The following is a 57,671-nucleotide window of genomic DNA, read 5'->3' as shown; positions in this document are numbered from 1 at the left end:
CGGCGCTGCGTCCCGTCCCCTCGCGGGCGCGCGCCAGCCAGTAGCGCAGTTCCTTGCGCTGAGGCTGTTCGCTGCGGCACCGCATCAGAGCCGTCGACAGCAGCGGTTCGGCCTGCCCGTACATCTCCAGGCGGACCCGGGCCATGCCGCCGAACAGGCCCGCCTCGATGCCGAGCACCGGGTCCTCGACCAGCGGATCGGTGTGCCGGACGAGCTGTTCCCAGTCCTTGACCAGGTAGGCACGGCAGGCGTGCAGGAAGCGGACCTGCGGATCGCTGTCCACCGGGGGAAGCCCGGCGAGCGCCCGGTCCAGTTCGGGGACATGGCGTCCGTCCAGCCAGTGGGAGGCGTGCGCCAGCAGCAGGTCGCGGGGGCTCTCCAGCACCGGCTGCACCCACCAGCCCAGCCAGTACCAGGAGTTGAGGGTGCGCCGGTGCCGGGCGCGCTGTTCGCCGAAGCGGTCCCGGTGCCGGAACATCCTCAGCAGCGCGGCCGTCGTGTCGACGCGCAGCGCGTGCAGTCCGAGCCAGCCGTCGGCCATCCCCGGGTCGATTCTCACCGCGGCCCGGAACTCCTCCTCCGCCTGCGGATAGGCGCCCATCGTGTAGGCGTCGACGCCTCGCAGCCAGGCGAGGTCGGCCGGGGCCTGCGGGCCCTGCGTGCCGAAGTCCATCACGTCCCCCACAAACCGTGCCCCCGTCGGTGTGCCGGCCGGCCCTCGCCCGTCGGCTCCCTTTGGTCGAACCGCTGTGCCGCGGACCGGAGTTGCAAGGTGCGCGAAGCAGCGTCCGTAGGTCGCACCGAGGGCATCGTACCTGCGGCGGCGTCACCTCCGTAGGGTGCCGCGCACGCCACGGGGGTCGGGGAGAGGGGAGGGAGCGGGGCGGGTACGGTGACCGAGGGTGATCGTCATATGCCGCTGAGCGCCCGCAGAACACCCGAAGGGCAGAACGAAGCCCCCGATCACGGGGGAACAACCGGGGGCTTCGCGTCTGTCGGCGGCTCCGAATGGCCGCACGTGGAGAACGTAAGTCCTGTACGGCTCCCCGGTCAAGCCGCGTTGGGGTACTCCGGCAACTTGTCCGACACCGTTCTTCACAGGATCACCACACGGCGGACGACCCGTCACCGTGCGTGAGCGGACGGCCGGATCCAGCGGTCCCGGCAGGCCCGGGAAACACCTCGTATCCCTCGTGTCCCCCGTCGCGCTGCCGCACCAGAAGGTCGGCGAAGGGCCGCGAGGGGTCGCCGGCGAAGTGCTCGCGCTCCGCCCCGACCCATCCGTCCCAGAACTCCCGCTGCTCCTCGCCGTCCCGCGCCCGTCCCCGGGACCACGACTCCTCCCGGGGCAGGTCCATCCACAGCAGCAGCGCCAGATGCGGGCGCAGCGCCCGGCGCCCGGCCCCGACGCCCTCCACGACGATCACGGGTGCGGGCGGCAGCGGGCGGGGCGGTCCGAAGCGACGGGCCCGCCAGTCGTAGGGGGAGTAGTGCGCGGTCTCGCCGCGGCCGAGCGGCTCGATCACCTGGCTCAGCAGCCGGCCGGTCCAGCCGAACAGTTCCTCGTGGCTCGCGATGTCGTCGAGTCGCAGCACCGGGGCCCCGTCCAGCGCCTCGGCCAACCGCCCGGCGAACGTGGACTTCCCGGAGCCGGCGTGCCCGTCGACACCGACGAGCCGGACCGGGCCGCACGAGGGGGCGAGCCGGCGGATGCGGGAGGCGAGAGCGTGAATGGCTGGTTCCCGGGGGTGGGCGGAAAGGGCTGACGGGAGCACTCTAGGGCGCTGCCCGGAAGGGGCCGCCGCAGGTCCTGTCATTGGTCGAGTCCCATGTTGACCGGTGCGGCACGGCCCGGGGTGCTGGCAGGATCCGCCCCCCTGTGTCCATAGTTGGCGCACACCCGCTCCATCCGGCGGACGCACGCCGTCCGGCCGGCCGTGCACCGGACCTGTCCCGACTCCGACACCTGGGGGACCTCCACCCATGAGCGCAGCCGAACTGCCGTCCCGCAGAACCCTCCTGGCCGCCGCGGTCGTCACCGCCGTCGCCGGATCCGTGGCCCCGGCGTCCGCCGCCACCGCGACCGGCGGCCGGACCGCCGCCCGCCCCGTGGACAACCGGGCCTGGGTCTCGTACAGCGACTGGCGCACGGGCAGCGCCGACGGGACCCGCGCCGTCGCCGGCGCCCGCCCCGGTCTCGTGATCGCGAAACCCGCCGGCACCACGGACTACACCGACCCGCACACCGGTACCACGGCCGCCTGGGAGTACGCGACGTGGACCTCGCCCGTCCACCGGCTCACCGTCCCGGCGACGGAGGCGATCGCCTCCTGGAACGCGCACACCCCCGCCGGCACCTGGCTCCAGGTCGAGCTGAAGGGCACGTACTCCGACGGCACGGACACACCCTGGTACGTCATGGGCCGCTGGGCGGCCGGTGACCGGGACATCCGGCGCACCTCGGTGGACGACCAGGGCGACGGCAGGAGCAGCGTCTGGACCGACACCCTCGCCGTCGACGCCCCGGCCTCCGGCCTGCGTGTCGTCTCCTACCGGCTGCGGCTGACCCTGTACCGCCGCCCCGGCACGAGGCTCACCCCGACCGTGTGGCGGCTCGGCGCGATGGGATCCGACATCCCCGACCGGTTCACCGTTCCCGCCTCCCGGCCCCGCCTGGCCAAGGAGCTGATCGTTCCGCGCTACTCGCAGGAGATCCACAAGGGCCGGTACCCCGAGTACGACAACGGCGGCGAGGCCTGGTGCAGTCCGACCTCCTCGCAGATGATCATCGAGTACTGGGGCGGCCGGCTCACGGCGGAGCAGCTGGCCTGGGTGGACCCCTCTTACACCGACCCGCAGGTGTGCCACGCCGCCCGGTACACCTACGACTACCAGTACGCGGGCTGCGGCAACTGGCCGTTCAACGCCGCCTACGCGGCCACCTTCGAGGGACTGCAGGGCGTGGTGACGCGCCTCGGCTCCCTCGCCGACCTGGAGACGCTGATCGCGGCCGGCATCCCGGCCATCACGTCCCAGTCCTTCCGCGAGGAGGAGCTGACCGGGGCGGGGTACGGCACCTCCGGGCACCTGATGACCGTGATCGGGTTCACCGCCGACGGCGACGTGATCGCCAATGACCCCGCCTCGGACGACAACGAGGCCGTGCGCCGTGTCTACAAGCGGCGCGAGTGGGAGAACATCTGGCTCAGGACCAAGCGGTACAACGCCTCGGGCAAGGTTGTCTCCGGCACCGGAGGGGTCTGCTACCTGTACTTCCCGGCGCACCCGACCCCGCGTCAGCGCAAGGCGCTCGCGGCGGTGGGAGTGCGCTGAGCCGACTCGGCCGACGGGCCCCGTGCGACCGGGGCCCGCTGCCCGTGTGACCAACGTCTCGGCCGCGAGAGCCGCCGACGGTGGCAAGGTGGACAGGGCCCCCGGGGGAGCCCCCCACCACCGAGACCAGCGAGAAGCCATGACCGCGAACGCAGCCACTGTCACCCGTGTCCGTACCGGCGGTCCCCAGGAGGACGGCCCGAAGATCCTCGAGCACGTCATGGGATGGACCCTCGTCGTGGTCGTCGCGATGCTCGTGACCCAGCTCGGACTGCTGTGACCTGCGGCGTCGCGCTGCTGTGACCTGCCATACTGCGGGTGTCCCGCCCCCCGCAGGAGACCAGGGTCGAAATTGGATGTCAGCCAACCGCCTGCCGTGCGCCCGGGGGTGCGCGGCACCGAGCGCTCGCTGGCGCGCCGCGCCGAACTCATCGCCATCGGGCGGAGGCTGTTCGCCGACACGCCCTACGACGCGCTTTCCATGGACGACATCGCGCGCCAGGCGCATGTCGCCAAGGGGCTGATCTACTACTACTTCCACTCCAAGCGGGGCTACTACCTGGCGATCGTCCAGGACTCGGTGGCCGACCTGGTCGCCTTCGCGGCGAGCGGGGTCGAACTGCCGCCCGTGGAGCGGGTGCACCGCACCATCGACAGCTATCTGCGGTACGCCGAGCACCATCAGGCCGCCTACCGCACCATCGTCAGCGGCGGTGTCGGCTTCGACGCCGAGGTGCACGCGATCCGGGACGGGGTGCGCGAGGCGATCGTCGCGACCATCGCCGAGGGCGCCTACGGTCGCACCGACATCGCCCCGCTGGCGCGGATGGGGCTGCTGTCCTGGGTGTGCAGCGTGGAGGGTGCCGCGCTCGACTGGATCGACCGTCCCGAACTGTCCCGCGAGACCATGCGCGAGCTGCTGGTGAAGACGCTCGGCGGAGCCCTGCGCGCCATCGAGGAACTGGACCCCGCCCATCCGGCCCCGCGGCCCGCCCGCCGCGACACCTGAGACGCCCGGCGCCCGACATCCGGCGTCCGGCGCCCGGCGTCTGTGCCCGGCCGTCCGGGCAGGAGCACCGGGCCTGGGGGCAATGGTGCGGACCAATCCGGAGCGGCGGCGGTTTCTTGAAGTAAGCGGTCGTTAACCGGTGACTCGGTGCCGCCGATCGGGCATACTCACAGCGCACAGCCGCTGGTCAGCAGCTTCCGAGACCCGGGAGTGCGAGCATCGGCCAGGTCCCAGAAAGACCCCCGGCGGAGTCGCTCCCACCCAAGGCGCACGTCCGCCGATGTGCCCGAACAGGGAGGAGAGCGTCGCCATGCCCGACCGCGCCCCGCAGCCGGTTGACCGACAACTGCCCACGGACGAGGCCCGGGACCTGATCTCGCTCGTCCGCGACATCGCGCAGCGCGAGATCGCTCCCGGGGCGGCCGAGGAGGAGGACGCCGGGCGCTTCCCGCGCGAGCTCTTCACCCTGCTCTCCGAGTCCGGCCTGCTCGGCCTGCCCTACGACGCCGAGTACGGTGGCGGCGACCAGCCGTACGAGGTCTACCTCCAGGTGCTCGAAGAGCTCTCCACGGCCCGTCTGACGGTCGGCCTCGGCGTCAGCGTGCACACCCTGGCCTCCTACGCGCTCGCCGCCTACGGCGCCAAGGAACAGCAGGCCGAGCACCTGCCCGCGATGCTCGGCGGCGGTCTGCTCGGCGCCTACTGCCTCTCCGAGCCCGCCTCCGGCTCGGACGCGGCCTCCCTGCGCACCAAGGCGGTGCGCGACGGCGACGACTGGGTGATCACCGGTACCAAGGCGTGGATCACGCACGGCGGCATCGCCGACTTCTACACCGTCATGGCCCGCACCGGCGAGGAGGGCCCGCGCGGGATCACCGCCTTCCTGGTGCCCGGCGACGCCGAGGGGCTGAGCGCCGCCGCGCCGGAGAAGAAGATGGGCATGAAGGGATCGCCCACCGCCCAGGTCCACCTCGACGGCGTACGGGTCCCCGACAGCCGGCGCATCGGGGAGGAGGGCCAGGGCTTCGCGATCGCCCTGTCGGCACTGGACGGCGGCCGGCTCGGCATCGCGGCCTGCGCGATCGGCCTGGCCCAGGCGGCGCTCGACGAGGCGCTCGGGTACGCGGCCGAGCGACGGCAGTTCGGCAAGCCGATCGCCGACTTCCAGGGGCTGCGCTTCATGCTCGCCGACATGGCCACGCAGATAGAGGCGGGGCGGGCGCTGTACCTCGCGGCGGCCCGGCTGCGCGACGCCGGGCGGCCGTTCGCCAAGCAGGCGGCCATGGCCAAGCTGCACTGCACCGACACGGCGATGCGGGTCACCACCGACGCCGTCCAGATCCTCGGTGGCTACGGCTACACCGCGGACTTCCCGGCCGAGCGCTACATGCGCGAGGCCAAGGTCCTGCAGATCGTCGAGGGCACGAACCAGATCCAGCGCATGGTCATCGCCCGCCACCTCGCGGGTCCGGAGTCGCGCTGACCTGCCCGAGTCCCCGCCAGGGCGCCGCGAGCCGCGTCCACTCCGGGTCGTACCTTCCGGGCAGGGTGCGGCCCCGGCCCGCCCAGGCCCGCATCAGATCGCGGTAGATGGGCGGGTCCGGGACCTGGGACGGGGCGAGCGTGGCCGCCTCCGTGGGCGGTGGCACGAAGACACGGCGTTGACGCCCGGTCGTCGAGTGCGTGGGGGCCGTCATACCTGGGCAACGCAGGAGCGACCGGGCGGGTCACCGACCGCCGGAATAGGGCGTGCGTTCGCGACCGCCCCGTACGGCGGACCGGTGGTGGCCGTGGGCCGGGAGTCCTTCGGCGCGCCCCGCCACCGGTGGGCGGGGCACCGGTGCGCCCGGTGGACGAGGGCGGGCGGGACCGCGCCGCCCCCGCTGCGGCGTGCGCTCAGGCGGCGTGGCGCCGCATCGACGGCACCCTGATCGGACGCGAGCCCGGACCGCCGACGTGCGAGAAGGGCTGGGTGCGCCAGTCGAGTCCCTGAGGCAGCGTCAACAGCAGGGCGGTGTCCTGCTCCTGGGGGGCGAAGGACTCGTCCGCCGGCCGCGCCTCGGAGGCACGGCGACCGGTACCGGCGCAGACCGTGAGTCCGAACGGGTTCCACGGCGAAGCGCACAGCGCGTGCTCCGGCAGGACCTCCTCGTCCGCCAGCAGGGCGATGGGCTGCGCACAGTCCGGGCAGACGACCCGGTACATCTCGAAGGTGTCGTACGCGTCGAGTTCGTCGTCGAGGGCGTCGGGTTCGACGCACTCCGGCTCGGGCTCGACGACCGGCTGCTGCCGCTTGGACGTGGTGCGACCAAGGCGCTTGAGACTCTGCATGGGTTTTCTCCCCCTCGGGCTGGGCCGTGAAAGGCACTGCGGCCTCGACCACAGCAAGCACTTCCCACCGTCTCCGCGGGGTAATCACGAGAACATCACGGAGACCGGGCCAGGGCTGTGTCGTTCGTCACATGCCGCTCGCAGGTGCCCCGTGCGGCGGTTTTGTCCCCTCCGGCAGCTCGCGTCGGGCCGTCGGCACATCACGAACCGGGTATGACCCGGACTGCTCGGGTATCCGCGGAGATCAAGGGCACTGTAGGTTCTTGCGCCATGGAGGAGCTGGACCGACAGATCGTGCAGCTGCTCGTCAAGGACGGGCGGATGAGCTACACAGACCTGGGCAAGGCCACGGGCCTGTCCACGTCGGCCGTGCACCAGCGGGTGCGCCGGCTGGAACAGCGTGGCGTCATCCGCGGCTATGCCGCGGTCGTCGACCCGGAGGCCGTCGGCCTGCCCATGACCGCCTTCATCTCGGTCAAACCGTTCGACCCCAGCGCCCCCGACGACATCGCGGACCGCCTCGCCGGTGTCCCCGAGATCGAGGCCTGCCACAGCGTCGCGGGCGACGAGAACTACATCCTCAAGGTGCGCGTGTCCACACCGCACGAACTGGAGGAACTCCTCGCGCGCGTGCGCTCGCTGGCGGGTGTCTCGACCCGGACGACGGTCGTCCTGTCCACGCCGTACGAGGCCCGGCCGCCGCGCATCTGAGACGGGCACGGCGGCGCCGGCGGGCCCGCGTGCCGGCGGTTCCGGATGCCGCCGGCCTGACGGCGATCCCGGCCCGGAGCGGAGGGATCGTGCGCCGGCGGCGGCCCGCGAGGGGCGGCGCATGACGGACGCGCGTGCCGGTTCGGCCGCGGTGAGCCGGACCTGCGTGCGGCCCGGCCCGTCCGGCGCGCGAGACTGTGGGGCATGAGTGAACGCACCGCCCCGCCGCACACCGTCCTGCTCCGCCGCGGAGAGGTCCACAGCCCCGCCGATCCCTTCGCGACCGCGATGGTCGTCGAGCGCGGCCAGGTCGCCTGGGTCGGCTCCGAGGGCGCCGCCGACGCCTTCGCGGACGGCGTCGACGAGGTGATCGACCTCGACGGGGCGCTGGTCACCCCGGCGTTCACGGACGCGCACGTCCACACCACGGCCACGGGTCTCGCCCTCACCGGCCTCGACCTGTCCACCGCCTCCTCGCTCGAGGCCGCGCTGGTCCGCGTACGGGAGTTCGCCGCCGCCCGCCCGGACGACCGGGTGCTGCTCGGCCACGGCTGGGACGCCGCCCGCTGGCCCGGCGGCCGGCCCCCGACCCGTGCCGAACTCGACGAAGCCACCGGCGGCCGTCCCCTCTACCTGAGCCGGATCGACGTCCACTCCGCGGTCGTCACCACCGCGCTGCTCGACCTCGTCCCGGGCGAGGTCCCCCGCGAGGACCGCCCGCTCACCGGGGACGCCCACCACGCCGTCCGTGCCGCCGCCCTGGCCGCCGTCACACCGGCCCAGCGCACCGAGGCCCAGCGCGCCGCCCTCACCCACGCCGCCTCGCTCGGCATCGGCACGGTCCACGAGTGCGGCGGCCCGGAGATCTCCTCCGAGGACGACTTCACCGGGCTGCTGCGGCTCGCCGCCGCGGAATCCGGCCCGCGCGTGGTCGGCTACTGGGCCGAACGGGACGTGGCCAAGGCCCGGGAGCTGGGCGCGGTCGGCGCCGCGGGGGACCTGTTCGCCGACGGCGCCCTCGGCTCGCACACCGCCTGCCTGCACGAGCCGTACGCCGACGCCGACCACACCGGCACCGCCCACCTGGACGCCGCCGCCGTCGCCGCCCATGTCGTGGACTGCACCGAGGCCGGTCTCCAGGCGGGCTTCCACGCCATCGGCGACGCCGCGGTGAGCGCCGTCGTCGACGGGGTGCGCGCCGCCGCCGAGAAGCTCGGCCTCGCCCGCGTCCGGGCCGCCCGCCACCGCGTCGAGCACGCCGAGATGCTCACCCCCGAGACCGTCGCCGCCTTCGCCGAACTCGGCCTGACCGCCTCCGTCCAGCCCGCCTTCGACGCCCTCTGGGGCGGCGAGGACGGGATGTACGCCCGGCGTCTCGGCCCGGAGCGGGCCCGCTCCCTGAATCCGTTCGCCGCGCTGCTGCGCGCCGGTGTCCCGCTCGCCTTCGGGTCCGACAGCCCGGTCACGCCCCTGGACCCCTGGGGCACGGTCCGGGCCGCCGCCTTCCACCGCACACCGGAGCACCGCGTCTCCGTGCGCGCCGCGTTCACCGCGCACACGCGCGGTGGCTGGCGTGCCGTCGGACGCGACGACGCGGGCGTTCTGGTGCCGGGGGCGCCCGCCGACTACGCCGTCTGGCGTACCGGACCGCTCGTCGTCCAGGCGCCCGACGACCGGGTGGCGCGCTGGTCCACCGACCCCCGCTCCGGCACCCCCGGCCTGCCCGACCTCACTCCGGGGCGCGACCTGCCCGTCTGCCTGCGCACCGTGGTCGGCGGGCGCACGGTCTTCGTACGGCCGGGCGAGTGATCTGCGCGGGTGGCACGGTGGCGGGCATGCGCCGCACCCCTGTCACACGACCTGCGCATCCACCCGCTGACCAGGCATTTGAACCACATTACGCAGGTCGGACGACTGTTGACAGACGGCCGCAGGGGGCCGGTAGGTTCGGCCGGGTCCACCACCGGACGCCCGACCGGGGAGCTTCCGGCCACGCGCGTCAGCGCCGCTGGGTCAGGGACGGTGTGCCGCACCGGGGCACCGTCACTGGGAGCCAGGCCCAGCGTCGGCGCCGCGCCGAGGGAACATTCCGGCCGGTCGGGGAGGTGGGACCCGGGTGGGGCCCGGGCGCTCAGTAGACAACGGCCTCAGCCGACCCGCAGCCGGCGGGTCCGGGGCCGGCCCGAAGGGCGCCGGGCCCCCATCCGCTGCCGTACGCCGTACCCTCCCGCACACCGAGGGACCGCTCCTACCCGATCCTCGGCAGACGACACCACCATACGAACGTCCTGTCACGTCGGCGCAGACCGTGAGCACTATGGTGGGACCCTGCGCACAGGAGATGAAGGGGCAGCAGTGAACGACGGCGACGGGACCCTCGCGGCAGGAGCCCAGGGGAGGAGCTTCGGCCCGCTCGGCACGGCTTTGGTGATCATTCCTACCTACAACGAGGCGGAGAACATCAAGGCGATCGTCGGCCGGGTGCGCAAGGCCGTTCCCGAGGCGCACGTTCTCGTGGCCGACGACAACAGCCCCGACGGCACCGGCAAGCTGGCCGACGAACTGGCCGCCGAGGACGACCGGGTCCAGGTGCTGCACCGCAAGGGCAAGGAGGGCCTGGGCGCCGCCTACCTCGCGGGCTTCCGCTGGGGCATGGAGCACGGCTACGGCGTACTGATCGAGATGGACGCCGACGGTTCCCACCAGCCCGAGGAACTGCCCCGCCTGCTGACCGCCCTCAAGGGCGCCGACCTGGTGCTCGGTTCGCGCTGGGTGCCGGGCGGCCGGGTGGTGAACTGGCCGAAGTCCCGCGAGTTCATCTCGCGCGGGGGCAGCCTCTACTCGCGCATGGCGCTCGATCTGCCGCTGCGCGACATCACCGGCGGATTCCGCGCCTTCCGCCGCGAGACCCTGGAGGGACTCGGCCTCGACGACGTGGCCTCCCAGGGCTACTGCTTCCAGGTCGACCTCGCCCGCCGCGCGGTCAAGGCCGGCTACCACGTCGTCGAGGTGCCCATCACCTTCGTCGAGCGTGAACTCGGCGACTCCAAGATGAGCCGCGACATCCTCGTCGAGGCGCTGTGGCGGGTCACGGCGTGGGGCGTGGGGGAGCGGGTCGGCAAGGTCCTGGGGCACGGCGACGAGAAGCACCCCAAACCGTAGGCGTACGACCGCGGCACCGGGCGCACGCGCGGAAACGGCGGACCGGCGCGAAGCGCCCGGCCGTCCCCTTATCCCGCGCTGAGCCCGGCCCAGGCACACTGGGAGCATGACGACTGGCGCTCAGACCCCGTATCCCGCCCGGCCCCGGCGCTCCCGGCTGCGCACGTTCCTGCCGCTGGCCGCCGCCGCGTGGCTCGTGCTGGAGGTCTGGCTGCTCACGCTGATCGCCGGGGCGTCGAACGGGCTGGTGGTCTTCCTGCTCCTGGTGGCCGGCCTGGTCCTCGGCTCCGTCGTCATCAAGCGGGCCGGCCGACGGGCCTTCCAGAGCCTCACGGAGACGCTGCAGCAGCAGCAGAGCGGGGTGACTCCCGCGTCCCGGCCGAACAGCGAGGGCAACGGCCTGATGATGCTGGGCGGTCTGCTGCTGATCATCCCGGGGCCCGTCTCGGACGCGCTGGGACTGCTCCTGCTGGTGCCGCCGGTCCAGAAGGCCGTGAGCCGCTACGCCGAGCGCACCTTCGAGCGCAGGCTGCGCGAGGCGGCGCAGGGGTCCCTGGGCGACGCCTTCCAGCAGGCCCGTATCCACCGCCCCGACGGCAAGGTCGTCCAGGGCGAGGTCGTCCGGGACGAGCCGGGACACGCACCGGGGGACGCTCCGCAGGGACAGCGCCCGCCCCTCTCGCGCTGAGGGCGCCCGAGCGACGAACGCGCCTCGAGCGGCGAACAGACCGACAGGACCGGCAGACGGACAGGACCGCGGGCGCCGTACGAGAGAGTACGGCGCCCGCGGTCCTGTACCGATGTGCGCTGTGATTCCGCCCGAGCCCTGTCGGGATCAAGCCGTCGGGATCAAGCCGACTTGCGGCTGTCCCGGGGGTGAACCGCGATGTTCATCGCACCGGAACGCAGAACGGCGAGACGCTCCTCGAGGACCTCTTCGAGCTCCTCTCGGGTGCGCCGCTCCATCAGCATGTCCCAATGCGTACGCGCGGGCTTGGCCTTCTTCTCCTCGGGGCCGTCGCCGTCCACCAGGAGTGCCTGGGCACCGCAGACCTTGCACTCCCACTCCGGCGGGATCTCCGCCTCGACCGAGAAGGGCATCTCGAAGCGGTGCCCCTTCTCGCATGCGTACTCCACGGCCTGGCGCGGGGCCAGGTCGATGCCGCGGTCCGTCTCGTAGCTGGTCACCACGAGGCGCGTGCCGCGAAGAGCTCGCTCACTCATGAATCGTGCCTCCCGGGCTGGTCGCCCACAGGACAGGTGTCGCTGTCGTCGTCATCCGGTCAACGTCCGGTCGGCGGTAAAGATTCCCGTTCCGGGTCATGCGTCGCCGTCGTAGCCGCAGCCTTGTCAACCAGTGCAGTACCCACCGGCGCCCGGTTTGTCACGTCTGCTAGCAGATGTGACACCGCGTTTCGGCATCTTTGACGCGCAGTAACGGTACGCCTGGTAGGCCAAACGCGTACACTACCGCCCTTTCGCGTCCAGCGCTAAATCCTCTTGGGGACCGGATTGCCCGCGTCGGTGATCGCCCGCCGCACCGGAACCCGCGCGAGCAGCACGAACCCGAGCACGAAGAAGCCCACCAGCGAGATGATCGCGTCCCGGTAACTGCCCGTCAGCTGGTAGGTGAGCCCGAACAGCAGCGGCCCGAGCCAGCTCATCCCGCGGTCGCTCATCTCGTACGCCGAGAAGTACTCGGCCTCCTTGCCGGGCGGTACGAGGTGGGAGAACAGGGACCGGGACAGCGCCTGGCTGCCGCCGAGGACCAGCCCGATCCCCGCGGCCAGGACGAAGAACCACACCGGGGCCCCCGCGGGCAGGAAGTACCCGGCGGCCAGCGTCAGCGTCCAGGCGACCAGCGAGCCGAGGATCGTGCGCTTCGCCCCGTACCGCCGGGCCAGCCGGCCCAGCGCCAGCGCGCCGGCCACGGCCAGCACCTGGACCAGCAGCACGGCGACGATGAGCGTCGACTGCCCGAGCCCCAGCTCCTTCGAGCCGTAGACCGAGGCCTGCGAGATCACCGTCTGGATGCCGTCGTTGTAGACCAGGTAGGCCAGCAGGAAGGAGAGCGTCAGCGGGTGGCGGCGCATGTCGCGGACGGTCGCCGCGAGCTGCCGGAAGCCCGGCAGGGCGGCCGCCTCCCGCGCGGGGGCACGGCGGTCGCGCAGCCGGCGCAGCGGTATCAGAGCGAAGGCGCCCCACCACAGACCGGCCGACGCCAGACAGATGCGGACCGCCGTGCCCTCGGAGACCCCGAAGGCGTCGTGGCCGGTGTAGAGGACGAGGTTCGCGACGAGGACCAGGGCCCCGGCCGCGTATCCGAAGGCCCAGCCGCGGGAGGAGACCGCGTCCCGCTCCTCCGGCGGGGCGATCTGCGGCAGGTACGAGTTGTAGAGCATCATCGCCACGGACTGCGCCGCGTTCGCCACGATCAGCAGCGCCCCACCGAGCAGATAGCGCTCACCGTCGAGGAAGAACATGCCCGCCGTCGCCGCGGCACCCGTGTAGGCGGCGGCCGCGAGGAGCGGCTTCTTGCGGCCGGTGCGGTCGGCGGCGGCGCCCACCAGCGGCATCACCAGCACGGCCAGGATCACCGACAGGGACACCGCGTACGCGAAGAAGGAGCCCGCGCGCACCGGGACGCCCAGCGGATGGACGAACCCCTCCGCGTCCGCGGCCGACTCGGCCACCGACGTCAGATAGGGGCCGAGGAACACGGTGAGCACGCTCGTGGAGTACACGGAGCACGCCCAGTCGTAGAAGTACCAGCCGCGTTGCTCGCGCCGCCGGTCGGCGGCCTCGTCCGCCGCCGGTGACCGCACGGTGTCGGTGCCCACCCGTGCCCCTCGCTTCCCCGTGAACGCGCGGAGCCGTCGGGGACCGGGTCTCAGACCCAGACGCCGCGGTCCTCCATGACCTTGCGCAGTGTGCCGATGTGATCGGTCATGATGCCATCCACTCCGAGGTCCAGGAGCCGGTGCATCCGGTCGGGTTCGTTGACCGTCCACACGTGCACCTGCAGCCCGCGCGCGTGGGCCGCGCGCACGAAGCGGTGGTCCACCACCTGGATGCCCGACTGCATCTCGGGAACCTGGGCGGCCACGGCCGACCGGCGCACCGCGGCCGGCAGCCCCCACGACCGCAGCCGCAGGTTCAGCACGCCCCGCGTCCCGTACGACGTGGCCAGCCGCGGACCGGCCAGCCGCTGGGCGCGCACCACGCGGGCCTCGGAGAACGAGCCGAGGCAGATCCGGTCCCAGGCGTTCGCGCGCTCGACCAGTTCCAGGAAGGGCAGGAGGGCCGCTTCGGCCTTGACGTCGACGTTCCAGCGCACCCCGGGGAAGGCCTCCAGGAGTTCCTCGAACAGGGGCACCGGTTCCTCGCCCGCCACGCGCGCGCGGCGCACGTCCCGCCACGGCAGGTCGGCGATCCGGCCCGCGCCGTCCGTCACCCGGTCCAGGGTCGCGTCGTGGAAGGCGACGAGCCGGCCGTCGCGCGTGGCGTGCACGTCGGTCTCGATGTACCGGTAGCCCGCCTCGACGGCGCGTCGGAACTGGCGCACGGTGTTCTCCAGGCCGTCCGCCGCCCCGCCCCGGTGGGCGAAGGCGATCGGGCCGGGGTGGTCGAGGTAGGGGTGGCGTATCCGCGGGGTCACGGACGCAGTATCGCCCGCCGTGGTTGACCCGTGGCAACGACCGTGCCGCCGCCGGATGCCGAGGGGACGGCGAACACGCGCAGGAACAGCTGGGCGAGCGGACCGATGGTCACCGCGTACAGCAGGGTGCCGACGCCGACGGTGCCGCCGAGGACGAAGCCGGTGGCCACCACCGTGATCTCGATGGCCGTGCGGACCAGGCGGACCGACACCCCCGTGCGCTGGTGCAGCCCCGTCATCAGCCCGTCGCGCGGGCCCGGGCCGAAGCGCGCCGCGATGTACGACCCGGTCGCCGCGCCGTTCAGCACGATGCCCGCCGCCATCAGCGTCGCGCGGGCGGCGAGGCCGTGCGCGTCCGGCACCACGGCCAGCGTCGCGTCCATCACCGCGCCGATCACCAGGACGTTGGAGACCGTGCCCAGACCCGGCCGCTGACGCAGCGGGATCCACAGCAGCAGCACCACCGCGCCCACGACGGTCAGCACCACGCCCATCGACAGCCCCGTCCGCTCGGACAGGCCCTGGTGCAGCACGTTCCACGGCTCCAGGCCGAGCCCCGACCGCACGAGCAGCGCCGAACTCGCGCCGTACAGCGCCAGTCCGGCGTACAGCTGGAACAGCCGGCGTGCGAGATGCCCGTGCCGGGACGACTGGCTGGACAAGGTATGCCCCCCTGTGGTGGAAGTGGACCGATGCATGACACCCTGTGGCGTGGACGGGGACGTCATCCAGGGCCAATTCGGGGAAGGTGGACTGATTCTCATGGCGCAGTGGACCTCGGCGGTGGGTGCCGCACAGCTCGCCCGGCTGCTCAACTCCCAGCAGGACCGTCCGGCCGGCCCCGGAACCCGCCGCCCGCCCGCCTACCGCGCGCTCGCCGACGGCATCCGGCTGCTGGTGCTCGAAGGGCGGGTACCGGTCGCCGCGCGGCTGCCCGCCGAACGGGAACTCGCCCTCGCCCTGTCCGTCAGCCGCACCACCGTCGCCGCCGCCTACGAGGCACTGCGCACCGAGGGATTCCTGGAGTCACGGCGCGGCGCGGGCAGCTGGACCGCCGTCCCGGCCGGCAACCCGGTGCCCGCGCGGGGCCTCGAACCGCTGCCGCCCGAGGCCCTCGGCTCGATGATCGACCTCGGCTGCGCCGCGCTGCCCGCACCCGAACCGTGGCTCACGCGTGCCGTGCAGGGCGCCCTGGAGGAGCTGCCGCCGTACGCGCACACCCACGGCGACTATCCCGCCGGGCTGCCCGCGCTGCGCTCGATGATCGCCGACCGCTACACCGCGCGGGGCATCCCGACCATGCCCGAGCAGATCATGGTGACGACCGGGGCGATGGGCGCCATCGACGCCATCTGCCACCTCTTCGGCGGGCGCGGCGAGCGCATCGCCGTCGAGTCGCCGTCCTACGCCAACATCCTCCAGCTGATGCGGGAGGCCGGCGCCCGGCTCGTCCCCGTGGCCATGGCCGAAGGGCTCGACGGCTGGGACCTGGACCGCTGGCGGCAGGTGCTGCGGGAGGCGGCGCCCCGGATCGCGTACGTCGTCGCCGACTTCCACAACCCGACCGGTGCGCTCGCCGACGAGGACCAGCGGCGCCGGCTGGTGGACGCGGCGCGGTCGGCGGGGACGGTGCTGGTCGCCGACGAGACGATGAGCGAGCTGTGGCTCGACCCCGATGTGGAGATGCCGCGCCCGGTGTGCGCCTTCGACCCGGCCGGGTCCACGGTGATCACGGTCGGTTCGGCGAGCAAGGCCTTCTGGGCCGGGATGCGCATCGGCTGGGTGCGCGCGGCCCCCGACGTGGTCCGCAGCCTGGTCGCCGCGCGCGCGTACGCCGACCTGGGCACACCCGTGCTGGAGCAGCTGGCGGTGAACTGGCTGTTCGGCACGGGCGGCTGGGAACAGGCCGTCGAGGCGCGGCGCGCGCAGGCCCGGGAGAACCGGGACGCGCTGGTCGCGGCGGTGCGGCGGAAGCTGCCCGGCTGGGAGTTCGAGGTCCCGCGGGGCGGGCTCACGCTGTGGGTGCGCACCGGCGGGCTCTCGGGCTCACGGCTGGCCGAGGCGGGGGAGCGGGTCGGGGTGCGGGTGCCGTCCGGGCCGCGCTTCGGGGTCGACGGGGCGTTCGAGGGATACGTGCGGCTGCCGTTCACCGTGGGCGGCGCGGTGGCGGAGGAGGCCGCGGTGCGGCTGGCCGCGGCGGCACGGGTGGTGGAGACCGGCGGGACCTCGGGGGCGGAGGCGCCGCGCACGTTCGTGGCGTAGCCGGCGGCGCGTGCTAGGAGGACTCCGCGACCGCCGCCTCCTTGGGGACCGCTGCCGTGGCGACGTCCTCCGGGACGGCGGCCTCGGCAGGCACCTTCTCCGAGGCGACCTCCACGGGGGACGGCTCGTCGGGGAGCGCCTTCCCGGGCAGCGCCTTCTCCACCGGCTCCTTCTCCACCGGTTCCTTCTCCAGAGGCACGGGCTCCGCGGGCAGCTTGTCCGGGAGCACCGCCCCCACCGGGACCGCTTCCGGGTCCGCCCGCTCCGGGAACGGCCATGACGGGGCCGCGTCCTCCGCCGGAGCCGTGCGCGGCGGCAACAGGTCCAGTACGGCCTGCCGGTGGGCGTCGCTGGTGGCGTCGTCGTACGGGTCCGGCGTGGCCGGTACCTGGAGGCGGTGGACCGGTCCCACGCCCAGGCGGGCGTAACCGCGGCCCGCGGGGACCTGGTCGACGGGGGTGGTGTGCGGGGGCGCGCCCAGGACGGCCTCCAGCTGCTCCGCCGTCGCGGGGCCGAGGACGACACGCGCGCGCGTGTGCTGCCGTACCGGGGCGCTGAGGGTCTCCAGGCTGTCCAGCTGATCCGCGACGACCACGGTGACGTTCGCCGGGCGGCCGTGCCGCAGCGGGACGTGGAGCAGCGACTGGGGATCCTCACGGCCCTCCGCGGCGGCCAGGTGCGTGAACGCGCTCGGCCGGTCCAGCAGGATCCACAGGGGCCGCCTGGTGTCCTCGGGCGGCGGATCGCCCGCCTGATGGGCACGGTTCGCGGCGCTCAGCCGGCGCTCCGTCTCGTGCGCGGCCCACTCCAGGCTCGCCAGCGCCCCCGTCAGCCCGCACTCGACGGCGAGCACGCCGTCCCGGCCGGTCAGGCAGGCGTACTCACCGGTGCCACCGCCGTCGACGATCACCACGTCACCGTGGTGGAGGGCCTGGAGGGCGATGGAGCGCAGCAGGGTCGAGGTGCCGCTGCCCGGCTGGCCGAGCGCGAGCAGATGGGGCTCGGTGGAGCGGATGCCGGTGCGCCAGACGACCGGTGGAACGTCGCGCTGCTCCTCGCCGTGGGTGAGCGGCAGCGTCCGCCGCACCCGGATGGGGTCGGTGAAGCCGAGGACCGTCTCGCCGGGGGACGTGACGAAGGGCTGGGCGGCGATGTCGGTGGGCAGGGGCGCGAGGACGCGGACCGTGAGCTGGTTGCCCTCCTCGTCCCACGCGAAGTGGTACTCGCGACCGCGCCCCGACTTGGCGCTGAGCAGGTGCTCGATCCGCGCCCGGGACTCCGGCTCGCCGTCGGTGAAGTAGGCGGGATAGCTGATCACCAGGTGCGTGATGCGGCCGGTGTCGTCGAACTCGTACTCGGGGAAGGCCTTCCCCCAGTCGCCGCCGTGGGCGTAGAGCGGTTCCGGGTCCTCGGCGACCGAGAAGTACGGCACCAGGGCCTCGTACAGCGACTTCAGGCGCCGGATCTGGGCCTCGTCGGGTCCATCGGGCGCCACCGGGGCGCGGTCCCGGCCCTGCCAGGCCGCCACGGCCATCAGGGTGATGACGGCGAGCAGCGGGCCGTACGGCGCGAGCGCCACGACCAGCACGACCGACGCCACCAGGAAGAGCAGCGCGCCGCGCCTGTCCTTGGGCGTGTCGGCCCACCTGCGCCGCCCGGCCGAGGCCAGCCGGCGCAGACCGCGCGCGATGGTGATCAGCGGGTGGAGGACGTCCGTGGCGCTGTCGGCCGCCGTCCTGACCAGCTCCCGGCTCCGGGCGAGCTGTGCGCTGCCGTTGCTCAGAATGTGGGGGAGGGGGCGCCGGGCCACTGCTGCCTCCAGAAGGTGGGTACGGGCGGGGCGTGGAGAGACGGATCAGAACTTGAATCCGCCCAGGAGGCTGGCCAGGCTTTCGCCGCCGGCCTTGATGCTGGGGGCGATGGCCGTACTGGCCAGATAGAAGCCGAACAGCATCGCCACCAGGGCGTGCGACGCCTTCAACCCGTCCTTGCGGAAGAAGATGAAGACGACGATGCCGAGCAGGACCACGCATGAGATCGAGACGATCATGTGAGTTCTCCTGGTTCACGGGGACAGTCACCATGAGTACTTCCAGGATCACAGGATGTGTCTATAGGATAAAAGGTGCAACTGGGTGGATTTCTGATGTTTTCCCCCGATTGGGGTAATGTCCTGGGGCTGCTCGTCCGGCCCGCGGGCCGGTGCCCTTGCGTCCGGGCGGGTCTGCCGTGATCTTTACCTCGGGCACATCGGGTCATGTGCCGCGCGAGCCAGTACCCTGGCGATTCACCCGTACGGCTCTGCACCGCTCGCAGACGTACGTCCTGTCCCCGATGCACGAAGTGCTGCGTAGTGAGAGGCGGTCCGGCCGATGACTGAAGCCCCCGACCCCGAGGTCGTGGAGCTGGCGACCAAGATCTTCGATCTGGCCCGGCGTGGCCGTACCGAGGAACTGGTGGCCTACGTCGACGCGGGAGTGCCGGCCGATCTCACCAACGACCGGGGCGACTCGCTCGTGATGCTCGCCGCCTACCACGGCCACGCCGGGACGGTGCGCGCGCTGCTGGAGCGCGGTGCCGACGCCGACCGCGTCAACGACCGGGGCCAGACCCCCCTCGCGGGGGCGGTCTTCAAGGGGGAGGCCGAGGTGGTCGAGGCCCTTCTGAAGGGCGGCGCCGACCCGTCCGCCGGCACCCCCTCGGCCGTCGACACGGCCCGGATGTTCGGTCGGACGGAACTGCTCGACCTGTTCGGCGAGCACTGAGCGACACGCTCTGACCAGCGAAGACACGGAAAACGGGGGAGGCGGTACAGGGCCGCCGAAATTTCGGTCGCGGGAGATGTGACCGCCGGGTCATCATGACGACGTGATTCACGGACGCGATGGCTGGGCAGGTGTTGCCGCACCGCGCGGGCCGTGATGCGGTCCGCATGGGCCACCGACGAGAGGCAGAGAGAGATGGTCTACAGCAAGCAGGAAACGGCGGGCGCCCCGACGCGTTGTCACGCGGCCAGGTAATGCACGTCCCCGGTCGCGTCGACGCTTGATGTGAGGCTGTTTCCCATGTTCGATCCGGTCATAGCGCCCAGCGGTACGCTGCTCGGCCTGCTTCAGCGGGGTCGTGGCGACGGCACGCTGCACGCGCTCACCGCTCCGCGCGCCGAAGCGCTCGCGGCGCTGAACCACTGCGTGCTGCGCGACCCGCGCCACGACTGGCAGGTGGAGAACCGCTCCCTCTACTACGCCCGCCTCTACCTCGATCTGCACGGCGAACTGGACGCGATCGAGGCCCATCTCTTCGACCCCGAGGACGTCCTCGACACCGACGAGTCGCGCACCGGACTCGCCCTCGCGGTCCTCGGGCACCTCGCCTCCTACGGCAGGCGGGACGCGCTCGCGCTGTTGCGCAGGTACGCCGCCCACGGCACCAACTGGGCCTGGGCCCTGGACGAACTCGCCCTCAGGGACGACGACGCGGGCCTGCGCGCCCTCGCCGCCCCGGTGCTGGCGCGGTTCGCCACCGACGCCGAGGGCGAAGCGGAACTGGCCGCCACCGTCCGCGACGCCTTCGAGCCGCGGCCATGGCGCCTGTGGGCCGACGATCCGCGCGCATCCATCGCCGCGCGCGTGCGTGCCGCCCGGGAGGCCGGCTGTTTCGACCGCTGGCAGCGGCAGATGCGCCCCACCGGGCCCCGCCCCGGGTGGAGCGTGCGAGCCGTGTTCGAGTGGGCCCAGCAAGGCGTCGAACGCGGCGCCGCGCTCCATGTCCCGGCCGCCCGCTGTCTCACCGCCGTGGCGGGCCCCGAGGACCGGCCCGAGATCGTCCAGGCCGCCAAGGACGGCACCGAGGGAGCCCGGTGCACCGCCCTGCGGTACCTCGCCGACAGCAATGATCCCGACGCCCTCGAGCTGATCGAGGGCGCCGTGGCCACGGGCTCGCCGGCCGTCGTGGAGGCCGCCGTCGACGCCTTCGAGCGCATGCGCAGTCTCACGGCCGTCGACCGGGCGCGCGGCTGGGCCCGCCGACCCGACGCGCTGGGCGCCGCCGCCGGCCGCGTCCTCGCCTGCCGGGGCGGGATCCAGGACCGTGACCCGGTCCTCGCGGCGCTCCGCGAGGCGGTGCGGGGGGAGGGGCCCGACGCGCCCACCCTGTGGACCCTCGTCGACGGCGCCGGACGCCTCGGCATCACCTGCGCCGCCCCCGTGCTCCGGCACGTCTACCGCGAGACCGCCTCGTCCCATCTGCGGGGCCGGGCCGCGCGCGCCCTCGCCGCCACCGACCCCTCCTTCGGCACCGGCTTCGCCGTCGAGTGCCTGTGGGACTGCGAGGAGTCCACCCGCGAGATCGCCGCCCGGCACGCCGAGACCGGGGACACCCGGGTCGTCGAGCGCCTGCGCCGGCTCGCCGCCGACCCGGCCGAGGAGGCCGAGGTGCAGACCGCCGTGCGCAGCCGGATCGGCCCCGAGGAGACCGCCGTGTGACCCGCCCGGACGCGCGCAGGGTGAACGGGGGATGACCCGCGGGTCAGGTGCGCGTGCATGCCGTCCGGCCTGCCCGGGTGCGCGGTGCAACGCTCATGGCGCGTTCCCCGCGCGGAAAGATCCACGTTGACGTGACCACGTCCGGTGCGGCGACAACACCGGTATGCGTGTCGTCATCGTGACCGAATCCTTCCCTCCCGATGTGAACGGCGTGGCCCACTGCGCGCTCCAGACCGCCCGGCACCTCGTCGACCGCGGTCACACTCCCGTCGTCGTCGCCCCCGCCCCCGTCGGCAACGCGCCCGACGACCGGGCACCGTGCCCCGTCGTCCGTGTCCCCTCCCTCCCGCTCCCCGGCTACCCCCAGGTCCGCGTCGCCCTCCCCAGCCGCCGTCTCGCCGCCGCGATCGCCGGGCACCGGGCCGACATCGTCCACCTGGCCGGCCCCTTCGTCCTCGGCGTGCGCGGCATGGCGGCCGCCGCCCGCCTCGGCCTGCCCGCCGTCGCCGTCTACCAGACCGACCTCGCCGGATACGCCCGTACGTACATGGGCGCGGGCGAGGCGGCGGCCTGGCGGCGCCTCCGTTCCGTGCACGCAGCCGCCGACCTCACCCTGGCTCCGTCCGGCGCCGCCCTGCGCGACCTGGAGGCGCACGGCGTACCCAGGGTCAAGCTGTGGCCGCGCGGTGTGGACACCGCCCGTTTCCGGCCCGGCCTCCGCGACGCGGCGCTGCGCCGCGCGCTCGCCCCGAACGGCGAACTCGTCGTCGGCTACGTCGGCCGGCTCGCCCCCGAGAAGCAGGTCGAGCTGCTGGCCGGGGCGTGCGCCCTGCCCGGGGTGCGGGTCGTGGTCGTCGGCGACGGGCCCAGCCGGCCGGGACTGGAGCAGGCGCTGCCCGGCGCGGTCTTCCTGGGGCGCCGCACCGGCGACGAACTCGCCCGGCTCTTCGCCTCGCTGGACGTCTTCGTGCACACCGGACCGTTCGAGACCTTCTGCCAGACCGTGCAGGAGGCGATGGCGAGCGGTGTGCCCGTGGTGGCGCCCGCGGTGGGCGGCCCGCTGGACCTGGTCGCGCACGGGCGCACCGGACTGCTCGTACCACCGCGCGACGCCACCGCCGTACGCGACGCGGTGCGGGCCCTGGCCGCCGATCCCGGGCGGCGGGCCGCATACGGCGCGACCGGACGCGCGATGGTCGAGGGGCGCACCTGGGCCGCCGTCGGGGATCAGCTGATCGGACACTACGCGGATGTGCTCGCCGGACGCAGGACGGCGGTGGCGGCATGAACGGGATGCCGGCGGACGGCCGTTCGCCGTGGACCACCGGTCCGGTGCACCCCGGCGGTCGGGCGCGGACCGACGGGCCGCTGCGGATCGTGCGCCTGGCGAACTTCGTCGCACCCGCCTCCGGCGGGCTGCGCACCGCGCTGAGGGAGCTCGGCAAGGGCTACCGTGCGGCAGGGCACCAGCCCGTGCTCGTCGTCCCCGGTGAGCGGGAGAGCGACCGCGAGACCGAGCAGGGGAGGGTGATCACGCTGCCGGGCCCGCTGCTGCCCGGCACCGGCGGCTACCGCGTCCTCACCGACAGGGCACGGATCACCGGCCTGCTCCAGGAACTGGCCCCCGACCGCCTCGAGGTGTCCGACCGTACGACCCTGCGCTGGACCGGCAAGTGGGCCCGGCGGGCCCGGGTCCCGGCGGTCATGGTCTCCCACGAGACCGCCGACGGAGTGCTGCGCACCTGGGGACTGCCGGAGGGCGCCGCCCGGCGCACCGCCGACGCCCTCAACATCCGTACGGCCCACACGTACGCGCGTGTGGTGTGCACCACCGAGTTCGCCGAGCGGGAGTTCGTCCGGGTAGGGGCCCGCAACGTCGTCCGCGCCCCGCTGGGCGTCGACCTGGTGGAGCGGCACCCCGCCCTGCGCGACCCGGGACTGCGGGCCCGGTACGCGCGCGCGGCGGAGACGCTGCTGGTGATGTGCTCCCGGCTGTCCCCGGAGAAGCGGCCGGGCACGGCGCTGGACGCGCTGGAGGCACTGCGGCGGCGCGGGCGGCGGGCGGTGCTGGTGGTGGCCGGCGACGGGCCGCTGCGGGCGCGGCTCGCACAGCGCGCGCGGGAGCGCCGGCTGCCGGTGACCTTCCTGGGCCACGTCCGCGACCGGGCGTTCCTCGGCGCGCTCCAGGCCTCCGCCGACGTGTGCCTGGCACCGGGGCCCGCCGAGACCTTCGGGCTCGCCGCGCTGGAGGCGATGGCGTGCGGCACGCCCGTCGTGGCGAGTGCGTCGTCGGCCCTGCCGGAGGTGATCGGCGCGTCGGGCGCGGTCGCGGAGGACCGGGGCGAGGCCTTCGCGGAGGCCGTCGAACTGCTCCTGGAACGGCCGGGGCCGGACCGGCGCGCGGCGGCCCGCGCGCGTGCGGAGCGTTTCGGGTGGGACATCTCCGTGGCGGCGTTCCTCACGGCCCATGACGCGCCGGTCACCGTGCGGCAGGCGGCGGGCCCGGTCCGGCCCGCGGCACCGGGCGAGCAGGAAGGCGCGGCTCCGGTGCGGTCCGCCGTACGGCCCGCCGTATCCGGGGGGCTCTCATGAGATCCCCGCGATTCGTGGCCCTCGGGGACTCGCTGACCGAGGGCGTCGGGGACCGCGTCGGCGGTGGGTGGCGGGGCTGGGCGGCGCTGCTCGCCGAGTCGCTGGGCCCGGAGCCCGCGTGGTTCACCAACCTCGCGGTGAGCGGGGCGCAGACGCGCGACGTGCTCGAGGGCCAGCTGCCCGCCGCGCTGGCGCTGCGGCCCGACCTCGTGTCCGTCGTCGTCGGCGTCAACGACACCCTGCGCCGCACCTTCGACATCCGCGCCGTGGCCGCACGGCTCGACCAGGTGTACGCGGCCTGCACGGGGCAGGGCGCCGTCCTGCTCACCGCGTGCCTGCCCGACCCCGGCGCCGTGCTGGGACTGCCCGGGGCGCTGGCCCGCCCGCTGGCCCGTCGGCAGCGGGCGGTGAACACCGTGGTCCACGCGCTGTCCGACCGGTACGGCGCGGTACACCTGCACGCGTGCGAGGGCGACTGGATCACCGACCGCGCGATGTGGAGCGCGGACCGGCTGCACCCCGGTGAGCCGGGGCACCGGCAGCTGGCCCTGCGGTTCCACGCGCTGCTGGCGGCACGCGGGGTCGCGACCGGCCCCGCGCCGTCGCCCGAGCCCGAGTCCCCGGCGCCCACCCCGACGGCGAGCCTGTGGTGGCTGGCCACGGCCGGCACCGGCTGGGTGGCCCGTCGGTGCACCGACCTGCTGCCGCAGCTGCTCTCGCTCGCCGCCGACGAGATGCGGCACCGCGCGCGGGGCACGAGCATCCGGCTGGACCTGCGGGCCGGTGCCGCCGTGTCGGCGGCACTGGCCGCGCTGTCCCCCGGGGAGCAACGGCCGGACACCGCCTGAGCGTTCAGCGGCGGCGTACGGCGACGAAGCGGACCGGGGTGCCGGGTGCCGCCTGGGCGGCGGCCGGGAGGTCGGCGGGGCGGACGACCGCGATCACGGGGTAGCCCCCGGTGGTCGGGTGGTCGGCCAGGAACACCACCGGCCTGCCGTCGGGCGGCACCTGGACCGCCCCCAGCACCATGCCCTCGCTGGGGAGTTCGTCCGGCCGGGCCCGCTCCAGGGCCGGCCCGGTCGTGCGCAGCCCGATGCGGTTGCTCGCGGGGGACACGTGGTACGCGCGGGACGTGAGGACCCGGACCGCCGCCGGGGTGAACCAGTCGTCGCGCGGGCCCGGTGTCACGCGCAGGACGAGTTCGTCCGGGGGCGCCGGCTGCGGGGCGACGTCCACGCGCGCGTGCTGTCCTCGCGGCACCCCGAGAGGGAGGACGGCGCCGTCCGTGAGGGGGGCCGGGCCCAGACCCGAGAGCAGATCGGTGGAGCGGCTGCCGAGCACCGGCTCGACGGCGATCCCACCGGAGACGGCGACATAGGCGCGCACACCCGCCGTCACCGTTCCGACGTCCAGGACCGCCCCGGCACGCACGCGTACCGGGGCGCCCCAGGCGGCCGGGCGTCCGTCCACCGTGACGGGGCAGGGAGCACCGGTGACCGCCACGGTGACCGTCGAACGCGGGCGCAGCGAACAGCCGTTGAGGGTCGTCTCCAGGACGGCGGCGTCCGGCGGGTTGCCGGCCAGCCGGTTGGCGAGCGCCGCCGCGGGCCCGTCCAGCGCCCCGGAACGGGGCACGCCCAGGTGAGCGTGTCCCGGGCGGCCCCGGTCCTGCACGGTGGTCAGGGCTCCCGCTCGGACGACGGCGAGCGCACGGTCCGTCATGCCGCCGGCTCCGTCGCGGCCACGGGTACGAACCGCACGCGCGTACCGGGGGAGAGCAGCGCGGCCGGCACGCGCGCGTGGTCCCACAGCACGAGGTCGGTCGTGCCGATCAGCTGCCAGCCGCCCGGCGAGGACCGCGGGTACACCCCCGTGTACGGCCCCGCCAGCGCCACCGAACCGGCCGGCACGGCCGTGCGCGGAGTCGGCCTGCGGGGCACGTCGTAGCGCGGCGGCAGCCCCGTGAGGTAGCCGAAGCCGGGCGCGAAACCGCAGAAGGCGACGCGGAACTCGGTGCCCGCGTGGATACGTGCCACCTCCCGCGCGGGAACGCCCCAGTGCGCGGCGACGTCGGCGAGGTCCGGGCCGTCGTAGCGCACCGGGATCTCGACCGTCTCCGGCGCGCCCGGGGGCGCGGGCGGCAGTGCGCGGGCGGTGAGCTCGGCGGCCAGCCGGGCGGGGTCGGACAGGCCGTCGAGCAGGACCGTGCGCGCGGCCGGCACGATCTCGCCGACCGGCAACGAGCCCTCCGCGCGGCGCCGCAGCAGCTCCGCGTGGAGCGCCCGGGCCTCGTCGCCCGAGGAGACCTCGACGAGCAGGGCGTCCTCGCCGACGGGCAGCACCCTCATGCGAAGGCCTCCACCCGGACCCCCGACGCCTCCAGGCCGCCACGCACCCGACGCGCCAGGTCCACCGCGCCGGGCGTGTCGCCGTGCAGGCACAGGGAACGCGCCCGCACCCGGATCCGTCGTCCCGAGTGCGCCTCGACCTCGCCGGAGCGGGCCAGGCCCACCGAACGGGCCACGACGGACTCGGGGTCGGTGACCACGGCACCTTCCTGGCGGCGCGGCACCAGGGTGCCCTCGTCGGTGTACGCGCGGTCGGCGAACGCCTCCGTGACCACCGGCAGCCCCGCCTTCCCGGCCAGTTCCAGCAGCCGCGAGCCGGGCAGGCCGAGCACGGGCAGCGTGGCGTCCGCGAGGACCACCCCGTCGACGACCGCGCCGGCCTGCTCCTCGTCGCGGACGACCCGGTTGTACAGCGCCCCGTGCGGTTTGACGTACGCCACGCGGGCGCCCGCCGCGCGGGCGAACACCTCCAGGGCACCGATCTGGTAGGCCACTTCGGCCGCCAGTTCGGCCGGCGGCACCTCCATCGCGCGCCGCCCGAACCCCGCCAGGTCCCGGTAGGAGACCTGGGCGCCGATGCGCACCCCGCGCTCGGCCGCGAGCTCGCACACCCGGCGCATGGTGGTTGCGTCCCCCGCGTGGAAACCGCAGGCCACGTTGGCGCTGGTGACGACGGACAGCAGCCGTTCGTCGTCGGTGAGCCGCCAGCGGCCGAAACCCTCGCCGAGGTCGGCGTTCAGATCGATGGAGGTCATGGAACCCTCGTTTCTCCTTCTCGGGCCGCGCGGGACCGTCAGGCCACGCGGAACTGCTCGTCGCGGGCGTCGCTGAGGAACATCTGCCCCGGTGCGTGGGTGATGGCGAACGGCGGACGCGAGGCCATGACCGCGGCCTGCGGGGTCACCCCGCAGGCCCAGAACACCGGGATGTCGTCCGGCTCGGAGTCCACCGGGTCGCCGAAGCCGGGGCGGCCGAGGTCGTCGATGCCGAGCGCCGCGGGATCACCGCAGTGCACGGGACCGCCGTGCACCGCCGGCAGCAGGCTGCTCTCCCGGATCGCCGCCGAGAGGTGGGCGGGCGGCACCGGCCGCATGGACACCACCAGCGGCCCGCGCAGCCGCCCCGCCGGACGGCACTGCCAACTCGTCACGTACATGGGAACGTTGCGCCCCTGCTCGACGTGCCGGACCGGAACACCGGCCGCCGTCAGGGCCCACTCGAAGGTGAAGCTGCAGCCGATCAGGAACGACACCAGGTCGCCGCGCCAGTGCGCCCGTACGTCCGTCGGCTCGTCCACCAGCTCGCCGTTCTCCCAGACCCGGTAGCGCGGCAGGTCGGTGCGCAGGTCCGCGCCCTCGGCGAGGACGGTGGTGACGGATCCGGCGTCGGTGACGTCGAGGACCGGGCAGGGCTTGGGGTTGCGCTGGCAGAACAGCAGCATGTCGTACGCCCAGTCGGCGGGCACCGAGATCAGGTTGGCCTGGGTGTGGCCCGCGGCCACGCCTGCCGTGGGGCCGGCCAGTCCCTCCCGGAAGCGGGCCCGTGCCGTTCGAGGGGTCCACGCGTGCGCGTGCTCGTCGACGAGGGCCACGGGGCGGTCGCCCACGTCGGTCGGCGGGCGGTCGTCGGTGTGGTTCACTCCAGTTCCTTTCCGCGCGTCTCCGGCAGCCCCAGCAGCGCCAGGGCCGCCAGGCCGTAGCCGATCGCGCCGAAGACCAGCGCCCCGCCCACGCCCCAGCTGCCGGCGAGGAAGCCCACGGTCGTGGGGAAGACGGCGCCCACGGCACGTCCGGTGTTGTACGTGAAGCCCTGTCCCGTGCCGCGCACCGCCGTCGGGTACAGCTCGCTCAGATAGGAGCCGAAGCCGCTGAAGATCGCCGACATGCAGAACCCGAGCGGGAACCCGAGCACGAGCACCAGGGTGTTCGCACCGCTCGGGATGTTCGTGTACGCGACGATGCAGATCGCCGACAGCAGGGCGAAGAGCCAGATGTTGCGCCGGCGGCCCAGCCGGTCGGTGAGGTGGCCGCCGGTCAGGTAGCCGATGAAGGCACCCGAGATCAGGAACGTCAGATAGCCGCCGGTGCCGACGACCGACAGGTCGCGCTCCGTCTTCAGATAGGTCGGAACCCAGGTGGCCAGGGTGTAGTAACCGCCCTGCACGCCGGTGGAGAGCAGCACGGCGAAGAGCGTGGTGCGCAGCAGCCCCGGCGCTCCCTCCCGGCCCGGCCGGAAGATCGCCGCGAACGAGCCCCGGTGGGCGCTCTTCTCCCGCGCGGCGGCCGCCTCGGGCGCGTCCCGCACACTGCGCCGCACCCACACGACGAGCAGCGCCGGCAGCGCACCGGTCCAGAACATCACGCGCCAGGCCAGATCGTCGTCGACGAACGAGAAGATCATCGTGTACACGATCACGGCCAGCGCCCAGCCCACGGCCCAGGAGCTCTGGACCGCGCCGAGGGTGCGGCCCCGGTGCCTGGCGCTCGCGTACTCGGCGACCAGGATGGCGCCGACCGCCCACTCGCCGCCGAAGCCGAGGCCCTGGAGGGCCCGGAACACCAGCAGCGTCTCGTAGTTGGGCGCGAAGCCGCAGGCCACGGTGAACACCGCGTACGTGATCACCGTCAGCAGCAGCGCCTTCACCCGGCCGACGCGGTCCGCCAGCACGCCGGCGAGGGCACCGCCGACCGCGGAGACCACCAGCGTGACGGTCGTGAGCAGGCCGGTCTGGCCGCTGTTCAGACCGAAGTACGCGGACAGCGCGACCATGGTCAGCGGCAGCGTGAAGTAGTCGTACGAGTCCAGGGCGTAACCGCCGAACGCGCCGCCGAAGGCGCGCCGGCCGCGCGGTCCCAGCGCACGCAGCCAGCCGAACGCTCCGTCGTCGCCGGCGCGTCCGGTCCGCGCGGGGCGTGGTCGGTCGGTCAGGGCCTGCGGTGGAGGGGTCGTGCTCATGGGCACCTCGCAGTGGGAGGACGGAGGGTGCGGGAAGAGATGAGCCGTGCCGTGCCGTGGTGCGGAAGCGGTCGGCGCCCCGAGGCCGGGAGGCGACGCCGTGCCGAGCACGGTAGAGGATCGTTGAACGATCCTTCAATACCCGTGTTGTCACGTCCTTCCGTGTGCGATTGAATTCCGGGCATGGCAGAGGAGCTGAGGGGACTGGCCGACGACCGTGCCCTGCTGGGCCGTACCAGCACGGCCGAGCGGGTCTCGGACATCCTCAGGAGCCGGATCGCCGAGGGGTACTTCCCGCCCGGGACACGGCTGTCGGAGGACAGCATCGGCGGGGCGCTGGGGGTTTCCCGCAACACGCTGCGCGAGGCGTTCCGGCTGCTCACGCACGAGCGGCTGCTCGTCCACGAGTTGAACCGGGGCGTGTTCGTCCGGGTGCTGACCGTCGAGGACGTCGAGGACATCTACCGCACCCGGCGGCTCGTCGAGTGCGCCGTCGTGCGCGGCCTCGGCGAGCCTCCGTACGGACTGGACGCGCTCGCCGAGGTGGTGGAGGAGGGCCGCCGGGCGGCGCGCGAAGGTGACTGGAAAGGTGTGGGTACGGCCAACATCCACTTCCACCGGGAGCTGGTGGCCCTCGCCGCCAGCGAACGCACCGACGAACTGATGCGCAGCGTCTTCGCCGAACTGCGGCTCGCCTTCCACGTGGTGGACGAGCCCAGGCGGCTGCACGAGCCGTACATCGCGCGGAACGCCGAGATCCTCCAGGCGCTGCAGGCCGGTGACCGGGAGAAGGCCGAGCAACTGCTCGCGGCGTACCTCGACGTCTCGCTGGAGCGGGTGGTGGAGGTGTACCGGCGCCGGGTCGGGGAGGACGGGCAGGGCGGCTGAGCCACGGCGGTCCGCGGCGGCGGAACACGGGTGTGACAACCGTGCCGCCGGGGCGCACCTGCCTCGTTTGGGCCGTTGTCAGACCGAGGACCTAGTCTGTGAACCGTGACTTCGCCTGCATCGACGGACAGTGCTCCGCCCCAGCTCAGCGCGGGGCCGCGGCCCGCGCCGGGCCCGGCCGCCGACGAAGGGCTGGCACGTCGGCTGCGCGCGCTCGCCTGCACCGCGCCGCTGCACGACCTGGACGCGCGCAAGGCCAACCTGGCCGGTGAGTACTCGGTGTACGGCATGGCGGAGATCGCCCTGGCCGCCATCGACCTCGTCACGCTGAACATGGACTTCGACACGGGCGCGGACCACGACCAGATCGTCGCCCGGCTCGTCCCGCGCATCGCCGCCCAGGCCCCGCGCCGTTCCGCCGCCGAGCACGAGCGGGTGGCCCGCTGGGTCCTGGAGAACCTGATCAACGTCGGCAGCGTCGACCGCGGCTTCCGCGCGGTGTACGGCGTGTTCGAAGCGGACGGCACCTATGTGCGCCGCGACTACGACTTCAAGCTGATCGAGGAGGTCCCCGGCCCCGGCGGCACGGTGTACCTGCGGACCACCGACGAGGCCGTCAACGTCCTGGTCGGCGCCCTGGACACCGACGTCACCAGCGCGCAGATCGCCGCCGAGGTCAAGCTGGAGGTGCTGATCAGCCGCGGCCGGCTCGCCGACGCCCAGCTCGCCGCGGAACAGGCCCGCTACCGGACCGTGCAGTACTCCGAGACCCTGCGCCGGGCGCTGGAGGCCACCCGGCGCAACGTGCGCGCGGTGGACTGGCTGAGCGCCGTACCCGACATGATCGCCGAGGCCCTGGAGCACGTGGCGGACCGGTACCGCCACGAGAACGCGATCCTCACCAACATCCGCAAGGCCCGCGACGAGTCCGAGGACCCCGAGCACAAGCGGCGGGCCGCCGAGCTGGTGGACATCGTCAAGGACTGCATCCGGCGGCACACGCAGCTGCAGTCCCGGCTGCTGGAGGCCGGCCCGCTGTTCCGCGCCGAGCAGGACCGGCAGGCCTTCGCCACCCCCACGGCCGCATCGGGCACGGACCTGTACGGCCATCTCCTGGCGCCCCTGCTGCCGCTGCCCGTGGAGCAGGCGGCCCGGGTCACCGGCGCCTTCTTCGCCCACGGCACCGGACTGCGCACCCCGGTGTCCGTCCGGGTCGCCGACCTCGTCGAGATCCTGCTGACGCCGCCCGTGGAGCGGGAGCACCTCGGCGCCGAGATGCCGGAGCCCGACCTCATCGCCACACCGGACGACAGCCGCTTCAGCGAGGAGCAGCTGGCGGCCGCCACGGCGCTGCTGGACCTGCCGGCCGACGCACCGCGCCGGCTGTCCGGACTGCTCGCCGACGCGCGCCGCCAGGACCCCGAACTGCCTTATCTGGTCGCCCTGCTGGCGATCCACGCCGCCAGCCCGCCGGTCGGCACCGCCTACCGCCAGGGCGAGCGGAAGCTGCTGTTCGCCGTGGACGACGGCACCGAACTCGACGACCCCGAGTTCGGCGGGGCCGACCTCATCGTCGGCACGGCGCTGCTGGACGCGGCGGGGATGGCGGCGGACCGGACGGAGGCGGCGTGATGGTTCCGCAGAAGGACGGCCGCGAGTCCGCGGGGGCCGGCCGGGCCCACGCGGCGGGGCCGCGATCGACCCCGCCCCGCGCCCCCGGAGGAGCCGACCGCACCGTTGTTTTCAAGAGCAAGGAGCCGAAACCGTGACCGAGCACGTCGAGTGGAGTGAGCCGGAGGCCGGAGCCACACCGGCCGGTGCCGCCGTCACGCCCGCCGACGCCGCCGACGCGGCGCGGCTCGTCGCCTTCGGCCTCCAGCCCAAGCTCCAGCCGGCCCGCGACCAGGAGTACGCGGACCTGCTGCGCCGCTACCGCGAGGACCCGCCGTTCGCGCGGCTCGCCGACGCCGTGGCCACCGGCCTCGGACTGATCGTGCTGGAGGTGTCCCCGCGCGCGGGGATGGCCGTGACCGCCGCCGAGGACTCCGTGTTCGCGGTGCGCATGGGCGACTACGCGCGGCGCGCCTCCGCCGACGGCAGTGACCGGTTCCTGCACGGACTCGCCCATCTCGCCGTCGCCGCCATGGCCTTCCCGCGCCCGGAGGACCTCGCCGACGACGGCTACATCGGGCGCGTCACGGTCAACGGCGTCGACGCCTTCGTGCGCCAGGCCTGCCACCGGCTGGAGGAGCGGGCCGCGGAACAGGGCGAGAACACCGACCCGGTCAGCGACGCCCCCGGCCTGGAGGCCGCCTGGCGGATCTGGGCCAGACGCAGCGCGACCGGAGCCACCAAGGACGCGCGCCGGCTCGCGGGATCGACCACCGGCATCGTCGCCAAGGCCGTCGCCTTCCTCACCGACTCCGGCTTCCTGCAGCGCACCGGCGACGACAACGGCGGCACGTACCGCACCACGGCCCGCTACCAGCTCCAGGTGCGCGACATGGCGGGCAGCGCCGCCATGGCCGAGCTGCTGGAACTGGGCGTCGTCCCGGTCACCGACGGCACGCCCACCCTGCTGCCCCCCGAGGACGCCGACGCCCTGGAGCTCGTCGCCGACGCCGGCCTGCCGTTCCACTCCTCCTGAACTCCGCCGTTTCACGAAGCCTTACGAGAGTCCGCCATGTACGAGCTGTCCCGGGTCCGCCTCTACTCCATCGGGCCCGCCGGTGCGCGCTACGCCGACACCGTGCTTGACCTGCGCGGTGTGGGCGAGGCCGTGCCCGACCCCGCGCCGACGCAGGCGGAGTTCTTCGAGGAGGAGCCCGTCGGCCCGCCGCGCCGGCCCGCGCCCGCCGGCGTGCTCTTCCTGGAGAACGGCGGCGGCAAGTCCGTCCTGCTGAAGCTGATCTTCTCCGTGATGCTCCCGGGCCACCGCAACACCCTCGGCGGTGCCAGCTCCGGCGTCCTGCGCAAGTTCCTGCTCGCCGACGACTGCGGCCATGTGGCGCTGGAGTGGCAGCACGTACAGACCGGCGAGTGCGTCGTCGTCGGCAAGGTCAGCGAGTGGCGGGGCCGCCAGGTCTCCAACGACCCGCGGAAGTTCGCCGAGGCCTGGTACTCCTTCCGCCCCGGTCCCGGCCTCAGCCTCGACAACCTGCCCGTCGCCGAGTCCACGGCCGTACGGCCGCCCGTCGAGGGCCAGTCGGGCGCGCGGGGACGGCGCCGCACCATGAAGGGCTTCCGGGACGCCCTCACCGAGGCGGGCAGGACCTACCCGCACCTCGAGGTGCACTGGGAGGAGATCCACGAGCGCTGGACCGAACACCTCGGCGAGCTGGGACTCGACCCCGAACTCTTCCGCTACCAGCGGGAGATGAACGCCGACGAGGGCGAGGCCGCCGGTCTCTTCGCCGTCAAGAAGGACTCCGACTTCACCGACCTGCTGCTGCGCGCCGTCACCGACACCCGGGACACCGACGGGCTCGCCGACCTGGTCAGCGGTTTCGGCAACAAGCTGGGCCGACGCGCCGAGCTGATCGCCGAACGGGACTTCACCGCGGGATCCGTCGACCTCCTCGGCCGGATCGTCGAGGCCGCCGACGCCCGCACCCGCGCACGGGAGATCCACACCGCCGCCGAGCGCCGCACCCGCACCCTGGCCCGCCGGCTCTCCGCGCGCGGCGCCCAGGAACGCGTCCGCGCGGCCGACCTGGCGCAGCGGGTCACCGCCGCCGCGTACGCCGTCACCCATGCCGAGGCGGCCCGTGAGCGCAGCGCCCTGATCTCCGCGGAACTCGCCTACCGGCACGCCTCCCTGGCGCTCGCCGCCGCCGAGAAGTCCGCCGCCGCCCAGAAGCGCGAACTCGCCGACGCGCGCACGCTGTACGCGGCCTGGCAGGCCGCCGAGGCCGTGCTGCGCCACCGCGCCGCCGCCGACCGCGTCGCGCGCGTGTCCGCCGCGATCCAGGAGGCCGAGCGGGACGCGGCGCCCGCGCTGGCCGCGCGCGCCCAGGCCGCCGTCGACCTCGTCCGCGCCCTGCACGCCGCCGCGCAGAACGCAGAGAGCCTCGCCAACGAGGAGGAGGAGCGGTCCGCCGCCCTCCAGGAGGTCAGCGACGCCGCCTACCGCGACTCCACCGCCGCCGCCACCGAGGCGCAGCGGGCCCGCAGCGAGATCGGGCACCTGCGACAGCGCCTCACCGAGGTCGAGCAGGAGACCGCCGAGGCGGTCCGGGCCGGCTGGCTCGACGACAGTGCTCCCGACGCCGACCCCGCCCGGGCCGCCCTCGCGGCCAGCGACGCCGAGAAGACCGCGGTCGCGGCCTGGGACTTCGCCCGCGAGGCGTCCCACCGGGCCGGTGAGCACGCGCGCGAGGCGGCCGCCGCCGAGAGCCGCGCGGAGCTGACCGCGGCCCGCGCGGCGGACGCGGCCACGGCTGCCGAGCGCGCCCACGAGGGCGAGCGCCGCACCGCCGAGTCCCTCGCCGCCGAGGAGCGGCTGGCGGAGCTGCTGAGCCTGACCGGCACCGCTCCACGACCGTCGGTCCCGCGGCCCCGGCACGGCACGGACGACACGGACGCCGGACCGAGCGGCACCCCGGCCGACGGCGTCCTCACCGCCGAGGAACTCGACCGCTTCGCCGACGACCTGCGCGAACTGCTCGACGACGCGGTCTCCTCCGCCGAGCGGCAGCTGTTCGAGCTGCGCACCGCCGCCGCCGACGACGCCCGCATCCTCGGCGCCCTCGGTGACGGCGGGCTGCTGCCGCCCGGCCCGGACGTGCTGGCGACCGTCGAGTTCCTCGGCGAGCACGGCATCCCGGCCCTGCCCGGCTGGCGCTACCTCGCCCAGGCCGTCGACCCCGCCGACCACGCGCGTGTGCTGGCCGCCCGGCCCGAGCTCGTCGACGGCGTCATCATCACCGACCCGGACTCCCACGTCCGCGCCCGCGAGGCGCTGAGCGACGCCGCCCTGCTGCCCCGGTCCGCCGTCGCCGTCGGCACGGCCGCCGCCCTGCTCGCCCCGACCCCGGCGCCGGACGCGGACACCGGGGACGTCTTCCTCGTCCCGCCGAACCCGGCCATGCACGACGAGCACGCGGCCGACGAAGAACGGCAGGCGCTGCGCGCGCGGGCGACCGCGCGGGACGAGGAGATCCGGGCGCTCGCCGCCCGGCTCGGCAAGGACCGCGAACTCGCGGCGCGGCTCGCCTCCTGGCGCACCGGCTGCCCGGCCGGCCGGCTCACCGAGCTGGCGCGGGCGGCGCACGAGGCGCGGCTGTTCGCCGAGGAGGCGGAGGCCGAGCTGGCCGAGGCGCGCACCGTACGCGCGGAGGCCGAGGAGGCCGCCGCCGAGGCCGCCCGGGTCCGTGACGAGCGGCAGGAGGCCGCGCAGAAGGCCCGGCGCGCCGCCGACGCCCTCGCCGGACTCGCGTTCCGGCTGCGCGAACGGGCCGGCTGGCAGGTCAAACTGCGCGAACTGGCCGACGACGCGGCCGAGGCGGAGGCCCGTGCCCAGGCCTGCCTGGAACGCGCGCGTGCCGCGGACGAGGACCGGCGCGGTGCCCAGCGCGCCGCCGACGACGCCCGGCGCACCGCGCGTGCGCTGCGCGCCGAGCGCTCCGAGATCGCGGGTGCCCCCGACGACGTGCCCGAGGACGGCGCCGAGGCGCCGCAGGCGTCGCTGCCCGCCCTGCGCGAGGCGTACCGGGCCGCGTCCCAGGTGTACGAGAAGGTCGGTGTCGGCGCCGATCTGCGCGCCGAACAGGCCCGCGCGGAGAGCGACGAGAGCGCGGCCCGCGCCGAACTGGACCGGCTCAGCAACAAGGTCCGTACCCGCGCGGAGCAGTTGCTCCAGTCGCCCGACGGCTCCGACGGGCCCAGTCGCCAGGCCGCTGCCGCCCGCGCCGAGGAGCTGGTGCAGCTCCTGGAGACGCGCATGTCCAGCGCGAGCGAGCAGCTCGGACGGCTGCGCGGCGAGGCCGAGCGGCTCGCGCCCGAGAACGGCGAGGCGCACACCGAGCTGCCCGACGAGCTGGTGCCGCGCGACGCCGAGCACGCACAGGCCCTCCTGCGCACCGCCACGGCCGAACTCGCCTCCCGCAGCGAGGCGTTGAGCCAGGCCCGGGAGGCCCACGCCGAACTGCTCGAGGCGCACCGCGCCGCCGAGGACGCGGCCGGCGGCTTCGACGAGATCGCGGCCATGCTCCGTGACCTGCTGCGCGAGCACGCCCCCGAGGAGGAACGGGAGCAGCCCGAGACCTACCCGGGCAGCCTGGAGGAGGCCCGGCAGTCCGCCGCCGAGGCCCGCCGCTCGCTGCGCGGCTGCGCCGCGGACCTGTCCGCCGCCGAGTCCGCCGTGCGCGAGGCGAGCGACGTCCTCGTCCGGCACGCCAACTCCACGCGCTACGAGCAGGTCCGCACCCCCGCGCGGCAGCAGATCCGCGAGCTGCCCGCCTCCGCACTGCCCGAGCACGCCCAGAAGTGGGCGGACGCCTTCGCGCCCCGGCTGCGCGTCCTCACCGACGAGCTGGAGCAACTGGAACGGAACCGCGACTCCATCGTGGACCGGCTCAGAGGACTCGTGGAGTCGGCCCTCGCCACCCTGCGCTCCGCCCAGCGGCTCTCCCGGCTGCCCGAGGGGCTCGGCGAGTGGTCCGGGCAGGAGTTCCTGCGCATCCGTTTCGAGGAGCCCGACCAGGCCACGCTCACCGAGCGGCTCGGCGAGGTCATCGACGAGGCGACCAGGTCGGCCGTCAAGAAGAACTCCGACCTGCGGCGCGACGGCATGTCCCTGCTGCTGCGCGGCGTGGCCGCCGCCCTCCAGCCGAAGGGCGTCGCCGTGGAGATCCTCAAGCCCGATGCGGTGCTGCGCGCCGAGCGCGTCCCCGTGGGGCAGATGGGCGACGTGTTCTCCGGCGGTCAGCTGCTCACCGCGGCCATCGCCCTGTACTGCACGATGGCCGCCCTGCGGTCCAACGACCGGGGCCGGGACAAGCACCGGCACGCGGGCACCCTGTTCCTCGACAACCCCATCGGCCGCGCCAACGCCACCTATCTGCTGGAGCTCCAGCGGGCGGTCGCCGACGCGCTCGGTGTGCAACTGCTGTACACCACGGGCCTGTTCGACACGACGGCGCTCGCGGAGTTCCCCCTGGTCATCCGGCTGCGCAACGACGCCGATCTCCGGGCCGGCCTGAAGTACATCAGCGTGGAGGAACACCTCCGGCCCGGCCTGCCCCAGCAGGACCCGGCGGTGGAGGCGCACAGCGAGATCACGGCGACACGCATGTTCAAGCGGCCCGCGCCGGCGAGCGGGTGACCACGCGTCCCCCTTCCTGGCACGGCTCGGACACGTGGTTCAGAAGCCGTAGCCCATGCGCCGGGACAGCTCGGCCGCCGCTGCCGCCGTCCGCCTGCCCAGCTCGGGCAGGCGGTCCGGGGTCAGCCGGTACACCGGTCCGGAGACACTGATCGCCCCGATCACCTCGCCGTCGTGCGAGCGGACCGGTGCGGCGACGGCCGCGAGTCCCAGCTCCAGCTCCTCGAGCGTGGCGGCGTACCCCTGGGGGATCACCGTCTCCAGCTCGCCGCGCAGAACGGATGCCCCGGTGATCGTGCGCTCCGTGAACCGGTGCAGCGGGCCGCCGAGAACGGCTTCGCGCGAGGAGGGCGGCATGTGCGCCAGGAACACCTTGCCGCTGGAGGTGGCATGCAGCGGGGTGCGCCTGCCGAGCCAGTTCTGTGCCGTGACGGATGCCGTGCCGCGGGCCTGCATGATGTTGACGGCGGCGTCGTCGTCCAGGACCGCGATGTTCACCGTCTCGCCCAGTTCGTCGGCCAGTTTCCGGCAGACCGGGACGCCTTCCTGCGAGATGTCCAGCCGCACGGCCGCCGCCCCGGCGAGACGCAGTACGCCGGCCCCGAGGTAGTACTTGCCGCGGTCCTTGGCCTGGGCCACCAGACCGCGGTTCTCCAGGACGCCGAGCAGCCGGAAAGCCGTGGACTTGTGCACCTCCAGCGCGTCCGCGATCTCGGTGACGCCCGCCTCACCGTTCCGGGCGAGTATCTCCAGCACGCTCACGGCACGGTCCACCGACTGGACGGCGCTCGCCGCGCTCCTCCCGCTCCGCCTCGCCGGGTCCGCCGCGTGCTCCTCACGGCGTCCGGACTGCTTGCGCGCGCCGGTCATGGCTCGGCCCTCACCACCTGTCGCCCCGGTGCGGACCGCATCCGGAGGTCCCCTGATGCAGCGGTCGCCCGCCCGGATCCTGTTGCACGGGACGCTCGCTCGTGCGCCCTGTGGAACATCATGCCACCGGGTGGCCGGAGCCCCGGGGGGCGGTGCCGTACGCCCGCACTCCCCGGTACCGGAGGGCGGAACGTGTGCGGGTGCCGGTGTCAGGAGTGCGACAGCTGCCCGGCTCCGCCCCGTCGGCGTATTCGCGACTGCGCCCGCTCTGCGGACCGCTCCTGACGCCGGGCGCGGCGCCGCTCACGCCGCAGGGCCCGCGCGGTGCTGCTGGGGACGGACACCACGCCGTGGCGCTGGTTCCAGACCTGGCGGGTCACCCACACGTCCAGGACCGCCCACGTGGCCAGGATCGTGCTGACGACGCTGCTGATGACCATGGGGAAGGCCAGCCACGACCCGGCCAGTGTGCACAGGAAGGCCACCATGGCCTGAATCAGTGTCACGGCGATGACGAGCACCGCCCGTACGGCCGCCGTCCGCACCGGGTCCGGCAGCCGGCGCCGCCGCGCCGGCTCCTCGACCCACAGGGGCCGGTGGTACGCCTGCCCGGGGACGCCGGACGTGCCGCGTTCCGGTGCCTCGGCATCCGACCGAATCGTCACCTGCGCCGCCGCGCCGTCCTCGGGCGCCTCGCGCCGCTCCGCCGTGCCCATCAACGTGTCACTCCCCACCGCCAGCAGACCGCTCGCTCGTGTCCGAAGACCCGGTTTCCCAGTGGCTGCCCGGCTTGCGCTGTTTTACGCCGCCCGGGTGCGGGACACGGCTCCTGTGGCCGATTCCGCCCCCATATCCCACAGAGAAGGACGAACGGAACGTCACGAAGATTCCCGGGCAAGGAAAGAATTCGGCCAACCGTCTTCCAGGGCCCGGGGTGCCGGCCTGCGGAACACCCCTGATCGCGGGCGGCAATCTCCCGCAATGGCCGGACAACTCCCCATGTCTCGCCGCCGGTGCGGAACTTCAACCTCCGGACAGTTCTTCGAGTTGTCCGTGGCTCGGTAGTAGGCTCGCGCCGTTTGTTGACGCACATGTGTGCCCCCGACCGGTCGGGGGGCGAGCTGGGGGAGGCCATGCGCTTTCGCGGGAAGTCCATCCGCCGGAAGATCGTGGCGCTGCTTCTCGTACCGTTGGTGTCCCTGACGGCGATCTGGGCCTTCGCCACGGTCCTCACCGGTCGCGAAGCGAGCCACCTGTTCGATGTGTCGTCGGTGATGGAGGAGGTCGGCTACCCCGTCGAGGACACCGTCCGCGTCCTCCAGCAGGAGCGTCGGCAGACCCTCGTTCACCTCGCGGACCCCCGTGCCTCCGACGGACTCGCCGCCCTCCGGCGCAGCCGCGCCGCCACCGACAAGGCCGTCGACCGTGTCCGCGAGAGCGCGGCGGACCCCGATGTGCGCGAGGCCATGCACGGGGGCTCCGGCGAACTGAGCGCGGTGCTGGACTCCTTCGACGGCATCGAGTCCCTGCGCCGCAGCGTCGAGGACGGCACCGTCAACCGCTCCCAGGCACTCGACCTCTACAACCGGCTGGTCGACCCGTGTTACGCCCTGCTGGCCAATCTGCACGTGGTCGAGGACGTCGAACTGGACAAGCAGTACCGGGCCCTCGTCAACCTGGCCCGCGCCCGTGAACTGCTCGCCCGGGAGGACGCCCTGCTCGGCTCCGCCCTGATCGTCGGTGAACTGTCCCGCGCCGAAGTGCGGGACATCTCCGATCTCGTGGCCCAGCGCACGCTGATGTACGACGCCGGCCTGCCGCTGCTGCCCGCGTCCGAGCGCGATCGCTACGAGTCCTTCTGGAAGAACGCCGCGTCCGCTCCGCTGCGCGTGGGTGAGGAGGCGGCCGTCTCCTCCGGCGCCGGGCCGCCCCGCGGGATCACCGCGAAGAGCTGGGACACCGCCGCCGGCCATGTGCTCGCCGAGCTCGGCACTCTCAACGACCAGGCCACCGACCGCTACCAGGACCGTGTCCGTCCCGTTGCCATGGGCGTCATCGCCCGGGCCGTCATCGCCAGCACCCTCGGACTGGTCGCCCTCCTGCTCTCCCTCTTCCTCTCCGTACGCATCGGCCGCGGCCTCATCCGGGACCTGCGGCAGCTGCGTCTCGAGGCGCACGAGGCGTCCGGCGTCCGGCTGCCCAGTGTGATGCGCCGTCTGTCGGCCGGCGAACAGGTCGACGTCGAGACCGAAGTCCCGCGGCTGGAGTACGACAAGAACGAGATGGGCGAGGTCGGCCAGGCCCTCAACACCCTCCAGCGCGCCGCCGTGGAGGCCGCCGTCAAGCAGGCCGAACTGCGCGCCGGCGTCTCCGAGGTGTTCGTCAACCTCGCCCGCCGCAGCCAGGTCCTGCTCCACAAGCAGCTCACCCTGCTGGACACCATGGAGCGCAGGACCGAGGACACCGAGGAACTCGCCGACCTGTTCCGCCTCGACCACCTGACCACCCGCATGCGCCGGCACGCCGAGGGCCTCGTCATCCTCTCCGGCGCCGCGCCCTCCCGGCAGTGGCGCAAGCCCGTGCAGCTCATGGACGTCGTCCGCGCCGCCGTCGCCGAGGTCGAGGACTACGAACGCATCGAGGTCCGCCGCCTGCCGAGGATCGCCGTCACCGGACCGGCCGTCGCCGACCTCACCCACCTCGTGGCCGAACTCCTGGAGAACGCCACGGTGTTCTCGCCGCCGCACACCGCCGTCCAGGTCCTGGGCGAGCGCGTGGCCAACGGTTTCACCCTGGAGATCCACGACCGCGGGCTCGGCATGACGGCCGACGCGCTCCTGGACGCCAACCTCCGGCTCGCCGAGACACCCGAGTTCGAGCTCACCGACACCGACCGGCTCGGGCTCTTCGTGGTCAGCCGCCTCGCCCAGCGTCAGAACATCCGGGTCTCCCTCCAGCCCTCCCCGTACGGCGGTACCACGGCAGTCGTCCTCATCCCCGACGCGCTGCTGACGGACGACGTGCCGGACACCAACGGCGTCGGCTTCCGCCTCGACCGGCCCCAGCGCGCCAAGGACAGGGAAGCGGAGGGAAGCCGCCACGCCGCGCTCTCCCAGACGCCCGTGCAGTTGCCCGAGCTGCCCGCCTCGCTGCTGGACGGACCGGTGGAACTGGAAGCCCCGGTCGATCTGGACACCCTCGCCGACTTCCCCGGCGCGCTGGGCGACGAGGACAGCGAGCGCGGCGGTCTCTTCCGCTCCCGTCGCTCCCTCACCCGCACCGAGGACGAGTGGCCCGGTCGGCGCCGCGAGCAGCATCAGCAGGCCCCCGGTGCCCGTGAGGGGCGAGAGCGGGACGCGGACGACCGGACGGGCGCCCCGGTCCCGCTGCCCCGCCGGGGGGCACCCAAGCTGGTCAGCTCCCACGGACGCCCGGTCGGAGACCGGCGCCCCCGCCGGGAACGGACGGGCGGGGACACGACCACCTCGTCGGACCGCCCGGGAACGGAGGCACCGCCGCTTCCGACCCGCAGCCGCGGTGAGGGCCCGGCGGGACGCCGGGGCACCGGCCGTACGGGCCCGGAGCCCGCCTCCCCGCTCCCCGCCCGCCGGGCCGAACGGCTCTCCGCGGACCGTGAGCAGGGACAACCGGACACGGAGACGCTGCCGGCCCTCCCCACCCGCAGACGGGGCGCGGACCCTGCCCGCCCCGGGGCCGGTGGTCGCGCCGGAGAACCGAGCGAGACCCCGGCGCCCTCCGGCCGAGAGCACGACGCTCCGCCGGAGCCCCCTGCGCTCCTTCCCGGGCGTACGCGCCGCCCCGCGATCGCCTCCAGCGGCCCGGACGGCTCCACACCGGCCGCGGGCGCGACAGCGGAGGCCGGATCCGGCGGCACGGCACAGGACACCGGCGCCGCGCGGCCCGACGCCGGATCGCTGCCCCGGCGCAAACGGCAGGCCAGCCTCGCCCCGCAGCTGAAGCGCGGCGCCGAACGGCGGAACGAGGAAAGGTCCCAGCCCGTCGAACGGGACGCGGAAGAGGTACGCAGCCGCATGGCTTCGCTCCAGCGGGGCTGGCAACGCGGCCGTGAGGAGAACGCCGCGGGCGACGACGCCGGCAGCGGCACAGCACCACGACGAACGACTAAGGGGGACGGTCGATGACCGCACCGAAGGCCACCGGCCACACCGCGACCGACAAGGGGGAGCTGAACTGGCTCCTCGACGACCTGGTGGACCGTGTCGCGAGCATCCGCAAGGCCGTCGTGCTCTCCGGCGACGGCCTGCCCACGGGGGCCTCGAGGGACCTGACCCGCGAGGACAGCGAACACCTGGCCGCTGTCGCCTCCGGGTTCCACAGCCTCGCCAAGGGCGTGGGCCGCCATTTCGAGGCGGGCGACGTCCGACAGACCGTCGTCGAACTCGACGAGGCGTTCCTGTTCGTCACGGCCGCCGGTGACGGCAGCTGCCTCGCCGTCCTCACGGACGCCGACTCGGACGTCGGACAGGTCGCCTACGAGATGACGCTTCTCGTGAAGCGGGTCGGTGCGCATCTGGGCGCCGCCCCGCGCACCGACCTGCCCTCGGGCGGGTAGTGGGATGACATGAGCGCTGACGGTCAGGAGAGAAGCCACTGGTTCGACGACGAGGCCGGTCCGGTCGTCCGTCCGTACGCCATGACGCGGGGCCGCACCACCAGTGCGGCCCAGCACCGCCTCGATCTGATCGCGGTCGTCGTCACGGAGCCCCACGCCGACGATCCGGAGACGGACCCGACGCTCTCCCCGGAGCACGTGGACATCGTCGAACTGTGCCGTGACACTCCGCAGACGGTCGTCGAACTCGCCGCCGAACTCGACCTGCCGGTCGGAGTGGTCCGGGTCCTGGTCGGAGACCTCGTCGACACCGAATTCGTCCATGTGAACCGGCCCGTACCCCCGGCCGAACTGCCGGACGAGAGTATTCTGCGCGACGTGATCAACGGCCTCCGGGCGCTGTGACCGGCGCGGAAGCGGGGTACTGACGTGACAGGCTGGCAGTTCTGGATCGACCGAGGCGGCACCTTCACCGACATCGTCGCGCGACGCCCGGACGGCCGGCTGCTCACGCACAAACTGCTCTCGGACACCCCGGCCCTCCGACCCGGCCCGGACGCGGGGACGTCCGTCGCCGACGCGGCCGTCGCGGGCGTCCGCGCGCTGCTGGCCGGATCCGACGATCCCGTCGATGTCGTACGCATGGGCACCACGGTCGCGACCAACGCCCTCCTCGAACGCAAGGGCGAGCGCACCCTGCTGCTCATCACCCGCGGCTTCCGCGACGCCCTGCGCATCGCCTACCAGAACCGCCCCCACATCTTCGCCCGCCGCATCGAACTGCCCGACCTGCTGTACGAACGGGTCGTCGAGGTGGACGAGCGCGTCGCCGCCGACGGCACCGTCCTGCGCCCCCCGGACCTCGATGCCCTCACCGAGCCGCTGCGGCAGGCGTACGACGCCGGAATCCGGGCCGTCGCCGTGGTCTGCGTGCACAGCCACCTCCACCCCGCCCACGAACAGGCGATCGGGGGACTCGCCGCCCGCATCGGATTCCCGCAGATCTCGCTGTCCAGCGAGGTCAGCCCGCTGATGAAGCTCGTCCCGCGCGGCGACACCGCCGTCGCCGACGCCTACCTCTCGCCCGTGCTGCGCCGCTACGTACGGCATGTCGCCGACGAACTCGAAGGCGTACGGCTGATGTTCATGCAGTCCAACGGCGGACTCGCCGAGGCCGGGCAGTTCCGCGGCAAGGACGCCGTCCTGTCCGGGCCGGCCGGCGGCATCGTCGGCATGGCGCGCATGTCGCAGCTCGCCGGCTTCGACCGCGTCATCGGCTTCGACATGGGCGGCACCTCCACCGACGTCTCGCACTTCGCGGGCGAGTACGAACGCGTCTTCACCACACAGATCGCCGGCGTCCGGCTGCGCGCGCCCATGCTGGACATCCACACCGTGGCCGCCGGCGGCGGCTCGGTCCTCCACTTCGACGGCTCCCGCTACCGGGTGGGGCCGGACTCGGCGGGCGCGGACCCGGGTCCCGCCTGCTACCGGCGCGGCGGCCCGCTCACCGTCACCGATGCCAACGTCATGCTCGGCCGTATCCAACCCGCCCACTTCCCCGCGGTGTTCGGCCCGGACGGCGACCAGTCGCTCGACGCCGCGCTCGTCCGTGACCGCTTCACCGCCCTCGCCCGGGACATCCGCGAGCGGACGGGCGACGACCGCACCCCGGAACAGGTCGCCGAGGGCTACCTGCAGATCGCCGTCGCCAACATCGCGGGCGCCGTGAAGCGGATCTCCGTGCAAAAGGGCCACGACATCACCCGCTACGCCCTCACCACCTTCGGTGGCGCGGGTGGACAGCACGCGTGCATGGTCGCCGACTCCCTGGGCATCCGCACCGTCCTCGTCCCGCCCATGGCGGGCGTCCTGTCCGCACTCGGCATCGGCCTCGCCGACACCACGGCCATGCGCGAGCGCTCCGTCGAGGCACCTCTGCGGCCCGCCGCGATGCTTGGTGTCCACAAGACCGCCGACGACCTGGAGGCGGCGGCCCGCGCCGAACTCCTCGCCGAGGACGTCCCCGAGGAGCGGATCGAGGTCACCCGCCGCGCCCAGCTCCGCTACGACGGAACCGACACCACCCTCACCGTCGAGCTGACCGAGCCCGACACGATGCGCCACGCCTTCGAAGAACGTCATCGCGCCACGTACTCCTTCACGCTCGACCGGCCGATCGTCGTCGAAGCCCTCTCCGTCGAGGCCACCGGCATCACCGACCCCCCCGATCTCTCCGCCCTCGCTCCCCGCGAGCACCCCTCTGAAGGCAGCACCGCCGTCCCGCGGACCGTCCGTCTCCACACCGGCGGTGCCTGGCGTGACGTACCCCTCCACCGCCGCGAGGACCTTCCCCCCGGCGAAACCGTCACCGGCCCGGCGATCATCGCCGAGGCCGGCGCGACGACGGTCGTCGACGACGGCTGGCGAGCCGCGACGACCCGCGACGGGCATCTGGTCATGGAACGCGTCGCGGTTACGCAGAGTTCCGATCTCGGCACAAAGGTCGACCCCGTCCTGCTCGAGGTCTTCAACAACCTCTTCATGTCCATCGCCGAACAGATGGGCGCCCGCCTCGAGTCCACCGCCCAGTCCGTCAACATCAAGGAACGCCTGGACTTCTCCTGCGCCCTCTTCGACCCGGACGGAAACCTGGTGGCCAACGCCCCGCACATCCCCGTCCACCTGGGATCGATGGGCACCAGCGTCAAAGAGGTCATCCGGCGGCGCGGCCCGGCCATGCGCCCCGGCGACACCTACGCCGTCAACGACCCGTACCACGGCGGCACCCATCTGCCCGACGTCACCGTGATCACCCCGGTCTTCGACAGCGAGCCGACCGGCGGCACGGACCGTGACCGCAAGGTCCTCTTCCACGTCGCCTCCCGCGGCCACCACGCCGAGATCGGCGGCATCGCCCCGGGCTCCATGCCGGCCGGGAGCCGCACCATCGAGGAGGAGGGCGTCCTCTTCGACAACTGGCTGCTCACCGAGAACGGCCGCTTCCGCGAGGAGGAGACCCTCCGGCTCCTGACCGGGGCGCCTCATCCGTCCCGGAACCCGAGGACCAACCTCGCCGACCTGCGGGCCCAGATCGCCGCGAACCGCAAGGGCGTCGACGAGGTCGGCCGCATGATCGAGGACTTCGGCCTCGACGTCGTCCAGGCGTACATGAAGCACGTCCAGGACAACGCCGAGGAGGCGGTGCGCCGCGTCATCGACGCCCTCGACGACGGCGAGTACGCCTACGAGACCGACTCGGGCGCCGTCATCCGCGTACGGGTGCGCGTGGACCGCGCGAGCCGCTCCGCGACCATCGACTTCACCGGCACGTCCGTCCAGCTGCCCACCAACTTCAACGCCCCCTTCTCGGTCGTCAACGCGGCCGTCATGTACGTCTTCCGCACGCTGGTCGCCGACGACATCCCGCTCAACGACGGCTGTCTGCGCCCGCTGAGGATCATCGTGCCGCCCGGCTCCATGCTGGCGCCCGAGCCGCCGGCCGCCGTCGTCGCCGGCAACGTGGAAACCTCCCAGGCCATCACCGGCGCCCTGTACGCGGCGCTCGGCGTCCAGGCCGAGGGGTCCGGCACGATGAACAACGTCACCTTCGGCAACGCACGCCACCAGTACTACGAGACCGTCGCCTCCGGCTCGGGCGCGGGAGACGGCTTCCCGGGTGCGTCCGTGGTGCAGACGCACATGACCAACTCACGGCTCACCGACCCCGAGGTCCTGGAGTGGCGGCTGCCCGTCCGCCTCGAGGAGTTCGCGGTGCGCCACGGCAGCGGCGGTGCCGGCCGGTGGCGCGGCGGGGACGGAGCCGTGCGCCGCATCCGCTTCCTGGAGCCCATGACCGTCTCCACCCTCTCCCAGCACCGCAGGGTCCCCCCGTACGGCATGGCCGGCGGCGAACCCGGCGCACCGGGCGCCAACCGGGTCGAACGGGCGGACGGCACGGTCACCCGACTCGCCGGGAGCGACTCGGCGGACGTCGGCCCCGGCGACGTACTCGTCATCGAAACCCCCGGCGGCGGAGGATACGGCCCGCCGCCCGACCCCCATCGAGCAGGAGAAGAGATCGATGATCCTCGGGCGCTCTGAGCGCGGCAAGCCCCCGGTCGAGCCCGTCACGCTCAAGATCCTGGTGGCCGGCGGCTTCGGCGTGGGCAAGACCACGCTCGTCGGCGCGGTCAGTGAGATCAGGCCGCTGCGCACCGAGGAACTGCTCACCGAGGCGGGGCGCCCGGTCGACGACACCAGCGGCGTGGAGGCCAAGAACACCACCACCGTGGCCATGGACTTCGGCCGTATCACGCTGCGCGAGGACCTGGTGCTGTACCTCTTCGGCACGCCCGGTCAGGAACGGTTCTGGTTCATGTGGGACGAGCTCTCCGAGGGCGCGCTCGGCGCGGTCGTCCTCGTCGACACCCGGCGCCTGGAGGACTGCTTCGCGGCCATCGACTACTTCGAGCGGCGCTCCATACCGTTCCTCGTCGGCGTCAACTGCTTCGAGGGCGCCGCGCGGTATCCGGTCGACGACATCCGCCAGGCGCTGGATCTCGACGACCACGTACCCCTGCTGATGTGCGACGCCCGGGACCGCGAGTCGGTCAAGGAGGTCCTCGTCGGTGTCGTCCAGCACGCCATGGCACAGGCCGCGCAGCACCGTCAGACGGTCACCACCTGAGGCCACGGGCACGGCCCGGACCCCGCCGCTTCGGGCGCGGCCCGTACTCCCGCCGACCGGAGTACGGGCCGCGGTCCGGGGAGCGGCCGCGGTCCGGGGAGCGGCGCTCCGCGCGCGTGGTCAGCCGTCACCGTCCGCCACCCAGCCGAAGCTCTTCTCCACCGCCTTCCGCCAGTTGCGGTACTCGCGGTCGCGCACGGACGCCTCCATGCCCGGCGTCCACTCGGCGTCCTTCCGCCAGTGGGACTCGAGCTCGTCGAGGTCGTTCCACACGCCCGTGGCGAGACCGGCCGCGTAGGCGGCGCCCAGGCAGGTCGGCCCAGGACCGTCCGCCCCGGACCTCACGTGCAGGGTGCGTTTCCCACAGCGACTTCAGCCGAAGGCAGGGAGATCCCGCACCCCGCCCGGCATCCGTGACGAGCGTGCCGTCGCAGCCGAACCGCCTGCGGGGGAGTGGGCCGTGTCGCAGGAGGACCCCAGCGGCGGCGTTCCGGAATGCACCGAGATGTACGACGATGTCGGCTGACACCGGAAGTGTTCACCGGCACTCGAGGGGCGTCAAGGTCGTCGACCGGAACGGCTGTCGGCCCCGCGGCCGGAAGAACGTCCTCCGCGGCGCAGGCGTGCGCGCACCTGTCACGGCCCCTCCCGGCACGAGAAGTGACGGAGAGGCAGGAGTGTGCCGTGGGGGGCCCGAGAAGGGCGGGGCGCTTCCCCAGCGGAGCGACTCCTGGTAGATGCATGGGACATGACACGACTCTCCATCGCGGTACGCGGCCTGGTCACCGCGGTCGCCGCCCTGCTGACCACGACCGCCGCCTCCGCCCCCGCCCAGGCGAAGACAGAACCCAAGGCGCCGAACGACTTCGTGGCGCTGAGCAGCGTGGACCCGACGATCCTTCAGGAGATGCGTTACTTCACCCCGCACAACTTCGTGGGCGAGCCCATCGACGGCTACCGGCAGCCCCTGTGCATCCTCACCCGTCCCGCCGCACAGGCCCTGCACGCGGCTCAGCGGAAGCTGCTGCGCCAGGGTTACTCCCTCAAGGTGTACGACTGCTACCGGCCACAACGGGCCGTGGACCACTTCGTGCGCTGGGCCAAGGACCTCGACGACCAGGCGATGAAGGCCGAGTTCTATCCGAACGTCGACAAGAGCCGGTTGTTCGCCGACGGTTACATCGCGGAGAAGTCCGGACACAGCCGCGGCTCGACGGTGGACCTCACCCTCGTGAAGCTCCCCGCGCGGCCGACCCGGCCGTACCACCCCGGACAGCCCCTGACCCCCTGCTTCGCCCCCGAGGACGAGCGATTCCCCGACAACTCCGTCGACATGGGCACCGGCTACGACTGCTTCGACACCCTCAGCCACACCCTCGACCCCCGTGTCCAGGGCGAACAGCGCGCCAACCGGCTGCTGCTCAAGGGCACCCTGGAAGACCTCGGATTCGTGAACCTCGCCGAGGAGTGGTGGCACTACACCTTCAAGCCCGAACCCCACCCGGACACCTACTTCGACTTCCCGGTGTCCCGCAGGTCGCTCACCGGCCACCACTGAGCGACCTCCCCGAGACGCCCTTTCCGCGATCGGATACAGTCCGCGCGTGTCCGACACCCAGACCTCCGTCCCCGACTCCACGCCGGGCTCGCACTGTTCGAGCTGCGGCGCGCCCTTCGGAGAGGGCGTCTCCGGCTGGCCCCGCACCTGTCCGGCCTGCGGCACCGTGGCCTACCGCAATCCGCTGCCGGTCGCGGTGGCCCTCCAGCCCGTGTACGACACGGACGGCACCGCCCTGGTCGTCATCACCCGGACCGTCGCCCCCGCGCGCGGGGGCACGGCTCTGCCCGGCGGCTACATCGACGACCGTGAGGACTGGCGCCGGGCAGTCGTCCGCGAGCTCAGGGAGGAGACCGGCATCGACGCGGCGAGCCACGACGTGCGGCTCGCCGACGCCATGAGCTCGCCCGACGGACACCTGTTGCTGTTCGGGCTCCTCCCGGAACGCCCCGCCGAGGGCCTGCCGCCCTTCACCGCCACCGACGAGACGGAGGGCCGGCACCTCCTGCGCCGCCCGGCGGAACTCGCCTTTCCGCTGCACACCCTGGCCGTGCGGGCCTGGTTCGAGGGCCGCTACAGCTGACCTCGCTCCGGCCCGAGCCCGCGGACGCGCACCGGCCAGGCCGGCTCACCGACGCCGTCCTCGCTCTCCCGCTCGACGACGAGCCGCGGACCCGCCCAGCGGGCGGTGTAACGCTCGATCTCCGGCTCCTCCCACCCGTCACCGGCGTCCGGCACGGCCAACCCGCCCCCGGTCCGCCCCCGCGCGGGCGCCCACACCTCCAGCTCCGGCCCGCCGTCCTCCCCCCGCACGGGAAGAACCGCACCCGCGCGCGCGAACACCGGAATCCGCTCCAAGGGCGCTTCGACCAGCACCTGGGCCGGTCCCTCGTACGCCCGTTCCGTCACCGTGTCGTACCAGCGCCCCCTGGGCAGACGGACGGCCCGCCGGTCCGCACCCGGATCGAGTACCGGCGCCACCAGCAGACAGTCGCCCAGCAGGAAGGCGTCCTCGCAGTCGCGCAGAACGCGATCCTCGGGAGCCGACCACCACAGCGGCCGCACATAGGGCGCTCCGGTACGCCGGGCCAGATGCGCCAGCGTCATGAAGTACGGCAGCAGCCGCCGGCGTTCGACGAGCGCCGCGCGCGCGTGCTCCAGGACCTCGGTGCCGAACTCCCACGGCTCCCCGCGTCCCGCACGCGCACCGGTATGCGTGCGGAACAGCGGCAAGTAGGCGCCCAGTTGGAGTCGGCGCAGATACAGCTCGGGCGAGGCTTCCCCGCCGGAGCCGCCGACGTCCGGCCCCGAGCAGGGAACACCACACAGTCCCAGCCCCAGGACCAGCGCCAGCCACGCACGCAACCCGGGCCACCCCGCCGACACGTCACCCGACCACGTCCCGCCGTAACGCTGCATACCGGCCCACCCGGAGCGCGAGAACACGAACGGCCGCTCATGGGGTGCCGGATTCCGCACTCCCTCGAACGCCGCTCGGGCCATGCACAGCGCGTACACGTTGTGCGCCTCGCGATGGTCACCGGCCCGTCCGTCCAGAGCGTGGCGGGCCGAGCGCGGGAGCGTCGACTCCCCGAAGGCCGTGAACGACGTCGGCTCGTTCATGTCGTGCCAGAAACCGGCGAACCCCTGCGCCAGGCCCTCCGCGTACAGCCCGCCCCACCACTCACGCACGCGCGCGTGCGTGAAGTCGGGGAAGACCGCGTCGCCGGGCCACGCGACTCCCCGCACGACCTCCCCGGAGGAGTCCCGCACGAACGCGTCCCGCGCCATCCCCTCGTCGTACACGGTGTCGCCGGGCACGGCCCCGACCGCCGGGCCGACGACCGACACCAGCCGGATCCCGTCGCGCCGCAGCTCGTCGGCGAGGACCGGCAGCTTGGGGAACCGCTCCTGGTCGACGGTGAACACCTGATGGGCGTCGAAGTGGCCGGTGCCGAGGTGCACGGCGTCGACCGGCAGCCCGTGCTCCTGGTAGTCCGTGACGATCCTCCGCACCTCCTCCTCGCCGCCGAAGCGCTCTCCCGCGAGGTGGTGGCCGAGCGCCCACGCGGGCGGAAGCGCGGGCGCACCGGTGAGCGACGCCCAGGCGAGCAGCACACGCGCGGGAGTACCCGCCATCACCCAGCAGCGCAGAGGGCCACCGTCCATCCGCAGCTCACTCGTCCCGGCCCGGTCGTGCCCGGAACCGGCGCCCTCCTCCCCCTCCCGCAGCGTCACGGTGCCGTCCCACGAGTTGTCGTGGAACACCAGGTGCGTGCCCGCGTCGGCCACCACCAGCTGTACCGGCATCGTGATGCTCAGCGGACCGTCGCCGGGCCCGAAGGCCCGACCGGGGGCGGTGTTCCACAACCGGTACGTGCCGTCCCGCAGCCGGGGACCCGCCGCGCGCCCCCCGAGCCCGAAGAAGCGGGCGTCCGCCGGCACCTCCGACCGCTGCATCCAGCGCGCCGCGCCACCGCCCACCGGCTCCCACCACCGCGGCGGCAGATCACGCCGCAGTGTCACACCCCCCGGGGTGAGCACCTCCACCGCGCCGTGCCGTGAGACGACGACCGTCACCCGCTCGGCCACCACCCGCCAGCCGCCGTCCTTGTCCGGCTCCAGCGCCACCCGCGGATCCGGATCGGGGCAGCGGTCGGCCAGCGCGTAGGACGGTGCGGGAGCCGCTCCGTCCCAGCCCCAGAAGACGGCCCCGTTCCCCGCGACGAAGATCCGCAGTTCCGAGCGGCCGAACCGGACGATGCCGCCCCCGGGCCCCGGCTCCACCTCCCGCACGGTCCCGGGCACCCGTGCCCGCTCCGGCCCCCGCGGCGGCAGCCCGGTGGCGTCGGCCCGTCTCCTGCGCCACGCTGCCCGTACGGTACGCAACCCCTGAACCGCCCCCACCGAACCGACCGACTTCACCGAACGCACCAGGTCACGACCGTCCATGTCGCTCACCCTGCCATTGACCGCACCCCGCACGCGTGTCGTTCAACTGCCGTTCACCCGTGATCGGGCCACATCTCTACGACAGGGACTATGTGGGGGGCACCCTGGTGTGGGAGTCGATCACGTGGCATCGTCCCTGTCAGCCGCGTCACGCGCACAACCCAGCTCGTGCGCGGAGACGCACACGACGCGCACAGTCCGGGAGCAGCCCCATGTCGACCGTGAACCCCCAGCCGCTCTGGCAACCGGATCCGGAACGTATCGCCCAGGCACGGATCACCCAGTTCCAGGCATGGGCCGCCGAGCACCACGACGCCCCCGCCGACGGCGGTTACGCGGCGCTGCACCGCTGGTCCGTGGACGAGCTGGACACCTTCTGGAAAGCGGTCACGGAGTGGTTCGACGTCCGCTTCTCGACCCCCTGCGCACGCGTGCTGGGCGACCGCTCGATGCCGGGCGCCCAGTGGTTCCCCGGAGCGACCCTGAACTACGCCGAGCACGCACTGCGCGCGGCCGCGTACCGCGCGGACGAGGCAGCCCTCCTGTACGTCGACGAGACCCATGACCCGCGCTCCGTCACCTGGACCGAGCTGCGCCGCCAGGTCGGCTCCCTCGCGGCCGAGCTGCGCTCCCTCGGGGTGCGTCCCGGAGACCGTGTCAGCGGCTACCTCCCGAACATCCCGCAGGCCGTCGTCGCCCTTCTCGCCACCGCGGCCGTGGGCGGCGTGTGGACCTCCTGCGCGCCCGATTTCGGCGCCCGCAGCGTCCTCGACCGCTTCCAGCAGGTCGAACCGGTCGTCCTGTTCACCGTCGACGGCTACCGCTACGGCGGCAAGGAGCACGACCGCCGCGACGTCGTCGCCGAACTGCGCCGTGAACTGCCCACCCTGCGCGCCGTCGTGCACATCCCCCTGCTCGGTACCGAAGCCCCCCGAGGCGCCCTGGACTGGTCGGCCCTCACCTCCGCGGACACGGAACCGGTCTTCGAGCAGGTGCCCTTCGACCACCCGCTGTGGGTGCTCTACTCCTCCGGCACCACCGGACTGCCCAAGGCGATCGTCCAGTCCCAGGGCGGCATCCTCGTCGAACACCTCAAGCAGCTCGGCCTGCACTGCGACCTGGGCCCGGAGGACCGCTTCTTCTGGTACACCTCGACCGGCTGGATGATGTGGAACTTCCTCGTCTCCGGCCTGCTGACCGGAACGACGATCGTCCTGTACGACGGCAGCCCCGGCCACCCGGACACGGGCGCCCAGTGGCGGATCGCCGAACGCACCGGCGCCACCCTCTACGGCACCTCCGCCGCCTACGTCATGGCCTGCCGCAAGGCCGGCGTGCACCCCTCGCGCGACTTCGACCTCTCGGCGGTGAAGTGCGTCGCCACCACCGGCTCACCGCTGCCCCCCGACGGCTTCCGCTGGCTGCACGACGAGGTCCGCGACGACCTGTGGATCGCCTCCGTCAGCGGCGGCACGGACGTGTGCTCCTGCTTCGCCGGAGCCGTGCCGACCCTCCCCGTCCACGTGGGCGAGCTCCAGGCGCCCTGTCTGGGCACCGACCTGCAGTCCTGGGACCCGAGCGGAAAGCCCCTGATCGACGAGGTCGGCGAACTCGTCGTCACCAACCCCATGCCGTCCATGCCGGTCCACTTCTGGAACGACCCCGACGGCAGCCGCTACCACGACAGCTACTTCGACACCTATCCCGGTGTGTGGCGGCACGGCGACTGGATCACCGTGACCTCCCGCGGCTCCGTCGTCATCCACGGCCGCTCCGACTCCACGCTCAACCGCCAGGGCGTCCGCATGGGATCGGCCGACATCTACGAGGTCGTCGAACGCCTCCCGGAGATCAGGGAGTCCCTCGTCCTCGGCATCGAGCAGCCCGACGGCGGCTACTGGATGCCCCTGTTCGTGCACCTGGCACCGGGAGCCGTCCTCGACGAGGGCCTGCTGAACCGCATCAAGCGGACCATCCGCGAGCAGCTGTCCCCCCGCCACGTCCCCGACGAGATCATCGAGGTGCCCGGAGTCCCCCACACCCTCACCGGCAAGCGCATCGAGGTACCGGTCAAGCGGCTCCTCCAAGGCACCCCCCTGCAGAAGGCGGTCAACCCGGGATCCATCGACAACCTCGACCTGCTCGCCTTCTACGAGGACCTGGCCCGCAAGCGCGCCTGACCGCCCGCCGCAGGCGAACAGGCCCGTGGACGACCTCGGACACCCGATCCGGCGGGTCCGAGGTCCCGGTCGACCACCGCCCTTCCCCACCGCCGTTGTCAGTGCCGCCGGTTACTGTGAGTGAGCATTGATCGACTGTGCGGAGGGGGAGACATGGGGTACACCGACCACCGAACCTTGCGACGCGTTCTGCACCACGAAATCGCAGGCACCATCGGCCTGCTGACCGACGAGCACGACTTCCGAGCCATGCGGCACTACCGGAGCTTCGCCTTCGACGACCACGCCACCTACCTCAAACACGTGGAGGCCGTCCTCAGGACACGCGCACGGCAGGGAAGCCACACCACATTGGCCCTCTTCGACCCCGAGGAGTACTCCGAGTTCTGCAGGAAAGCGGGCCTCGACCCCGACAGCCGGACCAGCCGCACACGGTTCACGGCCGAGATCGCGGCCACCGGCCCCACGGTCCCCTACGAGGGCCAGCCCCTGGCCGATCTGCTGCCCGACCTCGTCGACGAGGCCGTTCGCCAGGCGACCTGGGAGTACGCGACCACGTTCCTCGTCGGCCTCGGCCCCTGTGCCTCGTGCGGCGAGGACCTGGGAGGTGCCGCCTTCACCCGCGCGTCCCAGCTCCTCGCCCGCATCCTCGACACGGCCCCACCCGGAGACCGGCACCTCGTGTGCAGCGTCTCCGGATCACCCGAGACCCTCATCGCCGTCCTGCACGCCGACGACGTCGCCGGCCGCACGCGACCGGACGAGACCGAAGCCCTCGAGTTCACCACTGTCCTGGCCGTCGGTCTCGCCACCGGGAGTCCCGGCGGACTGGTCATGCGGACCAGCGCACCCGGCACCCACGACCGCATCTACGGCTGGCGCCTGCGCGCCCACGGTCTCGAACCCCTCACCGCCGGAGAGGTCTTCGACGCCTACTGCACCGACGCCGCATCCGGAGACCTCATCCCGCCGGAGTCCGGCGTCGACTACCGCGAGCCGCCCGATCTCGGGGAAGAGGGGCCGAGCCCGGCTCACCGTCACTGAACCGCGGAACCGAAGAGGGGCGTCCCACCGCGGGTGGGACGCCCCTCCGGAAACCCGACTGCCTACCGGGCCCGTGCGACTACTCGCCCGAAAGCACCGCCTGCGCGGCGGTACGGGCCTCCTCGGCACTGTCCGCCGCCCGGGCCGCCGCCGCGGCCCGCTCGCACTGCGCCAGCGTGAACTTCGACAGCGCCGCCCGGACGTACGGAATGGACGCCGCACCCATGGAGAGAGAAGTGACTCCCAGGCCGGTCAGCACACAGGCGAGCAGCGGGTCCGACGCGGCCTCGCCGCAGACACCACAGCTCTTGCCCTCGGCCTTCGCCGCTTCCGCGGACAGCGCCACCAGGTCGAGCAGAGCGGGCTGCCACGGGTCCTGCAGCCGGGAGACGGCCCCCACCTGACGGTCGGCGGCGAATGTGTACTGCGCGAGGTCGTTGGTCCCCAGCGACAGGAACTCCACCTCCTGCAGGATCGAGCGCGCCCGCAGCGCGGCCGAGGGAATCTCGACCATCGCACCGAACTTCGCCCGCAGCCCCGCCGCACGACACGCGTCCGCGAACGCCCTGGCATCGGCCCGGTCCGCGACCATCGGGGCCATGACCTCGAGGTAGACGGGCAGTCCCTCCGAGGCCTTCGCCAACGCCGTCAGCTGGGTGCGCAGCACCTCGGGGTGGTCGAGCAGCGTTCGCAGACCCCGCACGCCCAGCGCCGGGTTCGGCTCATCGGCCGGAGTGAGGAAGTCCAGCGGCTTGTCCGCACCCGCGTCCAGCACACGCACCACCACACGGCCCTCGGGGAAGGCCTCGAGCACCTGCCGATACGCCGTGACCTGCTTCTCCTCGGAAGGAGCGTTCTTGTCGTCGTCCAGGAAGAGGAACTCCGTACGGAAGAGACCCACGCCCTCCGCACCCGCCTCGACAGCGGCCGCCACGTCCGCCGGACCACCTATGTTGGCCAACAGCGGCACCTTGTGGCCGTCGGCGGTCGCGCCAGGCCCGGTCGACGCCGCCAGCGCCGCCCTGCGCTCGGCCGCCGCCGCTTCGAGCTGCGACTTCTTCTCCTCGCTCGGGTTCACGAAGATCTCGCCGGTGCTGCCGTCGACCGCTATCACGGTGCCCTCGGCGAGTTCGCCGGCACCCGGCAGGGCGACCACGGCGGGAACACCGAGCGCACGTGCCAGGATCGCGCTGTGACTGGTGGGCCCCCCTTCCTCGGTCACGAAACCGAGCACCAGAGTCGGGTCCAGCAGTGCCGTGTCGGCGGGAGCGAGGTCCCGGGCCACGAGAACGTACGGCTCGTCGCTGTCCGGCACACCGGGCATCGGCACCCCGAGCAGCCGCGCGACGATACGGTTCCGCACGTCGTCGAGGTCGGCCACACGGCCCGCCAGATATTCACCGGCACTCGCCAGCAGCTCGCGGTACGCGGCGAACGCGTCGTACACGGCACGCTCAGCGGTGCTGCCGACGGCGATACGCCGCTCCACGTCCGTCATCAGCTCGGGATCCTGGGCCATCATGGCCTGGGCCTCGAGCACCGCCTGGGCCTCGCCCCCCGCCAGATTGCCGCGTGCCATCAAATCGGCGGCCACAGCCTCCACGGCCTTGCGGGCGCGCCCCTGTTCACGCTCCGCCTCCTCCGCCGGAATCTGCTTGGCCGGCGGTTCGAGCACCGCCGTCCCCATGTGCCGAACCTCGCCGATCGCCACACCGTGGCTCACACCGACGCCTCGCAGCGTTGTCTCCATCTCACCCGTCTCCGAATAGTGCGGCGGCTCCCGCCGCCGCGTTGGTCGTCCTGTTCGCCGTCCGGGACGGCACCGGTGTCACTTCCAGAGGAAGAGACTGTCGCCGACCTTCACATCACCGTCGTCACGAAGCTCGGAGAGGGCGTCCGCCGTGGCTTCGAGGGCCACGACCGGGCACACCGGGGACTTTCCGGCAGCCTCGACGGCAGCAGGGTTCCAGCGCACGATGCTCTGGCCGCGCGTGACGGTGTCGCCCTTGTTGACGAGCAGCTCGAAGCCCTCGCCGTTCAGCTGCACGGTGTCGATACCGAGGTGGGTGAGCACACCGTGCCCGCTCTCGTCGACGACGACGAACGCGTGCGGATGCAGAGAGACGATGACGCCGTCCACAGGGGAGACGGCCTCGGAGGGCTCCCGTACAGGATCGATCGCTGTACCCGGGCCGACCATGGCCCCGGAGAAGACCGGATCGGGCACGGACGCCAGTCCGATGGCCCGTCCTGCAAGCGGGGACGTCACGGTGGTCATGGGAAGCCTCCCAGGGTGGAGATCTATAGGGGCACCGTCACTGTTCCGTCCCGGACGGCGCGCTGTTCAGCAGCGTATGTCATATGACGTACCGGTTCGGGCGACAGGTCCAGTTCAGAGGTCTAGACCACCCAGCCTAATGGATTTGCATGCGGTCCGCGACCCCGTGTAGGGTTGTACCCCTGCTTGAGGCTGAGTGACGCATTGAGCGCCCTCGCCCGGCAGTAACCCAACTCGTTCAGATCCTAACTCTGAGTCGCCTCCTGCATGCCTGCGGGACGGTGGTCGGAGGGCCGGGAAAACACTGGTAGAGTTGGAGACACCGAAGGGAAGCGCCCGGAGGAAAGCCCGAGAGGGTGAGTACGAAGGAAGCGTCCGTTCCTTGAGAACTCAACAGCGTGCCAAAAGTCAACGCCAGATATGTTGATACCCCGTCTCCAGCACTTGC

At 73.2% G+C, this 57,671-nt stretch carries 46 protein-coding genes and 1 pseudogene (1 of these 47 running past the window's edge); 27 read left to right on the top strand and 20 right to left on the bottom strand.

The annotated features are described in order from the left end of the window. Both RIM90_RS01895 and RIM90_RS01890 read right to left on the bottom strand, forming a co-directional pair. Nucleotides 1-673: the beginning of an AAA family ATPase gene (locus RIM90_RS01895; RefSeq protein ID WP_309058723.1), read on the bottom strand. It extends 1,190 nt beyond the left edge of the window; only the first 673 of its 1,863 coding nucleotides appear in the window; the start codon lies at nt 671-673; its stop codon lies beyond the left edge, outside the window. A gap of 430 nt (nt 674-1,103) precedes the next feature. Continuing rightward, nucleotides 1,104-1,622 carry a hypothetical protein gene (locus RIM90_RS01890; RefSeq protein ID WP_309058722.1) on the bottom strand — a complete coding sequence of 173 codons (519 nt, stop codon included), beginning with the start codon at nt 1,620-1,622 and terminating at the stop codon, nt 1,104-1,106. A gap of 361 nt (nt 1,623-1,983) precedes the next feature. Here RIM90_RS01890 and RIM90_RS01885 point away from each other — a divergent pair, with 361 nt between their 5' ends. The 4 genes from RIM90_RS01885 to RIM90_RS01870 all read left to right on the top strand — a co-directional run bounded on the left by RIM90_RS01885 (nt 1,984) and on the right by RIM90_RS01870 (nt 5,825). After that, the gene (locus RIM90_RS01885) at nt 1,984-3,333 is read left to right on the top strand and encodes a peptidase C39 family protein (RefSeq protein ID WP_309058721.1); all 1,350 of its coding nucleotides are present in this window, start codon (nt 1,984-1,986) and stop codon (nt 3,331-3,333) included. A 139-nt stretch (nt 3,334-3,472) separates the two neighbouring features. Next, a complete protein-coding gene (locus tag RIM90_RS01880; RefSeq protein WP_309058720.1) occupies nt 3,473-3,613 on the top strand; it encodes an SCO1431 family membrane protein in 141 nt (46 codons plus the stop codon). Between the two features lie 72 nt (nt 3,614-3,685). After that, on the top strand, nt 3,686-4,342 hold the full coding sequence (locus RIM90_RS01875; RefSeq protein ID WP_309058719.1) for a TetR/AcrR family transcriptional regulator: 657 nt from the start codon (nt 3,686-3,688) through the stop codon (nt 4,340-4,342). 310 nt (nt 4,343-4,652) lie between these two features. After that, the gene (locus RIM90_RS01870; RefSeq protein ID WP_309058718.1) at nt 4,653-5,825 is read left to right on the top strand and encodes an acyl-CoA dehydrogenase family protein; all 1,173 of its coding nucleotides are present in this window, start codon (nt 4,653-4,655) and stop codon (nt 5,823-5,825) included. A 413-nt stretch (nt 5,826-6,238) separates the two neighbouring features. On the opposite strand, the gene RIM90_RS01865 is transcribed toward RIM90_RS01870, so the two are convergent. Continuing rightward, nucleotides 6,239-6,673, bottom strand: coding sequence for a hypothetical protein (locus RIM90_RS01865; RefSeq protein ID WP_159530620.1), 435 nt, complete (start codon nt 6,671-6,673; stop codon nt 6,239-6,241). Between the two features lie 270 nt (nt 6,674-6,943). On the opposite strand from RIM90_RS01865, the gene RIM90_RS01860 reads away from it, so the two are divergent. The 4 genes from RIM90_RS01860 to fxsA all read left to right on the top strand — a co-directional run bounded on the left by RIM90_RS01860 (nt 6,944) and on the right by fxsA (nt 11,234). Next, entirely contained in the window at nt 6,944-7,384 is a 441-nt protein-coding gene (locus RIM90_RS01860) for an Lrp/AsnC family transcriptional regulator (protein ID WP_030867874.1), read from the top strand. A 204-nt stretch (nt 7,385-7,588) separates the two neighbouring features. Beyond that, nucleotides 7,589-9,193 (top strand): amidohydrolase, encoded by a 1,605-nt coding sequence (locus RIM90_RS01855; protein WP_309058717.1) that lies wholly within the window; start codon nt 7,589-7,591, stop codon nt 9,191-9,193. Between the two features lie 546 nt (nt 9,194-9,739). After that, entirely contained in the window at nt 9,740-10,546 is an 807-nt protein-coding gene (locus tag RIM90_RS01850; RefSeq protein WP_309058716.1) for a polyprenol monophosphomannose synthase, read from the top strand. A gap of 106 nt (nt 10,547-10,652) precedes the next feature. Next, nucleotides 10,653-11,234, top strand: coding sequence for an FxsA family membrane protein (gene fxsA, locus RIM90_RS01845; RefSeq protein WP_309058715.1), 582 nt, complete (start codon nt 10,653-10,655; stop codon nt 11,232-11,234). A 161-nt stretch (nt 11,235-11,395) separates the two neighbouring features. Here the strand turns inward: fxsA and RIM90_RS01840 are convergent, their stop codons facing one another. From RIM90_RS01840 to RIM90_RS01825, 4 genes are all read right to left on the bottom strand, one after another. Then, a complete protein-coding gene (locus RIM90_RS01840; RefSeq protein ID WP_003977404.1) occupies nt 11,396-11,770 on the bottom strand; it encodes an RNA polymerase-binding protein RbpA in 375 nt (124 codons plus the stop codon). A 266-nt stretch (nt 11,771-12,036) separates the two neighbouring features. Beyond that, nucleotides 12,037-13,386 carry an MFS transporter gene (locus RIM90_RS01835; protein ID WP_309058714.1) on the bottom strand — a complete coding sequence of 450 codons (1,350 nt, stop codon included), beginning with the start codon at nt 13,384-13,386 and terminating at the stop codon, nt 12,037-12,039. Between the two features lie 50 nt (nt 13,387-13,436). Then, a complete protein-coding gene (locus RIM90_RS01830; RefSeq protein ID WP_309058713.1) occupies nt 13,437-14,204 on the bottom strand; it encodes a glycerophosphodiester phosphodiesterase in 768 nt (255 codons plus the stop codon). Continuing rightward, a complete protein-coding gene (locus RIM90_RS01825) occupies nt 14,201-14,902 on the bottom strand; it encodes a hypothetical protein (protein ID WP_309058712.1) in 702 nt (233 codons plus the stop codon). The genes RIM90_RS01830 and RIM90_RS01825 overlap by 4 nt, the downstream gene beginning before the upstream one ends. A gap of 64 nt (nt 14,903-14,966) precedes the next feature. Here RIM90_RS01825 and RIM90_RS01820 point away from each other — a divergent pair, with 64 nt between their 5' ends. After that, on the top strand, nt 14,967-16,466 hold the full coding sequence (locus tag RIM90_RS01820) for a PLP-dependent aminotransferase family protein (protein ID WP_309058711.1): 1,500 nt from the start codon (nt 14,967-14,969) through the stop codon (nt 16,464-16,466). 13 nt (nt 16,467-16,479) lie between these two features. Here the strand turns inward: RIM90_RS01820 and RIM90_RS01815 are convergent, their stop codons facing one another. After that, nucleotides 16,480-18,276, bottom strand: a complete 1,797-nt coding sequence (locus RIM90_RS01815) for a hypothetical protein (RefSeq protein WP_309058710.1) — start codon at nt 18,274-18,276, stop codon at nt 16,480-16,482. Nucleotides 18,277-18,321: 45 nt separating this feature from the next. After that, nucleotides 18,322-18,516, bottom strand: coding sequence for a hypothetical protein (locus RIM90_RS01810; RefSeq protein WP_309058709.1), 195 nt, complete (start codon nt 18,514-18,516; stop codon nt 18,322-18,324). A gap of 322 nt (nt 18,517-18,838) precedes the next feature. Here RIM90_RS01810 and RIM90_RS01805 point away from each other — a divergent pair, with 322 nt between their 5' ends. The 5 genes from RIM90_RS01805 (at nt 18,839) to RIM90_RS01785 (ending at nt 24,390) form a co-directional block, all read left to right on the top strand. Next, complete coding sequence (locus RIM90_RS01805; protein WP_309058708.1) at nt 18,839-19,231, top strand: ankyrin repeat domain-containing protein; 393 nt, start codon at nt 18,839-18,841, stop codon at nt 19,229-19,231. A gap of 300 nt (nt 19,232-19,531) precedes the next feature. Then, on the top strand, nt 19,532-20,950 hold the full coding sequence (locus RIM90_RS01800) for a HEAT repeat domain-containing protein (protein WP_309058707.1): 1,419 nt from the start codon (nt 19,532-19,534) through the stop codon (nt 20,948-20,950). Between the two features lie 163 nt (nt 20,951-21,113). Then, a complete protein-coding gene (locus RIM90_RS01795) occupies nt 21,114-22,238 on the top strand; it encodes a glycosyltransferase family 1 protein (protein ID WP_309058706.1) in 1,125 nt (374 codons plus the stop codon). Between the two features lie 5 nt (nt 22,239-22,243). Then, nucleotides 22,244-23,542, top strand: coding sequence for a glycosyltransferase (locus tag RIM90_RS01790; RefSeq protein WP_375165385.1), 1,299 nt, complete (start codon nt 22,244-22,246; stop codon nt 23,540-23,542). Further along, nucleotides 23,539-24,390 carry an SGNH/GDSL hydrolase family protein gene (locus RIM90_RS01785; RefSeq protein ID WP_309058704.1) on the top strand — a complete coding sequence of 284 codons (852 nt, stop codon included), beginning with the start codon at nt 23,539-23,541 and terminating at the stop codon, nt 24,388-24,390. Before RIM90_RS01790 ends, RIM90_RS01785 begins: the two co-directional genes overlap by 4 nt. Nucleotides 24,391-24,394: 4 nt before the next feature. Here the strand turns inward: RIM90_RS01785 and RIM90_RS01780 are convergent, their stop codons facing one another. From RIM90_RS01780 to RIM90_RS01760, 5 genes are read right to left on the bottom strand one after another with little or no spacing between them, the layout of a single operon-like run. Further along, on the bottom strand, nt 24,395-25,264 hold the full coding sequence (locus tag RIM90_RS01780; protein WP_309058703.1) for a biotin-dependent carboxyltransferase family protein: 870 nt from the start codon (nt 25,262-25,264) through the stop codon (nt 24,395-24,397). Next, nucleotides 25,261-25,890, bottom strand: coding sequence for an allophanate hydrolase subunit 1 (locus tag RIM90_RS01775; RefSeq protein WP_309058702.1), 630 nt, complete (start codon nt 25,888-25,890; stop codon nt 25,261-25,263). Before RIM90_RS01775 ends, RIM90_RS01780 begins: the two co-directional genes overlap by 4 nt. Beyond that, nucleotides 25,887-26,645 carry a 5-oxoprolinase subunit PxpA gene (locus RIM90_RS01770; protein WP_309058701.1) on the bottom strand — a complete coding sequence of 253 codons (759 nt, stop codon included), beginning with the start codon at nt 26,643-26,645 and terminating at the stop codon, nt 25,887-25,889. Before RIM90_RS01770 ends, RIM90_RS01775 begins: the two co-directional genes overlap by 4 nt. 38 nt (nt 26,646-26,683) lie before the next feature. Beyond that, a complete protein-coding gene (locus RIM90_RS01765) occupies nt 26,684-27,529 on the bottom strand; it encodes a putative hydro-lyase (protein ID WP_309058700.1) in 846 nt (281 codons plus the stop codon). After that, entirely contained in the window at nt 27,526-28,845 is a 1,320-nt protein-coding gene (locus RIM90_RS01760; protein ID WP_309058699.1) for an MFS transporter, read from the bottom strand. The genes RIM90_RS01765 and RIM90_RS01760 overlap by 4 nt, the downstream gene beginning before the upstream one ends. A 183-nt stretch (nt 28,846-29,028) precedes the next feature. On the opposite strand from RIM90_RS01760, the gene RIM90_RS01755 reads away from it, so the two are divergent. From RIM90_RS01755 to RIM90_RS01740, 4 genes are all read left to right on the top strand, one after another. Next, complete coding sequence (locus RIM90_RS01755; RefSeq protein WP_309058698.1) at nt 29,029-29,733, top strand: GntR family transcriptional regulator; 705 nt, start codon at nt 29,029-29,031, stop codon at nt 29,731-29,733. 105 nt (nt 29,734-29,838) lie between these two features. Continuing rightward, nucleotides 29,839-31,365, top strand: coding sequence for a hypothetical protein (locus RIM90_RS01750; RefSeq protein WP_309058697.1), 1,527 nt, complete (start codon nt 29,839-29,841; stop codon nt 31,363-31,365). 133 nt (nt 31,366-31,498) lie between these two features. Further along, nucleotides 31,499-32,380, top strand: coding sequence for a hypothetical protein (locus RIM90_RS01745; RefSeq protein ID WP_309058696.1), 882 nt, complete (start codon nt 31,499-31,501; stop codon nt 32,378-32,380). Nucleotides 32,381-32,416: 36 nt separating this feature from the next. Beyond that, nucleotides 32,417-37,057 (top strand): hypothetical protein, encoded by a 4,641-nt coding sequence (locus tag RIM90_RS01740; RefSeq protein ID WP_309058695.1) that lies wholly within the window; start codon nt 32,417-32,419, stop codon nt 37,055-37,057. 39 nt (nt 37,058-37,096) lie between these two features. Here RIM90_RS01740 and RIM90_RS01735 read toward each other — a convergent pair whose 3' ends face one another. Further along, entirely contained in the window at nt 37,097-37,927 is an 831-nt protein-coding gene (locus tag RIM90_RS01735) for an IclR family transcriptional regulator (protein WP_309058694.1), read from the bottom strand. Nucleotides 37,928-38,136: 209 nt separating this feature from the next. Then, nucleotides 38,137-38,643 carry a hypothetical protein gene (locus tag RIM90_RS01730; protein WP_309058693.1) on the bottom strand — a complete coding sequence of 169 codons (507 nt, stop codon included), beginning with the start codon at nt 38,641-38,643 and terminating at the stop codon, nt 38,137-38,139. 417 nt (nt 38,644-39,060) lie between these two features. On the opposite strand from RIM90_RS01730, the gene RIM90_RS01725 reads away from it, so the two are divergent. From RIM90_RS01725 to RIM90_RS01705, 5 genes are read left to right on the top strand one after another with little or no spacing between them, the layout of a single operon-like run. Beyond that, entirely contained in the window at nt 39,061-42,090 is a 3,030-nt protein-coding gene (locus RIM90_RS01725; protein ID WP_309058692.1) for a nitrate- and nitrite sensing domain-containing protein, read from the top strand. Then, nucleotides 42,087-42,521, top strand: a complete 435-nt coding sequence (locus tag RIM90_RS01720) for a roadblock/LC7 domain-containing protein (RefSeq protein WP_309058691.1) — start codon at nt 42,087-42,089, stop codon at nt 42,519-42,521. The genes RIM90_RS01725 and RIM90_RS01720 overlap by 4 nt, the downstream gene beginning before the upstream one ends. A gap of 9 nt (nt 42,522-42,530) precedes the next feature. Then, nucleotides 42,531-42,926 carry a DUF742 domain-containing protein gene (locus tag RIM90_RS01715; RefSeq protein ID WP_309058690.1) on the top strand — a complete coding sequence of 132 codons (396 nt, stop codon included), beginning with the start codon at nt 42,531-42,533 and terminating at the stop codon, nt 42,924-42,926. A 24-nt stretch (nt 42,927-42,950) separates the two neighbouring features. Then, nucleotides 42,951-46,625 (top strand): hydantoinase B/oxoprolinase family protein, encoded by a 3,675-nt coding sequence (locus RIM90_RS01710; protein WP_309058689.1) that lies wholly within the window; start codon nt 42,951-42,953, stop codon nt 46,623-46,625. Beyond that, nucleotides 46,606-47,211, top strand: coding sequence for an ATP/GTP-binding protein (locus RIM90_RS01705; protein ID WP_309058688.1), 606 nt, complete (start codon nt 46,606-46,608; stop codon nt 47,209-47,211). The genes RIM90_RS01710 and RIM90_RS01705 overlap by 20 nt, the downstream gene beginning before the upstream one ends. A 120-nt stretch (nt 47,212-47,331) precedes the next feature. Here the strand turns inward: RIM90_RS01705 and RIM90_RS01700 are convergent. Then, nucleotides 47,332-47,526, bottom strand: a pseudogene (locus RIM90_RS01700) (glycerol kinase); the annotation flags it as partial. Nucleotides 47,527-47,959: 433 nt separating this feature from the next. On the opposite strand from RIM90_RS01700, the gene RIM90_RS01695 reads away from it, so the two are divergent. Both RIM90_RS01695 and RIM90_RS01690 read left to right on the top strand, forming a co-directional pair. Continuing rightward, on the top strand, nt 47,960-48,769 hold the full coding sequence (locus RIM90_RS01695) for a M15 family metallopeptidase (protein WP_309058687.1): 810 nt from the start codon (nt 47,960-47,962) through the stop codon (nt 48,767-48,769). A 46-nt stretch (nt 48,770-48,815) separates the two neighbouring features. Next, nucleotides 48,816-49,352 carry an NUDIX domain-containing protein gene (locus RIM90_RS01690; protein ID WP_309058686.1) on the top strand — a complete coding sequence of 179 codons (537 nt, stop codon included), beginning with the start codon at nt 48,816-48,818 and terminating at the stop codon, nt 49,350-49,352. On the opposite strand, the gene RIM90_RS01685 is transcribed toward RIM90_RS01690, so the two are convergent. Continuing rightward, nucleotides 49,343-51,721, bottom strand: coding sequence for a glycoside hydrolase family 31 protein (locus RIM90_RS01685; protein ID WP_309058685.1), 2,379 nt, complete (start codon nt 51,719-51,721; stop codon nt 49,343-49,345). The genes RIM90_RS01690 and RIM90_RS01685 overlap by 10 nt on opposite strands. 212 nt (nt 51,722-51,933) lie before the next feature. On the opposite strand from RIM90_RS01685, the gene RIM90_RS01680 reads away from it, so the two are divergent. Both RIM90_RS01680 and RIM90_RS01675 read left to right on the top strand, forming a co-directional pair. Next, nucleotides 51,934-53,901, top strand: coding sequence for an acetoacetate--CoA ligase (locus RIM90_RS01680; protein WP_309058684.1), 1,968 nt, complete (start codon nt 51,934-51,936; stop codon nt 53,899-53,901). Nucleotides 53,902-54,054: 153 nt separating this feature from the next. Then, nucleotides 54,055-54,945, top strand: coding sequence for a hypothetical protein (locus RIM90_RS01675; protein ID WP_309058683.1), 891 nt, complete (start codon nt 54,055-54,057; stop codon nt 54,943-54,945). 79 nt (nt 54,946-55,024) lie between these two features. Here the strand turns inward: RIM90_RS01675 and ptsP are convergent, their stop codons facing one another. Both ptsP and RIM90_RS01665 read right to left on the bottom strand, forming a co-directional pair. Further along, on the bottom strand, nt 55,025-56,695 hold the full coding sequence (gene ptsP, locus RIM90_RS01670; protein ID WP_309058682.1) for a phosphoenolpyruvate--protein phosphotransferase: 1,671 nt from the start codon (nt 56,693-56,695) through the stop codon (nt 55,025-55,027). Nucleotides 56,696-56,773: 78 nt separating this feature from the next. Continuing rightward, nucleotides 56,774-57,223 (bottom strand): PTS glucose transporter subunit IIA, encoded by a 450-nt coding sequence (locus RIM90_RS01665; RefSeq protein WP_309058681.1) that lies wholly within the window; start codon nt 57,221-57,223, stop codon nt 56,774-56,776. Nucleotides 57,224-57,671 lie beyond the last annotated feature (448 nt).

The organism is Streptomyces sp. (assembly GCF_031181555.1).
Lineage (GTDB): Bacteria > Actinomycetota > Actinomycetes > Streptomycetales > Streptomycetaceae > Streptomyces > Streptomyces fimbriatus.
Note: the sequence above shows the minus strand (reverse complement) of the source record. Positions and strands in the feature narration are given on the sequence as shown.

Bases quoted from the DNA above. Each gene is read 5' to 3' on its own strand.
- RIM90_RS01885 (WP_309058721.1), top strand. From the start codon at position 1,984: ATGAGCGCAGCCGAACTGCCGTCCCGCAGAACCCTCCTGGCCGCCGCG.
- RIM90_RS01880 (WP_309058720.1), top strand. From the start codon at position 3,473: ATGACCGCGAACGCAGCCACTGTCACCCGTGTCCGTACCGGCGGTCCC.
- RIM90_RS01870 (WP_309058718.1), top strand. From the start codon at position 4,653: ATGCCCGACCGCGCCCCGCAGCCGGTTGACCGACAACTGCCCACGGAC.
- RIM90_RS01865 (WP_159530620.1), bottom strand. From the start codon at position 6,673: ATGCAGAGTCTCAAGCGCCTTGGTCGCACCACGTCCAAGCGGCAGCAG.
- RIM90_RS01860 (WP_030867874.1), top strand. From the start codon at position 6,944: ATGGAGGAGCTGGACCGACAGATCGTGCAGCTGCTCGTCAAGGACGGG.
- RIM90_RS01855 (WP_309058717.1), top strand. From the start codon at position 7,589: ATGAGTGAACGCACCGCCCCGCCGCACACCGTCCTGCTCCGCCGCGGA.
- fxsA (WP_309058715.1), top strand. From the start codon at position 10,653: ATGACGACTGGCGCTCAGACCCCGTATCCCGCCCGGCCCCGGCGCTCC.
- RIM90_RS01840 (WP_003977404.1), bottom strand. From the start codon at position 11,770: ATGAGTGAGCGAGCTCTTCGCGGCACGCGCCTCGTGGTGACCAGCTAC.
- RIM90_RS01825 (WP_309058712.1), bottom strand. From the start codon at position 14,902: ATGCATCGGTCCACTTCCACCACAGGGGGGCATACCTTGTCCAGCCAG.
- RIM90_RS01820 (WP_309058711.1), top strand. From the start codon at position 14,967: ATGGCGCAGTGGACCTCGGCGGTGGGTGCCGCACAGCTCGCCCGGCTG.
- RIM90_RS01810 (WP_309058709.1), bottom strand. From the start codon at position 18,516: ATGATCGTCTCGATCTCATGCGTGGTCCTGCTCGGCATCGTCGTCTTC.
- RIM90_RS01805 (WP_309058708.1), top strand. From the start codon at position 18,839: ATGACTGAAGCCCCCGACCCCGAGGTCGTGGAGCTGGCGACCAAGATC.
- RIM90_RS01800 (WP_309058707.1), top strand. From the start codon at position 19,532: ATGTTCGATCCGGTCATAGCGCCCAGCGGTACGCTGCTCGGCCTGCTT.
- RIM90_RS01795 (WP_309058706.1), top strand. From the start codon at position 21,114: ATGCGTGTCGTCATCGTGACCGAATCCTTCCCTCCCGATGTGAACGGC.
- RIM90_RS01790 (WP_375165385.1), top strand. From the start codon at position 22,244: ATGCCGGCGGACGGCCGTTCGCCGTGGACCACCGGTCCGGTGCACCCC.
- RIM90_RS01785 (WP_309058704.1), top strand. From the start codon at position 23,539: ATGAGATCCCCGCGATTCGTGGCCCTCGGGGACTCGCTGACCGAGGGC.
- RIM90_RS01780 (WP_309058703.1), bottom strand. From the start codon at position 25,264: ATGACGGACCGTGCGCTCGCCGTCGTCCGAGCGGGAGCCCTGACCACC.
- RIM90_RS01775 (WP_309058702.1), bottom strand. From the start codon at position 25,890: ATGAGGGTGCTGCCCGTCGGCGAGGACGCCCTGCTCGTCGAGGTCTCC.
- RIM90_RS01770 (WP_309058701.1), bottom strand. From the start codon at position 26,645: ATGACCTCCATCGATCTGAACGCCGACCTCGGCGAGGGTTTCGGCCGC.
- RIM90_RS01760 (WP_309058699.1), bottom strand. From the start codon at position 28,845: ATGAGCACGACCCCTCCACCGCAGGCCCTGACCGACCGACCACGCCCC.
- RIM90_RS01755 (WP_309058698.1), top strand. From the start codon at position 29,029: ATGGCAGAGGAGCTGAGGGGACTGGCCGACGACCGTGCCCTGCTGGGC.
- RIM90_RS01740 (WP_309058695.1), top strand. From the start codon at position 32,417: ATGTACGAGCTGTCCCGGGTCCGCCTCTACTCCATCGGGCCCGCCGGT.
- RIM90_RS01735 (WP_309058694.1), bottom strand. From the start codon at position 37,927: ATGACCGGCGCGCGCAAGCAGTCCGGACGCCGTGAGGAGCACGCGGCG.
- RIM90_RS01730 (WP_309058693.1), bottom strand. From the start codon at position 38,643: ATGGGCACGGCGGAGCGGCGCGAGGCGCCCGAGGACGGCGCGGCGGCG.
- RIM90_RS01725 (WP_309058692.1), top strand. From the start codon at position 39,061: ATGCGCTTTCGCGGGAAGTCCATCCGCCGGAAGATCGTGGCGCTGCTT.
- RIM90_RS01720 (WP_309058691.1), top strand. From the start codon at position 42,087: ATGACCGCACCGAAGGCCACCGGCCACACCGCGACCGACAAGGGGGAG.
- RIM90_RS01715 (WP_309058690.1), top strand. From the start codon at position 42,531: ATGAGCGCTGACGGTCAGGAGAGAAGCCACTGGTTCGACGACGAGGCC.
- RIM90_RS01705 (WP_309058688.1), top strand. From the start codon at position 46,606: ATGATCCTCGGGCGCTCTGAGCGCGGCAAGCCCCCGGTCGAGCCCGTC.
- RIM90_RS01695 (WP_309058687.1), top strand. From the start codon at position 47,960: ATGACACGACTCTCCATCGCGGTACGCGGCCTGGTCACCGCGGTCGCC.
- RIM90_RS01685 (WP_309058685.1), bottom strand. From the start codon at position 51,721: ATGGACGGTCGTGACCTGGTGCGTTCGGTGAAGTCGGTCGGTTCGGTG.
- RIM90_RS01680 (WP_309058684.1), top strand. From the start codon at position 51,934: ATGTCGACCGTGAACCCCCAGCCGCTCTGGCAACCGGATCCGGAACGT.
- RIM90_RS01675 (WP_309058683.1), top strand. From the start codon at position 54,055: ATGGGGTACACCGACCACCGAACCTTGCGACGCGTTCTGCACCACGAA.
- ptsP (WP_309058682.1), bottom strand. From the start codon at position 56,695: ATGGAGACAACGCTGCGAGGCGTCGGTGTGAGCCACGGTGTGGCGATC.
- RIM90_RS01665 (WP_309058681.1), bottom strand. From the start codon at position 57,223: ATGACCACCGTGACGTCCCCGCTTGCAGGACGGGCCATCGGACTGGCG.